General features: G+C 67.9%; 50 protein-coding genes, 2 tRNA genes and 1 pseudogene (1 of these 53 cut by a window edge). 20 read left to right on the top strand and 33 right to left on the bottom strand.

The window, feature by feature from the left end:
* From hisB to hisS, 7 genes and pseudogenes are all read right to left on the bottom strand, one after another.
* Window positions 1–823 carry the 5' portion of a bifunctional histidinol-phosphatase/imidazoleglycerol-phosphate dehydratase HisB gene (gene hisB, locus MC375_RS11190; protein WP_242103480.1) on the bottom strand. Its footprint begins 251 nt before the window's first position, so only the first 823 of its 1,074 coding nucleotides appear in the window; the start codon lies at window positions 821–823; its stop codon lies off the left edge, out of view.
* Window positions 824–909: 86 nt separating this feature from the next.
* Window positions 910–1,971: pseudogene (hisC, locus tag MC375_RS11185) on the bottom strand (histidinol-phosphate transaminase); the annotation flags it as partial.
* The gene (hisD, locus tag MC375_RS11180; protein ID WP_242103768.1) at window positions 1,968–3,278 is read right to left on the bottom strand and encodes a histidinol dehydrogenase; all 1,311 of its coding nucleotides are present in this window, start codon (window positions 3,276–3,278) and stop codon (window positions 1,968–1,970) included. The gene hisD and the pseudogene hisC, both read right to left, overlap by 4 nt.
* A 41-nt stretch (window positions 3,279–3,319) precedes the next feature.
* Window positions 3,320–4,234, bottom strand: coding sequence for an ATP phosphoribosyltransferase (hisG, locus tag MC375_RS11175; protein ID WP_242103479.1), 915 nt, complete (start codon window positions 4,232–4,234; stop codon window positions 3,320–3,322).
* Window positions 4,235–4,244: 10 nt separating this feature from the next.
* Complete coding sequence (locus MC375_RS11170; RefSeq protein ID WP_242103478.1) at window positions 4,245–4,571, bottom strand: YerC/YecD family TrpR-related protein; 327 nt, start codon at window positions 4,569–4,571, stop codon at window positions 4,245–4,247.
* 297 nt (window positions 4,572–4,868) lie between these two features.
* On the bottom strand, window positions 4,869–6,764 hold the full coding sequence (locus MC375_RS11165) for an aromatic amino acid lyase (RefSeq protein ID WP_242103477.1): 1,896 nt from the start codon (window positions 6,762–6,764) through the stop codon (window positions 4,869–4,871).
* 59 nt (window positions 6,765–6,823) lie between these two features.
* A complete protein-coding gene (gene hisS / locus MC375_RS11160; protein ID WP_242103476.1) occupies window positions 6,824–8,200 on the bottom strand; it encodes a histidine--tRNA ligase in 1,377 nt (458 codons plus the stop codon).
* A gap of 148 nt (window positions 8,201–8,348) precedes the next feature.
* Here hisS and MC375_RS11155 point away from each other — a divergent pair.
* Window positions 8,349–8,425 (top strand) — tRNA-Pro (locus MC375_RS11155).
* A gap of 395 nt (window positions 8,426–8,820) precedes the next feature.
* On the opposite strand, the gene MC375_RS11150 is transcribed toward MC375_RS11155, so the two are convergent.
* The 3 genes from MC375_RS11150 to MC375_RS11140 all read right to left on the bottom strand — a co-directional run bounded on the left by MC375_RS11150 (window position 8,821) and on the right by MC375_RS11140 (window position 10,372).
* The gene (locus MC375_RS11150; protein ID WP_242103475.1) at window positions 8,821–9,471 is read right to left on the bottom strand and encodes a DNA-3-methyladenine glycosylase; all 651 of its coding nucleotides are present in this window, start codon (window positions 9,469–9,471) and stop codon (window positions 8,821–8,823) included.
* Window positions 9,446–9,649, bottom strand: a complete 204-nt coding sequence (locus MC375_RS11145) for a hypothetical protein (RefSeq protein ID WP_242103474.1) — start codon at window positions 9,647–9,649, stop codon at window positions 9,446–9,448. The genes MC375_RS11150 and MC375_RS11145 overlap by 26 nt, the downstream gene beginning before the upstream one ends.
* Before the next feature lie 156 nt (window positions 9,650–9,805).
* Complete coding sequence (locus MC375_RS11140) at window positions 9,806–10,372, bottom strand: isochorismatase family cysteine hydrolase (protein WP_242103473.1); 567 nt, start codon at window positions 10,370–10,372, stop codon at window positions 9,806–9,808.
* An 87-nt stretch (window positions 10,373–10,459) separates the two neighbouring features.
* Between MC375_RS11140 and MC375_RS11135 the strand changes: the two genes are divergently transcribed.
* On the top strand, window positions 10,460–11,062 hold the full coding sequence (locus tag MC375_RS11135) for a DUF892 family protein (RefSeq protein ID WP_242103472.1): 603 nt from the start codon (window positions 10,460–10,462) through the stop codon (window positions 11,060–11,062).
* Window positions 11,063–11,165: 103 nt separating this feature from the next.
* Here MC375_RS11135 and MC375_RS11130 read toward each other — a convergent pair whose 3' ends face one another.
* The 10 genes from MC375_RS11130 to MC375_RS11085 all read right to left on the bottom strand — a co-directional run bounded on the left by MC375_RS11130 (window position 11,166) and on the right by MC375_RS11085 (window position 22,012).
* Window positions 11,166–11,480, bottom strand: a complete 315-nt coding sequence (locus tag MC375_RS11130) for a hypothetical protein (RefSeq protein WP_242103471.1) — start codon at window positions 11,478–11,480, stop codon at window positions 11,166–11,168.
* Between the two features lie 314 nt (window positions 11,481–11,794).
* On the bottom strand, window positions 11,795–13,066 hold the full coding sequence (locus MC375_RS11125; protein ID WP_242103470.1) for a glutamate-5-semialdehyde dehydrogenase: 1,272 nt from the start codon (window positions 13,064–13,066) through the stop codon (window positions 11,795–11,797).
* A complete protein-coding gene (gene proB, locus MC375_RS11120; protein WP_242103469.1) occupies window positions 13,063–14,211 on the bottom strand; it encodes a glutamate 5-kinase in 1,149 nt (382 codons plus the stop codon). Before proB ends, MC375_RS11125 begins: the two co-directional genes overlap by 4 nt.
* On the bottom strand, window positions 14,208–15,497 hold the full coding sequence (gene argH, locus MC375_RS11115; protein WP_242103468.1) for an argininosuccinate lyase: 1,290 nt from the start codon (window positions 15,495–15,497) through the stop codon (window positions 14,208–14,210). Before argH ends, proB begins: the two co-directional genes overlap by 4 nt.
* Before the next feature lie 9 nt (window positions 15,498–15,506).
* Window positions 15,507–16,448 (bottom strand): N-acetyl-gamma-glutamyl-phosphate reductase, encoded by a 942-nt coding sequence (argC, locus tag MC375_RS11110; RefSeq protein WP_242103467.1) that lies wholly within the window; start codon window positions 16,446–16,448, stop codon window positions 15,507–15,509.
* Window positions 16,445–17,758 carry an acetylglutamate kinase gene (locus MC375_RS11105; protein ID WP_242103466.1) on the bottom strand — a complete coding sequence of 438 codons (1,314 nt, stop codon included), beginning with the start codon at window positions 17,756–17,758 and terminating at the stop codon, window positions 16,445–16,447. Before MC375_RS11105 ends, argC begins: the two co-directional genes overlap by 4 nt.
* A gap of 84 nt (window positions 17,759–17,842) precedes the next feature.
* Window positions 17,843–18,937 (bottom strand): acetylornithine deacetylase, encoded by a 1,095-nt coding sequence (locus MC375_RS11100; RefSeq protein ID WP_242103465.1) that lies wholly within the window; start codon window positions 18,935–18,937, stop codon window positions 17,843–17,845.
* A gap of 80 nt (window positions 18,938–19,017) precedes the next feature.
* Entirely contained in the window at window positions 19,018–20,220 is a 1,203-nt protein-coding gene (locus MC375_RS11095; protein WP_242103464.1) for an argininosuccinate synthase, read from the bottom strand.
* 76 nt (window positions 20,221–20,296) lie between these two features.
* Window positions 20,297–21,322 carry an N-acetylornithine carbamoyltransferase gene (locus tag MC375_RS11090; protein ID WP_242103463.1) on the bottom strand — a complete coding sequence of 342 codons (1,026 nt, stop codon included), beginning with the start codon at window positions 21,320–21,322 and terminating at the stop codon, window positions 20,297–20,299.
* A 246-nt stretch (window positions 21,323–21,568) separates the two neighbouring features.
* Window positions 21,569–22,012: a hypothetical protein gene (locus MC375_RS11085; RefSeq protein ID WP_242103462.1), complete on the bottom strand. Its 444-nt coding sequence runs from the start codon at window positions 22,010–22,012 to the stop codon at window positions 21,569–21,571.
* 101 nt (window positions 22,013–22,113) lie between these two features.
* On the opposite strand from MC375_RS11085, the gene cysS reads away from it, so the two are divergent.
* The 3 genes from cysS (at window position 22,114) to MC375_RS11070 (ending at window position 25,386) form a co-directional block, all read left to right on the top strand.
* The gene (cysS, locus tag MC375_RS11080) at window positions 22,114–23,481 is read left to right on the top strand and encodes a cysteine--tRNA ligase (protein ID WP_242103461.1); all 1,368 of its coding nucleotides are present in this window, start codon (window positions 22,114–22,116) and stop codon (window positions 23,479–23,481) included.
* A gap of 128 nt (window positions 23,482–23,609) precedes the next feature.
* Complete coding sequence (locus tag MC375_RS11075) at window positions 23,610–24,050, top strand: SufE family protein (protein ID WP_242103460.1); 441 nt, start codon at window positions 23,610–23,612, stop codon at window positions 24,048–24,050.
* Window positions 24,051–24,153: 103 nt separating this feature from the next.
* Window positions 24,154–25,386, top strand: a complete 1,233-nt coding sequence (locus MC375_RS11070) for an MFS transporter (protein WP_277929445.1) — start codon at window positions 24,154–24,156, stop codon at window positions 25,384–25,386.
* An 11-nt stretch (window positions 25,387–25,397) separates the two neighbouring features.
* On the opposite strand, the gene MC375_RS11065 is transcribed toward MC375_RS11070, so the two are convergent.
* Together MC375_RS11065 and dksA are read right to left on the bottom strand one after the other, a co-directional pair.
* Complete coding sequence (locus MC375_RS11065) at window positions 25,398–26,837, bottom strand: RNB domain-containing ribonuclease (RefSeq protein WP_242103459.1); 1,440 nt, start codon at window positions 26,835–26,837, stop codon at window positions 25,398–25,400.
* 84 nt (window positions 26,838–26,921) lie between these two features.
* Window positions 26,922–27,887, bottom strand: coding sequence for an RNA polymerase-binding protein DksA (gene dksA, locus MC375_RS11060; RefSeq protein ID WP_242103458.1), 966 nt, complete (start codon window positions 27,885–27,887; stop codon window positions 26,922–26,924).
* A gap of 107 nt (window positions 27,888–27,994) precedes the next feature.
* On the opposite strand from dksA, the gene yidD reads away from it, so the two are divergent.
* The 3 genes from yidD to MC375_RS11045 all read left to right on the top strand — a co-directional run bounded on the left by yidD (window position 27,995) and on the right by MC375_RS11045 (window position 30,453).
* Window positions 27,995–28,234, top strand: coding sequence for a membrane protein insertion efficiency factor YidD (gene yidD / locus MC375_RS11055; RefSeq protein ID WP_242103457.1), 240 nt, complete (start codon window positions 27,995–27,997; stop codon window positions 28,232–28,234).
* A complete protein-coding gene (locus MC375_RS11050) occupies window positions 28,235–29,581 on the top strand; it encodes a dihydroorotase (protein ID WP_242103456.1) in 1,347 nt (448 codons plus the stop codon).
* 86 nt (window positions 29,582–29,667) lie between these two features.
* Window positions 29,668–30,453, top strand: a complete 786-nt coding sequence (locus MC375_RS11045; protein WP_343223570.1) for a M23 family metallopeptidase — start codon at window positions 29,668–29,670, stop codon at window positions 30,451–30,453.
* A gap of 406 nt (window positions 30,454–30,859) precedes the next feature.
* Here the strand turns inward: MC375_RS11045 and MC375_RS11040 are convergent, their stop codons facing one another.
* The 8 genes from MC375_RS11040 to efp all read right to left on the bottom strand — a co-directional run bounded on the left by MC375_RS11040 (window position 30,860) and on the right by efp (window position 38,699).
* A complete protein-coding gene (locus tag MC375_RS11040) occupies window positions 30,860–31,807 on the bottom strand; it encodes a hypothetical protein (protein ID WP_242103455.1) in 948 nt (315 codons plus the stop codon).
* Entirely contained in the window at window positions 31,804–33,492 is a 1,689-nt protein-coding gene (locus tag MC375_RS11035; protein WP_242103454.1) for a GGDEF domain-containing protein, read from the bottom strand. The genes MC375_RS11040 and MC375_RS11035 overlap by 4 nt, the downstream gene beginning before the upstream one ends.
* A 51-nt stretch (window positions 33,493–33,543) precedes the next feature.
* Window positions 33,544–34,467, bottom strand: coding sequence for a GTP cyclohydrolase FolE2 (folE2, locus tag MC375_RS11030; RefSeq protein ID WP_242103453.1), 924 nt, complete (start codon window positions 34,465–34,467; stop codon window positions 33,544–33,546).
* Between the two features lie 76 nt (window positions 34,468–34,543).
* The gene (locus MC375_RS11025) at window positions 34,544–35,194 is read right to left on the bottom strand and encodes a phytoene/squalene synthase family protein (RefSeq protein ID WP_242103452.1); all 651 of its coding nucleotides are present in this window, start codon (window positions 35,192–35,194) and stop codon (window positions 34,544–34,546) included.
* Entirely contained in the window at window positions 35,191–35,877 is a 687-nt protein-coding gene (gene gph, locus MC375_RS11020; protein ID WP_345779282.1) for a phosphoglycolate phosphatase, read from the bottom strand. The genes MC375_RS11025 and gph overlap by 4 nt, the downstream gene beginning before the upstream one ends.
* A 1-nt stretch (window position 35,878) precedes the next feature.
* Entirely contained in the window at window positions 35,879–36,604 is a 726-nt protein-coding gene (gene ubiG / locus MC375_RS11015) for a bifunctional 2-polyprenyl-6-hydroxyphenol methylase/3-demethylubiquinol 3-O-methyltransferase UbiG (RefSeq protein WP_242103451.1), read from the bottom strand.
* A 31-nt stretch (window positions 36,605–36,635) separates the two neighbouring features.
* Window positions 36,636–37,982, bottom strand: a complete 1,347-nt coding sequence (locus tag MC375_RS11010) for a TRZ/ATZ family hydrolase (protein ID WP_242103450.1) — start codon at window positions 37,980–37,982, stop codon at window positions 36,636–36,638.
* 150 nt (window positions 37,983–38,132) lie between these two features.
* Window positions 38,133–38,699, bottom strand: a complete 567-nt coding sequence (gene efp / locus MC375_RS11005; protein ID WP_242103449.1) for an elongation factor P — start codon at window positions 38,697–38,699, stop codon at window positions 38,133–38,135.
* A gap of 86 nt (window positions 38,700–38,785) precedes the next feature.
* Between efp and epmB the strand changes: the two genes are divergently transcribed.
* Both epmB and MC375_RS10995 read left to right on the top strand, forming a co-directional pair.
* On the top strand, window positions 38,786–39,823 hold the full coding sequence (gene epmB, locus MC375_RS11000; RefSeq protein ID WP_242103448.1) for an EF-P beta-lysylation protein EpmB: 1,038 nt from the start codon (window positions 38,786–38,788) through the stop codon (window positions 39,821–39,823).
* 78 nt (window positions 39,824–39,901) lie between these two features.
* Window positions 39,902–41,983 carry an EAL domain-containing protein gene (locus tag MC375_RS10995; protein WP_242103447.1) on the top strand — a complete coding sequence of 694 codons (2,082 nt, stop codon included), beginning with the start codon at window positions 39,902–39,904 and terminating at the stop codon, window positions 41,981–41,983.
* Window positions 41,984–42,077: 94 nt separating this feature from the next.
* Here MC375_RS10995 and htpX read toward each other — a convergent pair whose 3' ends face one another.
* Window positions 42,078–42,977 carry a protease HtpX gene (gene htpX / locus MC375_RS10990; protein ID WP_242103446.1) on the bottom strand — a complete coding sequence of 300 codons (900 nt, stop codon included), beginning with the start codon at window positions 42,975–42,977 and terminating at the stop codon, window positions 42,078–42,080.
* Between the two features lie 71 nt (window positions 42,978–43,048).
* On the opposite strand from htpX, the gene gluQRS reads away from it, so the two are divergent.
* The 4 genes from gluQRS (at window position 43,049) to phbB (MC375_RS10970) (ending at window position 46,163) form a co-directional block, all read left to right on the top strand.
* Window positions 43,049–43,960 carry a tRNA glutamyl-Q(34) synthetase GluQRS gene (gluQRS, locus tag MC375_RS10985; protein ID WP_242103445.1) on the top strand — a complete coding sequence of 304 codons (912 nt, stop codon included), beginning with the start codon at window positions 43,049–43,051 and terminating at the stop codon, window positions 43,958–43,960.
* A gap of 28 nt (window positions 43,961–43,988) precedes the next feature.
* Entirely contained in the window at window positions 43,989–44,729 is a 741-nt protein-coding gene (gene phbB / locus MC375_RS10980) for an acetoacetyl-CoA reductase (protein ID WP_242103444.1), read from the top strand.
* Window positions 44,730–44,855: 126 nt separating this feature from the next.
* Window positions 44,856–45,347: a polyhydroxyalkanoate synthesis repressor PhaR gene (phaR, locus tag MC375_RS10975; RefSeq protein WP_242103443.1), complete on the top strand. Its 492-nt coding sequence runs from the start codon at window positions 44,856–44,858 to the stop codon at window positions 45,345–45,347.
* Window positions 45,348–45,422: 75 nt separating this feature from the next.
* The gene (phbB, locus tag MC375_RS10970) at window positions 45,423–46,163 is read left to right on the top strand and encodes an acetoacetyl-CoA reductase (protein WP_242103442.1); all 741 of its coding nucleotides are present in this window, start codon (window positions 45,423–45,425) and stop codon (window positions 46,161–46,163) included.
* Window positions 46,164–46,927: 764 nt separating this feature from the next.
* On the opposite strand, the gene MC375_RS10965 is transcribed toward phbB (MC375_RS10970), so the two are convergent.
* Both MC375_RS10965 and MC375_RS10960 read right to left on the bottom strand, forming a co-directional pair.
* Window positions 46,928–47,818, bottom strand: coding sequence for a M48 family metallopeptidase (locus MC375_RS10965; protein ID WP_242103441.1), 891 nt, complete (start codon window positions 47,816–47,818; stop codon window positions 46,928–46,930).
* A 70-nt stretch (window positions 47,819–47,888) separates the two neighbouring features.
* The gene (locus MC375_RS10960; RefSeq protein ID WP_242103440.1) at window positions 47,889–49,784 is read right to left on the bottom strand and encodes a formylglycine-generating enzyme family protein; all 1,896 of its coding nucleotides are present in this window, start codon (window positions 49,782–49,784) and stop codon (window positions 47,889–47,891) included.
* Between the two features lie 65 nt (window positions 49,785–49,849).
* On the opposite strand from MC375_RS10960, the gene rnd reads away from it, so the two are divergent.
* The 6 genes from rnd to MC375_RS10930 all read left to right on the top strand — a co-directional run bounded on the left by rnd (window position 49,850) and on the right by MC375_RS10930 (window position 56,730).
* A complete protein-coding gene (gene rnd, locus MC375_RS10955) occupies window positions 49,850–50,968 on the top strand; it encodes a ribonuclease D (RefSeq protein WP_242103439.1) in 1,119 nt (372 codons plus the stop codon).
* Between the two features lie 13 nt (window positions 50,969–50,981).
* A tRNA-Ala gene (locus MC375_RS10950) sits at window positions 50,982–51,057 on the top strand.
* Between the two features lie 272 nt (window positions 51,058–51,329).
* Window positions 51,330–52,964: a TldD/PmbA family protein gene (locus tag MC375_RS10945; RefSeq protein ID WP_242103438.1), complete on the top strand. Its 1,635-nt coding sequence runs from the start codon at window positions 51,330–51,332 to the stop codon at window positions 52,962–52,964.
* On the top strand, window positions 52,964–54,598 hold the full coding sequence (locus MC375_RS10940; protein WP_242103437.1) for a TldD/PmbA family protein: 1,635 nt from the start codon (window positions 52,964–52,966) through the stop codon (window positions 54,596–54,598). Before MC375_RS10945 ends, MC375_RS10940 begins: the two co-directional genes overlap by 1 nt.
* A 31-nt stretch (window positions 54,599–54,629) precedes the next feature.
* Window positions 54,630–55,964, top strand: a complete 1,335-nt coding sequence (locus tag MC375_RS10935) for a TldD/PmbA family protein (RefSeq protein ID WP_242103436.1) — start codon at window positions 54,630–54,632, stop codon at window positions 55,962–55,964.
* 73 nt (window positions 55,965–56,037) lie between these two features.
* A complete protein-coding gene (locus tag MC375_RS10930) occupies window positions 56,038–56,730 on the top strand; it encodes a DUF4159 domain-containing protein (protein WP_242103435.1) in 693 nt (230 codons plus the stop codon).
* Window positions 56,731–56,812: the final 82 nt, after the last annotated feature.

Genomic DNA, 56,812 nt, shown 5'->3' with positions numbered 1-56,812 from the left:
AGTCGAGCGCCGCGCTGGCCAGGCTTTCGTCCATGGGCAGGGTGAAGCCATAGCGGCCGATGCCGCGCTTGTCGCCCAGCGCCTCGCGCAGGGCCTGGCCGAGCGCCAGCGCGCTGTCTTCCACCGTATGGTGCTCATCGATGTGCAGGTCGCCGTCGCAGCGCAGCGACATCGCGAAGCCACCGTGCTTGCCGAGCTGTTCGAGCATGTGATCGAAGAAACCCAGGCCGGTGGCGACTTGCGGTTCGCCGGCGCGGTCCAGGTCGACCTCCACCTGGATCTGCGTCTCCTTGGTGTTGCGCACCACCCGGGCCGCGCGCGGGGCGTTCGCCAGCACATGTGCGATTCCGGCCCAGTCCCACTGCCCGCCGAACTGCGGCGTGCGCAGCCGGAAGGCGCGGATGCCAAGGTTACCGGCGAAGGCGTCGTCGGTTTCGCGGTCGCCGACCATGGCCGAACGCGCCCAGTCGATCGTTCGGTCCTGCAGGTACGGCAGCGCCAGGCCGACGCCGGGCTTGCGCGTAGGCAGGCCTTCTGCTGGAAGACTGCGGTCGATCAGGATGTCTCGAAAGACGATGCCCTGGCTCTCGAAAACCTGCAGCATCAGGGCGTGCGGCCCATCGAAGTCCTGCTGCGGGAAGGCTTCGGTGCCCAGCCCATCCTGGTTGGTCACCATGACGAACTGGTAACCGGCATCGCGCAGCCGCAGCAGCGCCGGAATGACGCCGGGCACGAAGCGCAGCTTCTCGTACCGGTCGATCTGGAAATCCGCCGGTTCCTCGATCAGGGTGCCGTCGCGATCGACGAACAGGACCGGGGTCATGCGGCTTCTCCTGCGGGGGTGCCGCTTGGACGCGACATCGCTTCCCCGGAGACAAAGTCGTGCCGAAGCGGCGCTCCCGCAACGCGCAAGGCAGCGATCATGCGGTCGTTTTCTTCCGGCGTGCCGATGCTGATCCGCAACGCATCGCCGAGCTGCGGTGCGGCGCGCTGGTCGCGAACCACCACGCCTGCGGCGAGCAATGCGCGGAACGCGGCCTCGGCATCAAAGCAACGCACGAGCAGGAAGTTACCCTGGGATGGATAAACTCGGTGCACTGCGGGTAGTGCCGCCAGCGCCGTGCCCAGTCTCCCGCGCTCCTGGCGGATGGTTTCGACATGGTCCCGCGTCTGCGCCAAGCTCGCAGGCTGCAGCGCGCCCAGCGCCAGCGCGGCGCACGGTGCCGGCACCGGGTACGGCGCCTGGCAGCGCTGCAGCAGCGCGATCACGTGCGCGTCGGCGATCACGCATCCGATCCGCGCCGCCGCCAGGGCATGCGCCTTGGATAGGGTGCGTAGCACGATAAGGTTGCGTTGCAGGCCAACATCGGTCGCCAGCGAGGGCGCGTCGGCGAACTCGATATACGCCTCGTCCACCACCACCAGCGCCCGGCCTTGCAGCTGCTGCGCCAGGCGCAGCACTGCATCGCGCGGGATCACGCCGCCAGCCGGATTGCCTGGCGAACACAGGAACACCAGCTTCGCGCCCTCGCCTTCCGCGCGCGCGGCGACTTGCTGCAGGTCGACCCGGAAATCGTCGGTCGCGTCCTGCAGCGGCACATCGACCACGCCTGCGCCCTGCAGTCGCGCGCTGACCGCATACATGCCGAACACCGGCGGCGTGACGAGCACGGCATCGCTGCCGGGTACGCAGAACGCGCGTACCAGCAGGTCGATGCCTTCGTCGCTGCCGCGGCCGATGAGCAGCTGCTCCGGCTCGACGTCGTACAGGCCCGCGAGCGCAACGCGCAGGTCACGCGGCTGCGGCTGGGGGTAGCGGCGCGCCAGCCCGTCGCGGTCGGCCGAATTCGCCCATGCTGCTTCGTTGGCATTGAGCCAGACCTCGCCGCGCAGCGCCTCGCTGCGGGCGGAGCGATAACCGGCGAAGCCGCGCAGGTCCGGTCGCGCAAGCTGCAGCGGATCGGTGCTCATGCTGCGTCCGCCTTTGCACGCTCCAGGCGTGCCTGCACCGCGTAGGCGTGGGCCTGCAGGCCTTCGGCCTCAGCCAAGGTGACGGCGGTCGGACCGATCGCGACGATACCGGCCTGATCCACCTGCTGTACGGTGATTGCATTCTGGAAGCTGGACACGCTCACGCCACTGCAGGCACGCGCGGCGCCGCCGGTGGGTAGCACATGGTTGGTGCCGCTGCAGTAGTCGCCGAGCGCTTCCGGCGCCCAGTCGCCCAGGAACACGGAGCCTGCTGCCTGCACGCGACCCAGCCATGCGCGCGGATCGCGCAGGGCCAGGATCAGGTGTTCCGGCGCGTAGGCGTTGCTGAGGGCGAAGGCATCGTCGAGGTTGTCCACCAGGATCGCGTGCGAGGCCGAGAGCGCCTGCTGTGCGATCCCGCGTCGCGACAGGCGCGCGAGCTGCGCTTCTACTTCCGCCGCGACGCGCTCAAGCAAATCGGCATCGTCTGAGACCAGCAGCACCTGCGAATCCGGACCGTGCTCGGCCTGCGACAACAGATCGGCGGCGACGAACAGCGGATCGGCACCGGCATCGGCGACCACCAGCACTTCGGATGGACCGGCCGGCATGTCGATCGCCGCGCCATCGGACTGCATCGACACCTGGCGTTTGGCTTCGGTGACGTAGGCATTGCCGGGGCCAAAGATCTTGTCGCATCGGGGGACGCTGTCCGTGCCGTAGGCCATGGCGGCGATGGCCTGCGCGCCGCCGAGCTTGAACACGCGCCCGATGCCACACAATCGCGCGGCCACCAGCACCGCCGGATCCGCGCTGCCATCCGCGCGCGGCGGTGTACACAGCACCACCTGCGGGCAGCCGGCCAGGCGCGCGGGTACCCCCAGCATCAGCGCCGTGGAGGGCAACGGCGCGCTGCCGGCCGGCACGTACAGGCCCACCCGCTGGATCGGGCGCAGGATGCGTTCGCAGCGCACGCCGGTCGCGGTGTCCACCGCATAGCCCTGCCCCATGCCGGCGCGGTGGAACCACTCGATCCGCTGCATCGCATCCTGCATCGCCAGCCGCAAGGTGTCGGGGACCAGCCTTTCCGCCGCAGCGAACTCCGCTTCGTCCACTTCGAAGTCGGTGACGGGCGCCGCGTCGAATTTCCGCGACAGGCTCCGCAGCGCTGCGTCGCCGTCGCTGCGTACCGCTGCGACGATCTCCGTCACGCTGCGCCGCACCTCCGCGGCGGCGACCTGCGCCGGGCGCCTGAGCACGGCTTCGCGTGCAGCAGCGTCCAGGCGCGTCCAGTCGACCCGTTTCATGCGGGGCGAGAAGGTGGCGCCCAGGGCTTCGGCGGGCGCGCTCACGCCAGCATCCTTTCGACCGGCAACACCATCAAAGCCGCGGCGCCGGCGCGCTTGAGGTCTTCCAGGCGCTGCCAGGTGACGGCGCCGTGGCACAGCGCCTGCAGGGCCAGGCGGTCGCTGCCGTCGATGGAGGTGACGGTGGGCGCTTCCGCATCGGGCAGCAGCTCCAGCAGCCCCGGTACTGCTGCGCGTGGCGCCTGGAACAGCAGCAGCTTGCTGTCGCGTATCTTTAGCACGCCATCGAGGCGCCGGAGCAGCAGTTCCGCGAGCTCGGCACGCACGTCTCCAAACGCCGCCGCCGGGCCCGCGAGCACCGCCTCGCTCCGCAGCAGGGTTTCCACCGGCTTGAGCTGGTTGGCCGCGAGGGTCGCGCCGCTGGACACCAGATCGCAGATCAGATCGGCCTGACCCAGGCGCGGCGCGATCTCCACCGACCCGGACAGGTTGACGATGTCGGCTTCGATCGCGCGGCTGCGCAGCCACTGGGCCAGCAATCCGGGATAACTGGTCGCGATGCGCTTGCCGGCGACCTGTTCGGCGCCGGTCCAATCCCAGGACTCGGGTACCGCAAGATCGAGGCGGCATCCGCCGAAGCCCAGAGCACGCCATTCGCGGTACGCGGGCGCAATGTCGCGCTGTTCGCGGTCGGCCGCCTGTTCCATCAGCACGTTGCGGCCGACCATGCCCAGATCGCATACACCGTCGGCGATCAGTCCGGGGATGTCGTCGTCGCGCACCAGCAGCAGGTCCACCGGCAGGGTTTCGCCATAGCAGAACAGCCGGTCGCGGCTCTCGCGCCAGCTCAGGCCGCACGAGGCCAGCAATGCGCGCGCCGGCTCGCTGAGGCGGCCGGATTTCTGGATGGCGATGCGCAACCGGTCGCGCACCCCGTTGGCGAGGTTGATGCTCATACGGGTACGTTCAATGCGACGCGACGAGGCGCGGGAACTGCCGTTTCGCAGCTGCCGCGTAGCCGCCGCTGCCGCGTTCCAGGGTCCGCGCCACCCGGCCGATGGTGGTGACGCTGACCAGGGTGCGCTCGTGGATCTCCCGGTACGGCACGCCCTCCAGCAGCAGCGGCACCACCCGCCAGCGGTCGGCCATCGCCTCGAGTTCGGCCGGTGTGCACAGATCCTCGAGGAAGGCACGCACGTCCTCACCGCGCTCCAGCGAGGCGAGCGCCTTGGCCAGCGCCTTCAGGGAGGCATCGGCATCGCGCTGCGGCAGGGGTTCGGGGCGTTGCTTCATTCGACTAATGTATTAGCGCGTTAATGCATTGTGAGAAACCTCTCGCGCATTGTCAACCCCTGGGGCGGTGTTCGGCGCACCGGTCGGGATTGGAGTCTGGAGATGAACAGTGATCCTGGGCTCGCCAGCGGCTGTTGGCCGTTCTGAACCACTCGAATCGTTGGAAATCCGGGCCGACGAAGAACGTCTCGCTACGCTCCAAGTCGTAAATGGCCTAGCCGAAGCCCCTGCGGATAACGCATGCCGCGATCCGGCGCGCGCACCAATGCACGAACGTAGTCTGGCCGCGGTCCGGCCTCAGACGAGCGATGCGCGCGCGCGTTCGAGCACGCTGCCGTCCACCACCATCGCAACCGCCTGTGCCACTTCGCCATCGAGCGCGCGGTCGCGGTCGAGGAAGGGAACACGCTCGCGGATCGCGGTGTGTGCGGCGGCGACGGCGGCACCGGGCTGGAATTCGGGCGCGGCTGCCAGTTCCGCGCGCAGACCGTCGACTTCCTCCAGGAACGCCTCCCGATCCTGCGCACCCGGCAGCGGCCCGCCCTGCACCTTCGGTGCGAACATCTCCGCATCGACCCGATCGGCGAGGTCGCGCGCGGCGTTGATCATGCCGCGGCGCAGGTCCAGCGCCTGGGCGGCGCTGTAGAGTTCCAGCGCGAGCACCTTGCCCAGGTCGTCGGCCATCGCCAGCACGTGGCGCGCCTCGTTGGCGCCCATCGAAACGTGATCCTCGGCATTGGCGCTGGTGGGAATGGAATACACGCTGGCCGGATGCGCGCGGCTGCACAGGTCGTTGACGATGGCCGCGGCGGTGTACTGCACGATCATGTGCCCGGACTCGGTGCCATCCTCGTTACCGATCAGGAACGCGGGCAGCCCGTCGTTGGTGGCCGGATCGACCAGCTTGTTGAGCCGGCGCTCGGAAATCGAGGCGAGCACCGGGATCGCGGCCTTGACGTAGCTCATCGCCAGCGCCAGCGGCATGCCGTGGAAGTGGCCGGCGGAGATCACCTGCTCTTCCACGTGCTCGGCCTGCTTTTCCGGAAACACGAGCGGGTTGTCGGTCACCGCGTTGAGCTCGATGTCGAACACGCGCTTGGCCTGCTCGACCGCATCGCGCACCGCGCCGTGCACCTGCGGGATGCAGCGCAGCGAATAGCTGTCCTGCGGCTGATGCTTCTTGCCACCCCGGAACGGGCGGAAGCGCTGGTAGAACTTCTCGCGCCCGTGGCGCTGGCCCAGCGGCACCCAGTCCCAGCCAATGTCGAAGCTGAGCGCGCGCGCCTGGTCGGTCTCCCACGAGGTGGGCAGCCACTGCCGGAACTTCGGCACCAGGTGATAGGGAATATCGGCGAGGGTCGAACCTTCGAGCAGGCGGCGCAGGTTGGCGGCGACTTGCACCTGTCCGGGGTGTGGCCGCAGTGCGTGCACTTCCTCGGCGAACGCGCCCAGGCGGCCGGCGAAGGCATCGATGGTCATCGCCGCGGCCAGGTCCGCGGTATCGAGCAGGTCATCGAGCTTGTGCAGCGCCAGCACTCCGCAGGCGAGCATCTGCGCGGTGCCGTTGTTGAGCGCCAAGCCTTCCTTGTACGCAAGCGAGACCGGTTGCAGGCCCTTGCGCTGCAGCGCCCGCGCGCCAGGCATGCGTTCGCCGTCGACGAACGCCTCGCCGCCACCGAGCAGCACGATCGCCAAGTGCGACAGCGGCGCCAGGTCGCCCGAGGCGCCCACCGAGCCCAGCTGCGGCACCACCGGCACGATCCCTGCGTTGAGCATCGCCGCGAGCGCCTGCAGGGTCTGCACGCGGATGCCCGAATGCCCGCGCAGCAAGGTGTTGATGCGGATGCACAGCATCGCCCGCACCACTTCGGGGGCGAACGGCTCGCCGACGCAGACCGCATGGGTGACGATCAGGTTGTCCTGCAGCTCGACCTGGAGCGAACGCCCGGAGTGCGCGGCGCCCGCCAGTTCGTCGCGCAGCGGATGCGCGCCCAGCAGCTTGTCGGCATTGCTGCCGAAACCGGTCGAGACGCCATAGATCGGCTCCTGGCGCCGGACCTGCTCGGCCAGGAAGCCTGCGGCCCGATCGACCCGCACCAGCGCAGCGGGATCCAGATCGACCGCGGCGCCATGGGCCACGGCGATGAGCTGGGCGCGGGTCAGCGAGTTTCCGTCCAGGTTGATCGGTTTCATCTGCGGCAATGCCCGGGTTCGGATACGTTGTTGTTCTTCCCTCGCGGGAAGGCTGCAGTTCAGCGCTCGCCGAGCGCCCGCCACTGTTCGCGTTCGACCTGCAGGGTGGAGCCCAGGTCGGCTTCCGCCACCTCGAACTGCTCGCCCCGGCGCAGGTCCTTCACCGCGACCATGCCGCGCGCCGCCTCGTCCTCGCCGCGGATCACCACGAAGCGGATCCCGGCGCGGTCGGCGTATTGAAGCTGCCTGGCCAGCTTGCGCGGCTCCAGCTGGGTTTCCACGTTCAGGCCGGCGGCACGCAGACGCTGCGAGAGCGATAGCGCCGTACCGAGGCCCGCATCGTCGAGCAGGGTCACCAACGCGTCGACGGAACTGTCGGCGGTGCCGACCAGGCCGGCCTCGCGCAGCTGGAAGAACAGCCGGGTCAAGCCAATGGAAATGCCCACGCCCGGCAGCTTCGATTTCGTGTAGTGTCCGGCGAGGTTGTCATAGCGTCCGCCCGAGCAGATCGAGCCGATCTGCGGGTGCGCGTCCAGCGTGGTTTCGTAGACGATGCCGGTGTAGTAATCCAGGCCGCGCGCGATCGACAGGTTGATCGCGTAGCGCGCCTCGGGCACGCCCAGCACGCGCAGCTGCTCGAGCACTGCGCGCAGCTCGTCGCGGCCTTCCTCGAACAGCGCCGTGCCGCTGCCCAACGCGGCCAGCTTGGCCAGCGCATCGTCGTGACCGGTCGAGCGCACCCGGGCAAAAGACATCAGCCGGTCCACTGCATCATCTGGCAGCCCGAAACCTTCGCCCTGCAGCGTGGCGCGTACCGGGCCTTCGCCGCGCTTGTCGAGCTTGTCGAGCTCGCGCAGCACCGCGAACTGGCGTTCGCCCTCGATACCCAGCCCCTCGAAGTAGCCACGCAGCAGCTTGCGGTGATTGAGCTGGATGGTGAAGTCGCCGATCGCCAGCGCTTCGAACACCGCGCTGATCACCGCCGGGATTTCGGCGTCGTAACGCGCGGACAGCACGTCCTTGCCGACCACGTCGATATCGCACTGGTAGAACTCGCGGAAGCGCCCGCGCTGCGCGCGCTCGCCGCGGTACACGCGCTGCATCTGGTAACGGCGGAACGGGAACGCGAGGTCGTGCTCGTGCTCGGCGACGTAGCGCGCCAGCGGCACGGTCAGGTCGAAGCGCAGGGCCAGCTCGGGGAGCCCTTCGCCGCCCTTTTCGAGCGCCCCGGTGGACTGGACGAAGTACACCTGGCGCTCGGTCTCGCCGCCGGACTTGGTCAGCAGCACCTCGGTGAGTTCGAAAACCGGCGTCTCTACCGGCAGGAAACCGAACCGCTCGAACGTGCGGCGGATGGTGTCGAGCATGCGCTGGAACGCGATCTGGTCGCGCGGCAGCAGTTCCATCACGCCCGGTGGGGTGCGCGGTTTGATCAAGGGGGCTCCGGACGGTATGCGTTCGGTGGGGGGCGGCTGGCCCGATTCGGCCCATAAGTCTAACGGGTGGCGCCCCGCGCCGATGCCGCGCCCTCAACCAGGTTGCCGCTGCACCCGGGCATCCCTACAATACGCGGCTCACCCGCGTCGGGGTGTAGCTCAGCCTGGTAGAGCGCTACGTTCGGGACGTAGAAGTCGCAGGTTCAAATCCTGTCTCCCCGACCAATCGACAGCATCCCTTATGGGCTGCGGCCCGCTGCCGAACCACGTGTCCGCCCCTGAGTGCCGGTGCGGGGCGAAGCGGGCCCTTCCGGATCGAAGATGGCCTCGCTCCCGGCGTCCGCACCCTGCATGCGCAAGGCGCGGCGCGATTACGCAGTCTCCCCGAGGCGAATCCCATGTCCACGCGGGACCGGAAAGATCTCCCCCTCCCAGACACCGGGCCCTGCGCTCCGGAGACGGCGGAACAACGCGCCAGGCGCAAGCAGCACGAGAGCGACAACCAGGACGAAGCCCTGGAAGAAACCTTTCCTGCCAGCGACCCGGTGTCGCCTTTCGTCCCCGCCAAACCTCCCGACTGCCTGGCACCGCATCGCTGCTGACCGGCTCGGGTTGCTGCGCTATTTCGCGGCTCGTTTGCGTGTGGGAGGCGGCGCGCCCGGGCGCGCTTTCGAAACGTGTGGGTGGTCCGGCACGCACCAGCGCCATGGATGCTCGATGGCCCGCCGGATGCCGATCCGTGGGCCGACGGCAGGGGTCCGGGGTGGCGGCGTGCCGTCATCGACGATGCGCACCCCGCCCTCGCCGGTCACCAGGTCGACGCCGTCCAGGCTCCGATCGATCCCCATCGCCTGCGCGAGACGACCCGGCCCGCTGGCAAGATCGCGCTCCTTCGCCGGGTGACCCCGGGCGGCCGCCATCCGGTCAAGGCCGGCAACCGGTTCGAGGGCGCGCAGCAGGACACCGTGTCCTTCGCCGACCTCGCCGCATACCGCGTTGGCGCACCAGTGCATGCCATAGGTGAAGTACACATACAGATGGCCGGCAGGACCGAACATCGTGGCATTGCGCGCGGTCTTGCCGCGGTAGGAATGCGCCGCCGGATCGTCCGTGCCGGCATAGGCTTCCACTTCCACGATGCGGCCTGTGCGGCCGTCGTCCCGGAGCAGGATCTTGTTGAGCAGTTCCGGGGCGACCACGCGCGGATCGCGCCGATAGAACGAACGCGGCAGGGCCTTCCAGCGCCTAGCCGTTGAAGCCGGAGCGGTCAACGATGGCCTCCAGTCGTTCCAGCGCGTACGCATGGTCCTGCACAACGATCTGTCCGAGCAGGACTTCGACTTCATCCTCGAACGCACGCGGGAAGGTATCCGGGCGCTGCAGCAGACCTGGCACCTTCGCCTCGATCGCATTCAGGCGTCGATCCAGATCCTGGCGCCTCTTCGACATCGGCTCGCCAATTCCTTCGTGCGTCAACGGGTACGCGATGCCATGGAGTTTAGCGCGCGCTCCAAGGTGCGTCAGGACCCTGCATGCAGACAACCAGCCGCATCAAAAGCGTCTGACCTCAAAACCCGAACCAGGCGAACGTCGAACCTGAGTCGTTCAGGTTGCTGGAAACAGTCCCCCGACCGCGCGGGTGGAGCGGGTATCCGCATGAATCGTCGAACGCAACAGCTGAAGCGCCCGGCTCTTCGCGCTCGCATCGCGTGCGGCAGTGCAGTCGCCCGGCACCCAGACCGTGTAGTCGCGCATGTTGGCATCGAGCGCCGTAGCGAGCACGCAGGCATCGGCTGCAATGCCGGTGATCGCCAGCGCAGTCACGCCAAGCTGCACCAGCAGCACCGGGAGCGCACTGGCAAGAAACGCCGAGCTTTTGGGCTTCAGCACGTAAAAATGGCCTTTTCTTGGCTGCAGCGTGTCGGCGATCTGAGCGGCAGGACCAGGCTTGGCCCGGCACGCCGCAATCAGGTCGCCGAACTCGCCCTGCCACTGCATCCAGTTGTCGTTCGCGTAGATGACCGGACTACCTGCGGCATCGTACCTGTCGCGCAGTCGTGCGATCGCGCGACTCGCGGGCAGCGCTGCGCGCGCGAGCGCCTGTCCGCCTTCGAACTCGAAGTGGTTCATCACGTCGATGATGAGCAGTGCGGATTGGTTCGAAGGGCGCATGGCAGCAACGATTTACTCAGGAGAATTTCACGATGCCGCGACGGCGCAAGCCGAGAATGGCGCATCATCGCAACGAGGAACACAAGCATGGCAAAGAAGACCGACAACGCACAGGTGCACGAGCTCCTGCTTCAGGCCCTGGAAACCGAGCGCGGCGGCATCAAGGTCTACACGGCGGCCATTCAGGCGGCGCAGAACGAAGACCTGCGCAAGGAATGGGAAGAGTATCTCGACGAAACCCGCACCCACGAGCAGGTCCTGACCAACGTGTTCGCCGAGCTTGGCATGGATACGGAAGAATCCAGCTCCGGACGCGAAGTCGTCGCGCACCAGGGCGCATCCCTGGTCAAGGCGATCGAGATGGCGATGGCGAAGGCCAGCCCGGCTGCTGCCGAGCTGGTTGCGGCCGAATGCGTGGTCCTTGCCGAAACCAAGGACCATCAGAACTGGGAACTCATCGGCAAGGTCGCCGAGGCAGGCGGCGCCAATGCCAAGGTGCTCAAGCAGGCCTTCGAAGCGGTGGAGAAGGACGAAGACCACCACCTCTATCACACCATGGGCTGGTGTCGGGAACTCTGGATCCAGAGCCTAGGCATGCCTGCCGTGCTGCCTCCGCCCGAGGAAATCAGGGACGTGGAAACCGCAATCGGGGCATCGCGCGCCGAGCAGGCACGCGATCAGATGCTCTGATCCATCCAACCGACGCCACGCGGCCGGGTCTGACCGACCGGCCGCGTGACTCGTGCCTGTTTGCGAACGTTGGACAGCGGTTGTACGCCGTCCGGTCGGCAGCTCAGTGCCACCGCGCCTGTTCAGCCGGCTGGGTGGCCTGCGTATCCATGCACGACAGGTCGAAGAGCCCCCGATCCAGGGCAATGCTCAGCAGGTCGTTCAGCGCCTCGCGCGCGTGGATCCGGTCGGCGCCCGCCGACTCGGAGATCAGCCAGTCCGTACGCTTCCAGAATTTCGTGTACAGCGCGAGGCGGTCGAGATTGGAACGTCTGCTGCCAAGAATTTCAACGCGCAAATCGAGCAAGGCCCTGTCCAGCTCTGATCGAGTCATCCCATGGCTCCGGAAGGCGTCGTGCATCACATAAAATCTGTTCACGACATCCTGCCCGTTCCGTGTCAAGACAGCGTCAAGCGGACTGGGAGATCCTCGATGGACCCGTCCCGCTGCTGAACACGGGTGCCGAACCCCTTGTTTTCGTGCCGGTTTCCCAACGATTACCCGCCAGGCAGCGCATCCACGCGCTCGCGCAGGATGTGCACGCCCAGCCCGGCCGCGCCGGCCGGCCGACGCGGGCGCCAGACTCTGCTCTGGACCCCACCCGCGCAGCGTGATGGGCCCGCGGACTTCGTCGACGTCGGCCCTGCGCCGGCTTTCGCGTTTTTCGGCGCCAACGCGCCGTCATCGCTGCGCTATCGCGGCACCGTCGCCAGGTTTCGCGTCTGTCCTTCGCCACGCACCACGTAACGCTCGATGGTCAGCGACTCGGCGCCCATCGGGCCATAGGCGTGCAATCGCGTGGTGGAAATTCCGATCTCGGCGCCCAGCCCGAGTTCGCCGCCGTCGGAAAAGCGCGAGGATGCGTTCACCATCACCACGGCCGAGCGCAGCGCCTGCACGAAACGCTCGGCCGCCGTCGCGTCAGCGGTGGCGATGACCTCGGTATGGTCCGAACCGAATCGCCGGATATGGGCGATGGCCTGCTCCAGCGAATCGACCACCCGCACCGCCAGCACCAGATCGAGGAACTCGGCGGCGTAATCGTCGTCGGTCGCCCTCGTGACGCCCGGCACCAGCGCGCGCGTCCTGTCATCGCCGCGCAGTTCCACGCCGCGGGCCTGCAGCGCGCGCCCGGCTGCGGGCAGGAACGTGTCTGCGACGTCGGCATGGACCAGCAGCGTCTCCAGCGCATTGCAGACGCCAGGGCGCGAGACCTTGCCGTCCAGCAGCAGGCGCAGCGCGAGATCGTGGTCCGCATGGGCATCGACGAACAGATGGCACACACCCTGGTAGTGCTTGATCACTGGCACGCGCGCGTGTTCGGCCACGAAGCGGATCAGGCCCTCTCCGCCGCGTGGAATCGCCAGGTCGACGATGTCGGTCAGCTGCAGCAGTTCGACCATGGTCTCGCGGCGCAGGTCCTCGAGCAGCACCAGAGCATCCTCAGGCAGGCCGCACTCGCATAGCGCACGGCGCAAGGCGGCGGCGATGGCGGTATTCGAATGCAGGGCCTCGCTGCCGCCGCGCAGGATCACCCCGTTACCCGCCTTCAGGCACAGCGCGGCGGCATCTGCGGTCACGTTCGGGCGCGCCTCATAGACCATCGCCACCACGCCCAACGGCACGCGCACCCGCTCGACCACGATGCCGTTGGGCCGCACTTCACGCCGGGTGACCTGGCCGACCGGGTCCGGCAATGCGGCGACCTCGCACACCGCGCCGGCGATGGCGTCGAGACGTACGCGATCGAGCATCAGCCTGTCCAGGAGCGCGCCGCCGATGCCCTTATGCCGCGCCGCATCGAGGTCGCGCGCGTTCGCCTGCAGAATGGTTTCGGCATCGGCCTGCAACGCATCGGCCATGGCCAGCAGCAACGCATTCTTGTCGGTCGTCGACAACTGCGCCACGGCGGCCGACGCGTCGCGGCAGCGCAGGGCCAGGCTGCGGATAGTGGAAGCTGTCATAGCAACACCAGGTCGTCGCGATGCACGATGCTGCCGCCGTAGCTGTAGCCGAGCACCGTTTTGATCTCGCGCGAGTGGCGGCCAGCGATGCGGCGGATGTCCGCCGCCGAGTACTGGGCGATGCCGCGTGCGATGCGCCGTTCGCCGTCGGCGCCGCGACACACCAGCAGCACCGCATCGCCGCGACGGAAATCGCCTTCCACGGCGGCGATGCCGCCGGCCAGCAGCGACGCGCCCTGCCCCGCCACGGCCTGCGCGGCGCCGGCGTCGAGCACCACCGCGCCAGCTTCCAGCGGCGCACTCAGCAGCCAGTGCTTGCGTGCCACGACCCGGCTCGCGGAAGGCGCGATCCAGGTACCGATCAACCGATCGCGCGCCAGCGCCTCCAGCACCGCGGGCGCGCGGCCGTTGAACAATGCCGTGGCGATGCCGGCGCGAGCGGCGCGAGCGGCCGCCTCGAGTTTGGTGACCATGCCGCCGGTGCCTGCGGCGCTGCCCGCAGCTCCGGCGCTGGCCATCACCGCGGCATCGACGATGGCGACCTGCTCGACCGGGCGCGCATCGCCATGACGGCGCGGATCGCGATCGTAAAGCCCGTCGACATCGGTCGCGATCAACAGGATGTCGGCATCGACCAGGGCGGCTACCACGCCGGCGAGATTGTCGTTGTCGCCGAGCTTGAGCTCGTCCACCGACACGGTGTCGTTCTCGTTCACGATCGGCAACGCCGCGCGCGACAGCAGTGCCGTCAGCGTGGCGCGGGCGTTGAGGTAGCGTCGCCGGTTGCGGAGGTCGTCGTGGGTCAGCAGCACCTGCGCGACCGGGGGCTCGAAAAAGCCCTGCCAGAAACCCATCAGCTTCGCTTGGCCGAGCGCTGCCAGCGCCTGGCGTTCGGCCATGCCGCTACCGTTCGTTGGCGAAGGCGACAGCGCGCGTCCGGCGGCAACCGCGCCCGAGGACACCAGCACGACTTCGCGCCCGAGACTGTGCGCGGCGCGTACGAAGCCGGCGATGGCCTCGACATGGCGAGGCGACAAGCCGCCGCCTTCGGCCGCCAGCAGGCTGCTGCCGACCTTGAGCACCGTCCGGCGCCAGGGCGTCAGCGGCTGCTCGCTGAAGCGCGTCGGGCCTGCGTCCACTGTCACCCGAGCGTCTCCAGTCGCTGGTGCAGCAGATCCAGACGCAGGTCGCCGGCGGCACCGGGCGAAACGCGCGCAGCCAGGCTCGCGGCCGGATCGCCGGCCAGCCAGCGTTGCGGATCGGCCGCCTGGCGGTAGGCGTCGCGGAACGGGACGCCGTCGCGCGCCAGATCGACCGCCAGATCGGTGGCGTACATCGACGGCTCCAGCGCGGCGGCCAGCGCCTCGGGTTTCCATTCCAGATTGCGCAACAGATCCGGCAGCAGCGCCAGCGCCGGCAGGCCCTTGCCGAAGCCGTGGTACAGCGCGCCCTTGGACAGCTGCAGATCGCGGTGGTAACCCGACGGCAGCGACAGCAGCTGCTCGATCTCGCAGCGCGCGGCGGCAACGCTGGCGTAGCTGGCGCGCATCAGCTCGATCACATCGGGATTGCGCTTGTTGGGCATGATCGAACTGCCGGTGGTGTACTGGGCCGGCAGTGCGACGAATCCGAATTCGGCGCTGGTGAACAGGCTCAGGTCCCAGGCCAGGCGGCGCAGGTCGAGCATGGTGCTGGACAGCGCCTCGAGCGCGGCCAGTTCGAATTTGCCACGCGAAAGCTGCGCATACAGCGGCGAGACCTGGACCCGGCCGAAGCCCAGCGCTTGCGTGGTGTGGTCGCGGTCCAGCGGCAGGTTGACCCCGTAGCCGGCGGCGGTGCCCAGCGGGTTGGCATCGATCCAGGCGCGGGTATCGGCGGCACGCTGCGCATCGTCGATGAAGGCTTCCGCCCAGCCCGCCCACCACATACCGGCAGACGACACCACCGCGCGCTGCAGGTGGGTATAGCCGGGCATGGGCAGCTGTGCTTCGGCGGCGGCGCGCTCCAGTGCGATCCGGGCGACCTCGCGCGCGATGGCATACAGCGTCGCCAACCTGTCCTTCAGCCACAGCCGGGTCGCCACCAGGACCTGGTCGTTGCGGCTGCGGCCGGTATGGATCTTCCTGCCGGCATCGGCCAGGCGTTCGGTCAGCCGCGCCTCGATCGCGGAATGGCCGTCCTCGTAGGTTGCGTCCAGCACGAAGACGCCATTACCGAAGTCGTCGGCCAGCGCTTCGAGTTCGCGCGAGAGCGCGGCGAGCTCATCGCCGGTCAGGATGCCGATGCGCTGCAGCCCTTCTGCGTGCGCGCGGCTGGCGGCGATGTCGTGCAGGAAGAATTCGCGATCCAGGATCACGTCGTCGCCGGCCAGGAACGCCTGGATTTCCGCATCGACGGTCACGCCGGGTTTCTGCCAGAGAAGGTCGGACATGGAGCGGCGCTACCTCGTAGGGATGCCTTCGAACTCGTCGTGGCCGAAGGCGAGATTGAGATTCTGCAGCGCCTGGGTGGCGGCGCCCTTGAGCAGGTTGTCGAGGGTCGAGACGACGACCAGCCGGCTGCCATCTTCTGTCAGGGAGAAGCCGCCCACCTGTGCGCCATGGCGGCCGGCAATCCGGCTGACCCATGGCGCCTCGTCGGTGACGTCCACCAGCGGTTCGCCGTCGTAGCGATCGCGGTACCGCTGCCGCACCGCGTCGAGCGTCGTCGGCTCGCGCAGATGCAGGTTGGCCGTAACGGTCAGCCCGCGGAAATGCGGTGCGACATGCGGCATGAATTCGACCGGCAGCAGATGCCGGGCGACCTCTCGCCCGTGCAGGTGTCCGGTCAGCGCATAGGGCATCAGGTTGTCGCGGAGCTTGTCCGGATCGTTCTTGTCCGAGGGTGTCGTACCCGCGCCCGAATAGCCGGACACGCCGAAGCACTGCACCGGGCCGGCGACGAGGTCCCGCATCGGCGCAATCGCCAGCTGCATCGCAGTCGCGTAGCAACCCGGATTGCTGATCCGCCTCTGCCCCGAATAGCCAGAACGCGTCAGCTCGGGCAGGCCGTAGTACCAGGCATCGTCGAAGCGATAGTCGGCCGACAGATCGATCACCACCGCGTCCGGATTGCCCGCTTCGATCGCCGCGATGCACTGCTCGGCCTTGCCGTTGGGCAAGGCAAGCACGTAGGCGTCGACGCGTTCGTCGCCGAGCGCCTCATGGGCGATGTTGCGATAGCGCAGTTCGCTGGCGAATTGCGGCACGCGATCGGCCACACGCTGGCCGTCCAGTTCGCGCGAGGACACGAAGCCGAGCTCGAAGCCCGGATGCGTCGCAAGCAGCCGGATGAGCTCGGCTCCGACGTGTCCACGCGCGCCCACCAGCCCGATCCAATTCATGCCGCGTCTTCCAGCGTCGCCGGGCGTTGCGCGCAGTGCGCCACGCAGCGTTCGATCTGGTCGAAGCCCTGCAGGCCGTACCAGAACACCTTCCATTGCTCCTGTTTGAAGCAGCCGTCCGATTCGGCGTAGTAGAAGGGGTTGACCGGGTTGCCGTGGCGCGAACGCCAGAACAGCTGCGGGTTCTGCTCGCGCATCACCTGCCAGACCGCGCGGCCCAGGCCTTCGCCCTGGGCGTCGTCGAGCACGGCGAACTTGTCGAGGTAGGCGACGCCCTCTTCCCTGGTCAGCACCAGCGCGGCGCGGTAGTTCTCGCTGACGTAGACGCGGAACGGCGCGGTCTGGGCGAAGTAGGACGGCAGCAGGCTGCGACCGAAGCTGGATTCGATCAGGTCGCGCAGCCTTTCGCGATCCACGCCGTCCCAGCCGTCGAAGCGCAGCACGCGCTCGCCCCGCCGCACCAGCGTGCCCGAACCTTTGTGCGTGAACAGCTCCTTGGCCAGTTCCGAGGGCCGTGTGATCGATACCGACGAGGACAACGGCAATGCATCGAGCAGGTCCTTGATCTGCTCGATCTTGACCCGCATGCCGCCGTTGATCCAGGGCTGCGCCATCAGGTGCTCGTACTCGGTGGACAGGTTGATCGAATCGATCACCTTGCCCTCGTTATTGAGCAAACCGCCGGTCGAGGTGAGGAACACGATCTTGTACGGCTGCAGGGTCTTGATCAGCTCGTTCGCCGCCCAGTCGGCGTTGACGTTGACGATCTGCCCGTCGGCCGTCTCGCCGAGCGAGGCGATCACCGGGATCGAACCGACCTTGATCGCGGCGCGGATTCCGTCGGTATCCACGCTCACCACCTTGCCGACCAGGCCATAGCGCTCCGGATCCAGATAGGCGGTTTCGAACACGCCCGACTGGATCGAGGTCGCGCGCACGCCCTCGGCCTGCAGCGCCTCGACCAGGCGCAGGTTTTCCTGGCGCATCACCCGCCGCACGACCGAGAGCACCGCGGCGTCGGTGTGACGCAGGCCGTCGACCGTGACCTTCTCGATCCCGGCCGCCTGCATTTGCGCGTCCAGCTGCGGCCCGGCGCCATGCACCACGATCGGGGTCAGGCCGACCTGCTGCAGGAACGCGAGCGACGAGGTCAACGCCTCCAGGTCGTCGCGCAGCACCGCGCCTCCCACCTTGACCACGGCGAACCGCGCCGCGTCGAGCTGCGAGAAGCGCTTAAGGTACTGCTGGATCTCCTTGGTGCTGCCCATGCTGGACAGCAGGCGGACGATGGTGGTGCGCAGGTCGGTCATGGAGACGAGCAACTCATTGCGGTTCCGGAAGCGCCCTCCGATCGCCGTTGCGGGCGGTCGAAGGCAGGGTGAGCACGGCCATGATCAGGCCTCCATCAGGCGGTGATAGTGGGAAGCGGCTTCGGACAGCTGGTGCAGCGACACCCATTCGTCGGCGGTGTGCGCCTGGGCAATGTCGCCCGGACCGAAGACCAGGGCGGTGAGACCGGCCTGCGAGAACAGCGAAGCTTCGGTCCAGAAATCGACCGCGTTGCCCACCGGCAGTCCGAGCGCGTCGGCGAGATCGCGCGCGGCGAGACGGCGTTCCTCCGCCTGCGCAACGTCGCCAGCCGGCAATGAAGGGCCACGGAAGATGTCGAGGTACTCGGCGCTGTCCGGCACCAATGCGCGGAACCGGGCGTGCATGGCATCCAGGTCTTGCGACGGCAGCGGACGGAAACCGAACCGCACCTCGGCGCTGGGTGCGATGACATTGGCCTTGATCCCGCCTTCCACCCTGCCGATGTTGAAGCGCAATCCGGTCAGTCCGCCGAAGCGCTGGTGCGCTTCGGCCTCGACCAGCGACAGCGCGTCCGCGCCCCAGCGGATGGCCTGATGCAGCGCGCTGGCCGACAGCGCATTGACCCCGGAGGCGTGACCCGCCTGGCCGGTGAACTTCAGGTGCACCGAGGCGATGCCCCGGTGCGCCAGCACCGCTTCGCAGTTGGTCGGCTCGGAGACGATGACTTCCCCGAAGCCGTGCTCGCGCGCCAGTGCATTCCGTTGCAAGAATGCGGCGATGCAGCGTGGATCGTTGGCTTCCTCGTCGCTGGAGAACAGGAACGCCGCATCGCCCTGGGTGGCATTGGCGGCCGCGAGCAGTCCGGCGGCGGCGCCCTTGATGTCGCAGGCGCCCAAGCCGATGGCGCGGTCGTCCGTGACTCGCAGCTTCAGTGGATCGGCCGTCCACGCCGGCGAGTCCGGCACCGTGTCCAGGTGCACGTTGAACAGGCGCCGTGGCGTGCCGCGCACGGCCAGCAGCGACACCGCACCGGCGCCGTGATCGCTCACCTCGACCTGGAAACCGGGCAGCTGCGTCCGGATGTAGTCGAAGATCCCGCCCGTGCCGATGGCCCGTGGCGGGTTGCGCGTGTCGTATGACACCAGCGCCTGAAGATGTTGGAGGACGTTGTCGAGCATGCGCATGTCTTCGCCTGATTCATTGCCCGTGGATGCATCGGTCCGACTCGCGCCGGCACGCGCATCCACGGCGCGTGGACTCAGCGATTCACCTCCGCCCACAGCGTGCTGCTCATCCCGAACAGTTTGATGAAGCCCTCGGCCTCCTCCACGCCCCAGTCGGCCGACTGCGCGTACGTGGCCCCCTTGGCGTTGAGGATGTGCGGCGAGCGCACTTCCACCGCATCCACCCGGCCACCATTGGTTTCCAGCACCACTTCGCCGTTGACGGTCTGCTGCGACGAGGCGAGGAAGGCTTCCAGATCGGTCTTGAGCGGATCGTGGAAGAAGCCTTCGTAAACCAGCTCCACCCATTTGCGCGCCACCTCCGGCTTGAAGCGGTTCTGCTGCTTGGTCAGCACGGCCTCTTCCAGCGCACGATGCGCCGTCAGCAGCGCGGCCAGGCCCGGCGCCTCGTACACGATCCGTCCCTTCAGGCCGATGGTGGTGTCGCCGGTGTACAGGCCACGGCCCACGCCATAACGGGCGAACGACCGGTTGAGCTCTGTCAGGATCTGCGCACCGGGCATCTCCGTGCCATCCAGCGCGACCGCTTCGCCTTGCACGAAACGCAGCGTCGCGCGCAGCGTATGCGCCGGCCATTCCGCGCGCGGCGCGCACCAGCCGCGCGCGCCGGCGCCGGGCGCTTCCCACTTGTCGATCTCGCCGCCGGACATGGTCAGGCCCAGCAGGTTCTCGTTGATGGTGTAGGCCTTCTGCTTGGCGCGCACGGAAAAACCACGTTCTTCCAGGTAGGCCTGCTCGTAGGCGCGGGTCTGGGTGTGCTCCTTCTGGATCTCCCGGATCGGCGCGACGATGCGGTAGTCGCCGCTGGCCTTCACCGCGAGGTCGAAACGCACCTGGTCGTTGCCCATGCCGGTGCAGCCGTGGGCGATCGCATTGGTACCCAGGTCGTTGGCGCGCGCCAGCGCGGCATCGACGATCAGGTAGCGATCGGACACCAGCAGCGGGTACTGGCTCTGGTAGCCCTCGCCCGCCCACACGAACGGCTTGACGAAACCCTCCCAGATCGCCGGGCCGCCATCGATGGTGAGGTGCGAGGCCACGCCAAGTTCCGCGGCGCGCGCTTCGATGGTGGCACGCTCCTCGGCGTCGACGCCGCCGGTGTCGGCGAACACGGTGTGCACCTTCCAGCCACGCTCCTGCAGGTAGGGCACGCAGAAGCTGGTGTCGAGGCCGCCGGAGAAGGCGAGGACGATATCTTTGGAATCCGAAGCGGTCATCGAATTGCTCTTGTAGGGCGGGCCTTGACCCGCCATGTAGGATTTGGGAGATCGCGATGGCGGGTCAGGATCCGCCTTACGACACCAATGCCGCCATCACCGCTTTCTGCACGTGCAGCCGATTCTCGGCCTCGTCGATGGCAATACAGTTGGGCGAATCCATCACCGCATCGGTCGCCTTGACGTTGCGGCGCAGCGGCAGGCAATGCGAGAACACGCCGTTGTTGGTGAGGGCCATCTTGCGTTCGTCGACGATGAAGTGCTTGAACTGGTCGCGGATCGGCTTTTCGTCGTGCCAGTGGCCGAAGTACGGCAGTGCACCCCAGCTCTTGGCGTAGACGATGTCGGCACCGTCGTAGGCGCTGTCGACGTCATGGCTCACCGTGAGCGAGCCACCGGTCTCGGCCGCGTTGTGCTTCGCCCATCCCATGTAGCGCTCGTCCAGCACGTAATCCGGTGACGGGCACAGCAAGGTGACGTCCATCCCGAGGCGGGTGGCGATGGTCAGCGCGGAGTTGGCGACCGCGGTGTTGAGCGCCTTGGGGTGGTAGGTCCAGGTCAGGACGTACTTCCGGCCACGCAGGACCTCCGAGGGAGCCGATCCTGGGTCCCGCGCGCCGAAGTGTTCCTGCAGCGCCAGCGCATGCGCCAGCTCCTGGCAGGGATGGGTGATCGTCTCCATGTTGATCACCGGGACCGGCGAATACTTGGCGAAACCCTTCAGCACCGCATCTTCCCGGTCGACCGACCAGTCGACGAACTTCGGAAATGCGCGCACACCGATCAGGTCGACGTAGCGCCCGAGCACCCGCGCGACTTCGGCGATGTGTTCCTCGGTATCGCCGTCCATCACCGTGCCCAGGTCGAATTCGATCGGCCAGGCGTCCTTGCCCGGCTGCAGCACCACCGCGTGGCCACCCAGCTGGAAGGCGCCCAGCTCGAAGCTGGTCCGGGTCCGCAGGGACGGGTTGAAGAACACCAGGGCGATGCTCTTGCCCCTGAGCTCGTCCCCCAGCGGATTGCGCTTGAACAGCGATGCCTGGGTCAGCAGCGCGTCGAGCTCCGGGCGGGTCCAGTCCTGGGTATTGAGGAAGTGTTTCATTGCTTGGTCGTGAGGTGAGGAATTCGAGGGTCTGAAACGCAAGAACCCAGCGCGAGGGCTGGGTTCGGACGGTGGTGAACGCGATGAAACGTTCCGGTCTACCCAGCTGCAGGCGAGGTTTCCGGTCGGCGCGCGCGCGAAGTCATGCCCGAAGCCATCCGGGCGGAACTGGCATATGCGTGGGCGGTGGGCTGGCAGGCGTTCATCGAGCGCGCATCCTCGCACGCACGGCCGCCCGCCGCAAGCTCAGCGGCCGGTGGAGGTCGCGTACGGGGCCACCGACACCCGCAGCTTGATCTTGTTGCCGGGATCGAAGGGCATGCGCGAGCGGTATTTGCTGCCCTTGTACATATAGTCCACCTCGTACGCCGCCAGGCGCCGGAATTCGCGCTCCACCGGCACGTCACGGCAGCCGCCATCGTCCTCTGGCTTGCCCGGCTTGAGCACGTCCTTTACCGCGCCGGCGATCCGCGAAAGCATCCTGTTGTTGCCATCGGGGCACTGGCGTTCGAGCCAGGTCTCATGCCGGGTTTCGTAGATCGGCTCGGCCCGTAGCACCTGGCCATATTCGACCCGCACGTTTTCGGTGGGAACCAGCACGGCCTGCTGGGCATGGAGCGGCAGCGCGACCAGCACCAGCGTGGACGACAGGACCCAGGCGGCCAATGGCCGAGGCAGTGGAGATCGCATGGCGCCAGTGTATGCGGCTGCGCTGCCATGGGCCTGAATCCTCGCTGTCGTCGGCGGTGGGCGGCCGGTAGAATCGGCGGACGTTCCGAGCCGACGGCCCGATGAGCCTGCACCTGTACAACACCCTAACGCGACGGGTCGAGCCGTTCGCGCCGCTCGACCCCGCCTGCCCCACGATGTACGTGTGTGGGCCCACGGTCTACAACTACGTCCACATCGGCAATGCCCGTCCGTACACCGTGTTCGGCGTGCTGGCCGATCTGCTGCGCCGCCGGTATGGCGCGCTGAAATACGCGCGCAACATCACCGACGTCGACGACAAGATCAACGCCGCGGCCCGCGAGCAGGGCGTCCCGATTTCGGCGATCACCGACCGTTTCGCCGCCGCCTATCGAGAGGACATGGCCGCGCTCGGCATCGCCGCCCCGGACGTCGAGCCCGCCGCGACCGCGCATATCGCCCCGATCATCGCCATGATCGAGCGCCTGATCGCATCCGGTCACGCCTACGCGGCCGAGGGTCATGTGCTGTTTGCGATCGACAGCTTCGAAGGCTACGGCAAGCTCTCGCGCCGCGATCCGGAAGACATGCTGGCCGGTGCACGGGTCGAAGTCGCGCCGTACAAACGCGACCCGGGCGACTTCGTGCTGTGGAAGCCGTCCACCGACGAGCTTCCCGGCTGGGAATCGCCCTGGGGTCGTGGGCGTCCGGGCTGGCACATCGAATGCTCGGCGATGGCCGAGGCGCACCTGGGCGACACCATCGACATCCATGCCGGCGGCGTGGACCTGCAGTTCCCGCATCACGAGAACGAGATCGCGCAAAGCGAATGCGCGCACGGCGGCAGGCCCTTCGCGCGCTACTGGCTGCACAACGGCATGCTGACCTTCGCCGGCACCAAGATGTCCAAGTCGCTGGGCAACATCGAGAAGATCCACGACCTGGTGCGTGCGCATCCGCCCGAGGCGCTGCGCTACGCGCTGCTCTCGGCGCATTACCGGCAGCCGCTGGACTGGTCCGAAAGCCTGATCGAACAGAGCGTGCGCACGCTGGACCGCCTGTACGGGACCTTGCGCGATCTGGGCACGATCGAGGTCGCTCCAGCGATTCCCGCCAGCATCGAGGCCGCACTCGACGACGACCTGAACACGCCCGCGGCGCTGGCCGAGATCGCCCGTATCGCAGGCGAGGCGCGCAAGGCCGTCGACCCCAGTGAACGCGAACGCCTGAAGCGCGAACTGCTCGGTGCCGGACTCGCGCTGGGGCTGCTGCAGCAGACACCAGCCGCGTGGTTCGGGCGCGGCGCCTCGAATGACGATGATGCGCGGATCCAGGCGCTGATCGACGAGCGCATCACGGCCAAGAAGGTGCGCGATTTCGCCCGCGCGGACGCGATCCGCGACCAGCTGGCAGGCGAAGGCATCCTGCTGGAAGACACGCCGCAGGGCGTGCGCTGGAAGCGCGCGTAGCGGGGCCTGGGTGGCCACGGGAGCAGGTCTCAGTCGCGGGCCCTTCGCATGAAATGCGGGAAAATCATGAGGGTCGCGACTGACGTCGCTCCTACAATGTCTGCAATGAGCTTTCCAGATCAGCACCCGTGACCGATACCGCCTTTCCTCTCGAATCCACCGCTGTCGATGCGCAGGCCGCCATTGCGGAGGAGTTCGGCTATTTCGGCGACTGGTCCGAGCGCTACCAGTACCTGATCGACCTCGGCCGCAAATTGCCGCCGTTCCCCTCTGACTGGAAGACCGACCAGCACCGCCTGCACGGCTGCCAGTCGATGGTCTGGATCGTACCCAGCGGTGACAGGGAACGGCTCGATTTCGCCGCGATCAGCGATTCGGCCATCGTGTCGGGGTTGATCTACCTGGCGCTGCGCGTTTATTCGGGCCGCAGCGCGGCGGAAATTCTCGCCACCGAACCGGACTACATCGGTGGCATCGGCCTGGCCAAGCATCTTTCGCCGACCCGCAGCAACGGTCTGGCGGCCCTGCTCGCCTTCATCCGCGACACCGCACAGCGCGCCGTCGCGTGATCGCTGTCGTGGGAGCGGCCTTGGCCGCGAACGCCTTTTCCTGCACGGGCGATCGCAATCGCGGCCAAGGCCGCTCCCAATGGGCCGCAGGATGACGGAGGTTTTGCCCGCCCCGCTACGCAACCGCAGCTTCGTGCAGCTGATGCTGTACCGGTTTAGCACGATCCTGAGCTACCAGATCGTGGCGGTCACCGTTGGCTGGCACGTGTACGAGCTGACCCGCAACCCATTGTCGCTCGGCCTGATCGGCCTGGCCGAAGTGCTGCCGTTCTTCTGCGTGGCGCCTTTCGCCGGTTACCTCGTCGACCATCTGCCGCGACGCAAGCTGGGCATGGCCGCGTGTGCGGGGCTGGCGACGACCGCAGTGCTGCTGGCCGCGATCGCGCTGCACTGGCCTCCGGCGCGTGGCGTCTGGCCGATCTATGCGGCGATCGCTGTGGGCGGCTGCGTGCGCGCGTTCCTCGGGCCGGTTTACAACGCGCTGTTCGCGCGCGTGCTCAGGCGCGAACAGTTCGCGCGCGGCGCCAGTATCGGCAGTGTGGTGTTCCAGTCCGGACTGGTGATCGGGCCGGCGATCGGTGGCGTGCTCGTCGGCTGGGCCGGGAAGCATGTGGCGTACGGCACCGCTGCGGCGTTCGGCGTTATCGCCGTCGTGGCGCTGTCGCGGCTGCAGGTCACCGAACCGGCGCCGGTGCTGCAGCGCGGGCCGATCTTCGCCAGCATCCGCGACGGGCTGCGCTTCGTGTTCGGAAACCAGATCATGCTCGGCGCGATGGCGCTGGACATGTTCGCGGTGCTGTTCGGCGGCGCGATCTCGCTGGCGCCGGCCTTCATCCACGAGATCCTGCACTACGGGCCGGAAGGGCTCGGCATCCTGCGCGGCGCGCCTGCGCTGGGAGCGGTCAGCGCCGGCCTGTACCTGGCGCGCAGGCCGCTGCAGGCCAACGCCGGCCGGATCATGCTGCTGGCGGTCGCGGGCTTCGGGCTGTGCATCGTCGGCTTTGGCCTGTCGACGCATTTCTGGTTATCGGCATTCTTCCTGCTGCTGTCCGGTCTGTGCGACGGGGTGTCGGTGGTGATCCGTTCGACCATCCTGCAGCTGGCCACGCCCGACGACATGCGTGGCCGGGTGTCGTCGATCAATGGCATCTTCATCGGTTCGTCGAACGAGCTCGGTGCGTTCTACGCCGGCAGCATGGCGCGCCTGCTGGGGCTGGTGACCTCCGTGGTCCTGGGCGGCTTCGTCACCCTTGGCGTCGTCGCCGTCACCGCGAAACTTGCGCCGCGACTGCGCAAGCTGGATTTACGCGAACTCGATCTGCACGAGTCCCGGTGACGCCTGCTGCGCTACGGCGTCGCCAATTCGAAACGCACGACGCGCGTGCCCGGGTCAGCTTCGACCAGACGCAAGCTCACCCCTTCTCCCAAGGGCAGCGGCGAATCGCCCTGCACCGGCGCCTCGATGGCGAGTTCGCGCAGCATCGCCACGCCACGGGATTTGTCCTTCTCAACTTCGACGATGCTGCCGTCGAACTCCTCTCCCACCCGTGGCGCCAGGGTGAGCGCTTCGGCGAGGTCGATCACCGCACGCTCGAAACGGCCGGCACGCTGTGCGGAGCGCTGCATCGTCGCTGGCAAGGTCGGCAGTGCCGACGTGACCCAATCGGGAACCGGTCGGCCCGCGCATAGCGACAGGCAGACTTCACCGGTGTAGCGATCGACCAGCCGCCGCAGCGGCGCAGTGACATGGGTGTATTCGGATGCCAACGCCCAGTGGCCGGCGTTTTCCGGAGGCTCGCCATGGAAGGCGACGTAGGCCGCGCCGCGCAGCAGCGTGGTGCAGGTCACCATCATCGCGATCGCCTTCGGATCGTTGGGATCGAGCGAGCGGATGAAGTCCTGGTAGGCCAGATCCTCAGGCCAGTCCAGGCGCAGCGCCTTCGCGCCGCGACGCAGGCGTTGCAGCATCCAGGAAGGCGGCGGCGGCAGGGTGCGCAGCAGGCCTACCCCGCCCTCCCGCATCAGATGCGCGGCGGCCATACCGGTGAGCAGCGAAATCTGCTCGTTCCAGTCCTCGACCGGGTGGCGCGCGCGGTAGTCCAGCGTCCATCGGCCGGAGCGTTCGTCCATCTCCTGCTCCGGCAGGGGCAGGCTGATGCCGCCACGGTCCTGCTCGCGTCGTTTCCTGAGCATGCCGATCTCGCGCAGCACGTCCCACATGGGATCTGCCCGGCCGCAATCCACGTCGGCCTGCACCCCGGCATAGTCGAAGCGCGCGCGGCTGCGCACCAACGCCCGGCGCACGTCGACGACGACGCCCTCGCCGGTCCCGTCCAGGTCCATCGTCCACAGCAGGGCCGGGCGCACCTGGTCCGGCAACAGCGATGCCGCGCCTTCCGACAGCCGCTTCGGATGCAGCGGGATCTTGACGTCGGCGCCATACAGCGTTTCACCCCGGTGATGCGCTTCCAGGTCGATGGCGTCGCCCGGGCGCAAGAACGCGGCGACATCGGCGATCGCGTAATGCACCCGGTAGCCGTCGCCGCGCCGCTCGACATGCAGGGCCTGGTCCAGATCCATCGCCCCCGCCGGATCGATGGTGACCAGCGCGATGTCGGTGCGATCCAGATCCGGCAGTCGTGGCGCGGCAGCCGCGTGCGCGGCGGCTTGCTCCACTTCGGCTGGGAATGCCGCGGGCAGCTGCTGCTCCCGCCTGATCGCATCGATGCCCTGGTGAAGGCCACCGTCAGCCGCAGCGGCCACGCCAAGGCAGCGAGTCCCGCCCATCAGCGCCTGCCCCGCAAACGGAAAAGCCCCGCTTGCGCGAGGCTTCCCCGGAATATCCCTGCTGCGACAGGCGTCACGCGCGCTTCAGTCGCCGATCTGCTTCTGCAGGTGCTCCCAGCGCTCCTGCTCGTCGATGGTGCGCTCGGCGGTGAGGCGGGCTTCCAGGCGTTCCAGGCCGATTTCCTCGCCTGAATCGACGCTGTAGCCGTACTCGCCCGAATCCACGCGCTTGAGCGTGCTGTCGATCTTGCCGATCAGCTTGCGGTAGCGATCGCGGGTCCGCAGTTCCAGCGAGTTTTCGGTCTCGCGGGTGGCCCGCTCGGCTTCATCGCCGATGTCGCGCACTTCGTCCTTGAGGTTCTCGATAGTCTGCTTGGACTCTTCCACCAAATCCGCGCGCCACTGCATCAGGCGCTGGCGGAAGTATTCGAGCTGCAGCGGGCTCATGTATTCCTCGTCCGGCCCCGGCTTGTAGCCGTTGGGCACGATCGGACGGCCGGTTTCATCGGTGTCGTACTTCACCACCTTGACTTTACCCTTGGGAGCGGGCGCGGCGGGTCTGGCGGTAACCGCCACGGCTACCTTGCCCAGCGGACGCGAGACCACCGGTGCCCTGGGCGCCTTGGCCGGTTCGCTCGCCGGCTGTGGGGCGGGCTTGGCAGGCGCTTTGGCCTTGTCGGACTTGGCTGCGGGCGCTGGCTTCGGCGCGGGTGCGGCCTTGGCCACATCGGGCTTGGAAGGCGCCGGTGTCGTCTTGGCCGGCTTGGCGACCGGTCCGGTTTTGCTGGCCGGCTGCACCTTCTTGGCCACCGCCTTGGCCGGCGCCGCCTTCTTCACGGGCTTGGCGACCTGCTTCTTCGGGGCCGGCTTCTTCGCAGCGGCCGGCTTCTTGGCAGCTGTCTTCTTCACGGCGGCCTTCTGGGCCGGCGCCGGCTTCTTCGCGGGCGCCTTCTTGGCGGTCGGCTTTTTGGCGGGCGCCTTCTTCGCTGCAGGCCGGGAGGGCTTCTTGACGGCCTTCGCGGCCTTCTTTGCGGGTTTCTTGACTGCCACTTCCTATACGTCCTTCTGGTTCCCTAGTGCGGGAAAGCGCGCTGTTATACCCTGCGAGCCCTACCTCGGCAACCGCGCGAGACTGCGCGCCGCGCCGTGCAAAGCCTGTGATCGACCGCCTGCTCATCGCCCTGCTGCGTGGCTATAAACGCCTGATCAGCCCCCTGCTCGGCCCGCGCTGCCGGTTCACGCCCAGTTGTTCCGAGTATGCGATGACGGCGATCGCCCGCCACGGCGCCCTGCGCGGCGGCTGGCTGGCGCTGCGTCGCATCGGCCGCTGCCATCCGCTCAACCCGGGCGGGCACGATCCGGTGCCCGATCTGCCCCACCAGCATGGAAACCACTGAATGTCGGACACGCTGATCGTCAACGCCCGCCTGGTCAATGAAGGCCGCGAGTTCGACGGCGACCTGCGCATCTCGCGCGGCCGCATCGCCGAAATCGGCAGCGGGCTGTCTGCAGGCGAACGTGAAACGGTCATCGACGCCGCAGGCCGCAGGCTGATGCCCGGCATGATCGACGACCAGGTGCATTTCCGCGAGCCGGGCCTGGAATACAAAGCCGATATCGCCAGCGAGTCGGCGGCCGCCGTGGCCGGCGGCCTGACCAGCTTCATGGACATGCCCAACACGTCGCCGCCCACGCTGGATCGCGACGCGCTGGAAGACAAGTACCGGCGCGCCACCGGTCGGGCCTGGGGCAACTTCGGCTTCTACATGGGCGCCAGCAACGACAACCTGGCTGCGATCCGGGCGCTGGACCCCAAGGCTGCCCCGGGGATCAAGGTGTTCATGGGAGCCTCGACCGGCAACATGCTGGTGGACGATCCGGACACCCTCAATGGCATCTTCCGCGAGGCGCCCACGCCGATCATCACCCATTGCGAAGACACGCCGACCATCGACGCGATGCTGGCCAAATACCGCGGCGAGTACGGCGACGACATCCCTGTGGGTGCGCATCCGGACATCCGTTCGCGCGAAGCCTGCATCAAGTCGACCCGGCTCGCGCTGGAGCTGGCGCGCCGCCACGACAGCCGGCTGCACGTGCTGCACATTTCCACCGCCGACGAACTGGCCCTGTTCGAGCGGGGCCCGCTGATCCGCGAAGACGGGTCGCGCAAGCGCATCACCGCCGAGACCTGCGTGCATTTCCTGCACTTCGCGCGCGAGGATTACGCGCGCCTGGGCAATCTGATCAAGTGCAATCCTGCGATCAAGGACGCTGCCGACCGCGAGGCGCTGATCGATGCGCTGGCCTCGGACGTGATCGATGTGCTCGCCACCGATCACGCGCCGCACACGCTGGAGGAGAAGGCACGGCCCTACCTGCAGGCGCCCAGCGGACTGCCGCTGGTGCAGTTCGCGCTGAATGCCGCACTGGAACTGGTGCGTGCCGGACGCCTGACCAATGCGCAGGTCGTGCAGAAGTTCGCGCATGCGCCGGCACAGCTGTTCGATGTATCCGAGCGCGGCTTCCTGCGCGAAGGGTACTGGGCCGATCTGGTCATGGTGGACGACGCGCCATATACCGTGGAGCGCGAAGACGTGCTGTCCAAATGCGGCTGGTCGCCCTTCGAAGGCACGACCTTCCACACCAGGATCGCCTCGACCTGGGTCAATGGCATGCTGGCGTGGGATGGTCGCAAACTGCTTGGCGAACCGGGGGGGCAGCGGCTGGGGTTCGCGCGGTGACCCCGCGCGGCATCGCCCTGTTCGTCGTCGCATGGTTCGCCGCCGCCGGTTGCGCCGTCGCACAGGTGGCCAAAGATGGGCCGCATGTGCCGATCGGCGGCGACGGCGCGATCCCTGCCCGCGCGACACGACTGCCGGCGTCTGCCTCGCAGGGCGCGATGGTGATCGGCAATACCCACCCGGCTGCGATCGTCGAGTATGCGGGCCGCAGCCTGCGGGTGACGCCCTACGGCAGCTTCGCGTTCGGCATCGGCCGCGACGCCACCGGGGAAGCCGTACTGCGGATCAGGCAGCCCGCCAGCGACTGGATCGAGCATCGCATCGCCATCGTTCCGCGCGACTGGCCCATCGAAAGGATCGACGGCGTGCCACCGGCCACGGTTAACCCACCCAAGGCGATCGCCGACCGCATTGCGCGCGAACAGGCGCTCGTGAGCGCAGTGCGCACTCGCGACGATGAGCGTGTCGGCTTCGCCCAACACTTCATTCGCCCGGTCGAAGGCCGCGTCAGCGGGCGCTTCGGCAACCAGCGCGTCTACAACGGCACTCCCAAATCGCCGCATTCGGGCATGGACATCGCAGCGCCGAACGGCACCCAGGTCAAGGCGCCGGCCGATGGCGTGATCAGCTTCGCCGACGGCGACCTCTATCTCACCGGCGGCACCGTGGTGCTCGATCATGGTCACGGCATCAGCAGTAATTTCCTGCACCTCTCGCGGATCGACGTGAAGGTCGGCGATACCGTGAAGCAGGGCGACGTCATCGGCGCGGTCGGTGCGACGGGGCGCGCGACCGGGCCACATTTGCATTGGGGGATGAACTGGTTCGATGTGCGCATCGACCCGCTGCTGGTGCTCGAACGCGGACAGTAAATTCCCGCAGCGCCAGCGATATCGCGCGCTGCGGCGCGTTCAGAGCTAGGCGCCTGTTGTGCAGTGGCGGCGCGGTTCGATGTGCGCATCGACCCGCTGCTGGTGCTCGAGCGCGGACAGTAGATCTCGAAGCGTCGCCATTATCGCGCGCCGCGGCGCGTTCCAGGATAAAGCGCGCGTGTTGTGCAGTAGCGGCGCGGTTCGATGTGCGCTTCGACGCGCTCCTTGTCCTCGAACGCGACAAGCCTCCGCCCCTTAGCCGTGATTCCTCCCGCGCTGCGGCGCGCCGGTTGCATCGGCGAGCGAGTCCACCCGCAGCGCGGTTCGACGTGCGCGTCGATCCTGGTGCTCGAACGCGCCCGGCGCGATTGACGGCGCGCAGCGCGAAACGCGCGCATGGATCCGGCTAGCCGCCCGGCCGCTGCATCAGCCTGCCCAGCGCGGTGTGCGAGGGGGTCGCGGCCAGATCGAGCGGCGTCACGAGCTTGGGATTGGGATCGGGAATTGGCTGCTGTCCGCCGGCGCCACGCGCAGCCCTGGCCAGCGGCGGCAACGTCGGGACGCCCAAGGCCTGTCGAGCGAGCGCCAGCTCGGCCTGCAATGCGTCGTCCTCGATGGCGGCATTGTCGGCCGCGCCCACCGGGGCCACGATTGCGGAAGGCGGCGCCCCAGCCCTGGCAGCCGTCTGTGGTGCTGCAGCCCGCAGCGCTTGCTGCCGTTCCGGCCGTAGCAATGGCCAGACCTCGTCCCACAACGCCTTCCAGTCGATATCCGGGAACGGTGCCGTGCCGCGAGGCTCCAGTACGATCCGAGGCGCCAGACTTCCGCGCGGATCGGCTGCGCATTCGGCGAAGGTTCGGTACACCACTTCGCTGCAGACCATATGGGTGGGATCGTTGCGGATCACGTGATCCAGCGCCTCGCGTATCACCAGCCGCACGGCCGGATCTCCAGGCAGTTTGCCGCGCACCGCCAGCACCACGCCCAGGGTCGCTAGCATGTCCAGTGGATAGGGAATGCCGAGCAGCGATTGCGCGTGCGCCAGTACCAGCGCGCGATCGCCATCGTCCAGCACACTGCCGTCGTGGGCCAGCGGGCGAAAGGCATCGATATAGTGATAGTTGACCTCGTCGGCGAGTCGTTGCACCAACGGATAACGCCGCACGCCGCTGGCGGACGCTTCGATCAGATCGCCACCATCGGCGACCAGCGCGGCGTGGCTGTAGATGGAGTCGCCGCACCAGGCGATGAGCTGGGACAGCGGCCCTTCGCCCAGCATCAACAGCACATCGCCGACCTGCAGGTCGCTTGCTGCCACAGCTTGAGTGCTGGATGTACCGACGGTTTCGATCATGCGCGTGCCTGTGCGTTTGCCTGAGGGGAAAGTTCGCTGCTGACGCGATCGCGCCCTGCCGCCTTGCTCGCGTACAGGGCCGCGTCGGCGCGGGCGAGCAGCTGTTGCGCGGTTTCGCCGGCGCGCAGCTGGGCCAGGCCGATGCTCAGGCTGCCGGCCACCAGCAATCCATCGATCGACAACGGGCGGCAGTTCACCGCCGCCAGCATCTGTTCGGACCGCGCTGCGCCATCGGCCAGCGCGGTATCGGGCATCAGCACGAGAAACTCGTCGCCACCGTATCGGCCAAGCAGGTCCTGGGTGCGCAGGCGGTTGCGCACGCGCTGGCCGATGTAACTCAGGCAGGCATCGCCGACGTGGTGTCCGTGGGTGTCGTTGATGCCCTTGAAGTGGTCAATGTCGACGAATGCCACGCACAATGGCCGTCCGGTGGCCTGGACGATGGCGATTTCTTCCTTGAGCCGCCGTTCGATGGCGCCACGGCTCAGCACGCCGGTCAGCGGATCGGTGCTCGCCTGCCGGCTGGCGTGGTCGCGGTCGCGGCGCAGCTGCAGCAGCTTGTCCGACAACCCGATCGTGAGCAGCAGCCCGGCGAGCGCGAAACTCGCGGCCAGCGCATGCGTCAGCCAGCTGGCGCCGGCGATGAAACCCATCAGCTGCAGCGCCTTGAGAATGCACATCACGATCAGCGGCAGCCATGACAGCAGCAGGAAGCGCGCGGCGCGATGGCCCTTCAGGCTGGTCGCCGCACCCGCGGCGAACACGGCGAGCGCCGACAGCACCAGCAGCAGGTTGCCCAACATCGCGAACTCGCCGCGATCCATCGCCAGGTTCAACAGCGCCGTCGCGCCCATCGCCAGCGTCAGCCAATGCAGGATCCGGTCGATCCGAGGCGCCTGGCGCCTGAGGTCGAGGAACATGCGCATGAACACATTGCTCGCCATCACACCCAGGCAACCCACCACCCGGGTTGCCCGTGGATCCTGCCCGAACAGCGCATCCAGCCATGGAATGCCGCGCATTTCCCCGCCCATGGCCGCGATGTAGAGCGCGGCGCAGGTAAGGGTCAGCGCGAGGAACGCGAAACTGCGCTCGCCCACCCCCGCCCAGAACGCGAGCGCGAGCAGCGCCAATACCACCATGGCGCTGAGGATCATGGTGCGCCAGGCGACGTAGATGAGGTCGGCGCGATGCACCTCATCTCGGCCCTGCACTGAGACCGCCATCGGCACCGCGCCGGGCGCGCTCACGCGCAGGTAGACGGATGCACCGGCGGGCAGGCCCTGCGGCAAGGGAATGGCGAGGGCACGCGAGGAATACCGCAGATCCATGTCATCGCCATAGATGGCGTGTCGCGTTGGGGTCGCGGCGCCCGGCGTCCAGGCTTCCACCCGGGTCATGTACGGGCCATCGAGCAGCAGCAGGGGTTCGGATTGGGTATCCACGCGGGCACTCGTGCGTACCCGCCACCAACGCGGCTGGTGGGAGACCTCCTGGACCACGGCGACGGGGCGGACCTGGAACTGGCCATCCAGTTGTCCGGAGAGAACCTGCGCTGGCTCCGCCGGCGTCGGCAGGCGCGCCACTTCCAGCGCCCCGGCTCGCAGCGACGCGCACGCCGTCAAGGCCGCCAGCAGCAGCCAGCCGCGCCATCGCGTGGCACCCTTGGGATCCCCCTTCCCCATCCGGCCATGCTAGCGCACTGGCCGCCCTGTCGCCGCTGCCCGCGGCGACGATCAGCTTGCGCCGACCCCCGAGACCCGAGCGACCGCATCGTGCGCATGCAAGCTCTCTAGATGCGACACGGTGGCATCGAAACTCAGTACGCGTGGATCTTGCGAAAGGGCTGCGGCCACGCGGCGAGCGGCGTCCTCGCAGAACATCAGGTTGGCCGCATTGAGTTCCGCGAAGGCCTGTTCGTCTTCGCGCTTGACCGCCGTCTGCACCGGCGTTGCCAGCGCGGCTTCCACCGCATCGATCAACGCGGTCACCGGCAGCACCTCGAAGGCCGGCTTCAGTTCGACCCGGATGTTGGCACGGCTGCGCTGCGCATGCGGGGTTGCGGCCAGGCCGCGCTCGGATGCGAGCCAGTCGTGCACCACCGCGGTGGACAGCGGCCGCGCCGCGGCGAAGTCCGCCGCGAACCGCTCGGCGTTGAGCTGGCGCGACAGGGCGGCCGATGCGGGACAGGTGCTCGAATACTCGACCGCGAAACGCAGCGCCAGGTGCAGGTGGCCGTCGAGGAGCTCGGCTTCGATCACCAGCGGATAGCGCTTCCAGCCGGCGTTGTCGCTGGCCAGTGCCTTGCGCAGCAGCAGGTGGTCGTAGCGGATCGCCAGGCGTGCGCGCGTCGAGGCGCCGCGCTGCGATTCGACGAATAGTTGCAGCACGCGGCGCAGGCCGGCCGGCGTGACCGGCTCGCTGGCCAGCGCCTGCTGCAGTTGCAGGTACAGGCGCGACATGTGGATGCCGCGCGCGGCTGCATCCACCAGGTCGACCGCCACGTCCACGGCCGCCGCGACCTGGATCGTGCTGCCGTCGTCGGACTGGACGCGCAGCGGCAGTGCGATCCCGTCCATGCCGACCCAGTCGAGCGGCCGCGCAAGCGCGACCGCATCGGCGGCGACATCGGGCAGCGGGCGTGGGATTCCTGGGGTCACGGATGCAGGCGGGGGCGAAACGAAGCGCAAATTGTAGCGATCCGCCGCCGGCCTGCCCCGAACCCGCGCGAAACGCTCAGTTGCGCGCGGCGCGCCAGCTGCCCCAGAGGGTGCCCCAGCGCTTGGCCGGCTGCCACGCCGCGCCCGTGGCCGCGGCTTCCAGGCGCCGGCGCACGATCTGGTCACGCAACCGGGCCGGGATCGCCACCGCGGGCCCGCCGGACCAGCGGGCGCGCAGCGCGGCCGCGGAGCTGGCACCTCCGGCATCGACCGCGGCGCCCGCCAGCATCGCCATCACCGCACCCGTGGCTGAGGAAGAGGCATCGAACAGGACGGCCTCGATCCCGGCGCAGCCCTCCCCCAGGGGTTCGAGCACGGCCAGCGCAGCGGCCGGGTCGCGCGGGAGTTCCCGGTAGCGCAGCGCGGGCATCGCGTCGGCCATCGCGCCCCAGGGAGCCGGTCGGGGCCGGAGCACGCTGCCCAACGGATGGCGCTGCGCGCCCTTCGCCCAGCCGCGCAGCTCCTCCTGCCACCAGGCCAGCTTCGCCAGCCCAGGCGCCGGATCGCTGCCGCCCCAGGCGGCGTCGGCGAATTCCTGCAGCAGGGCGAACCAGGCCGCCGCGACGTCCCGCTGCGCCACCGGCGCGAATACTTCCGCGATGGCCCACTCCGGCCAGCGCGCCCGCCACTTCGCGGCGAAGTCCTCGAAGCCGCTGCGATCGCTCATCGCGGCCAGCGATCGGCCCGGTGCAGATCGATGGGGGTTTCAGCAATGAGGTCGCCGCCCCATTCCGCCGGCACCTCGTGCGGCAGTCGGTAGCCCCATAGCGCCACCACCGAGCGCATGCCCGCGGCACGCGCCGCGGCGATGTCGCGCTCGTCGTCGCCCACGTAGACGCAGTCTTCGACTTCCACATCCAGGACCGCGGCGGCATGGGTCAGGGGCAGCGGGTGCGGCTTGCGCTGCGCCAGGGTGTCGCCGCCGATCAGGATCGCGCAGCGCTCCTGCCAGCCCAGCATCGGCAGCAACTGCCTGGCCAGGTACTCGGGCTTGTTGGTCACGATGCCCCACCGCGCGCCGTCGTCCTCGATCGCACGCAGCAGCTCGTCGACCCCATCGAACGGCGCGCCGCTGCGTCCCAGCTCCAGTTCGTACGCATCGAGGAATTCCCGGATCGTCTCCGGCGGCACCTCGCCGCCGAGTTCGGGGAAGGCCGCCGCGCTCATCGCACGCGCACCCCTCGACACATGCGGGCGCAATTCCTCCAGCGGCATCGGACCGCGGCCGCGTGTTGCGCGCATGCGATTGACCGTGGCCGCCATGTCCGGCGCGCTGTCGAGCAGGGTGCCGTCGAGGTCGAACAGGGCGAGCCTCGGGAAGCGGGCAGTGGGCGCTGCGCGAACGCTCACGTCAGGCTTCGGGCTTGCGCGCGCAGGCGAGGTAGTTGACATCCGTACGCGCGACCACGCGTGCGCTGTTGCGCCAGGGTTCGTACATCAGGCCACTGACGTCCTCGAGTTCCAGCCCGGCCTCGCGCAGCCATTTGGCCAGCTCGGAGGGCTTGATGAAGTCGCGGTACTGGTGGGTGCCCCTGGGCAGGATCCGGGCCACGTATTCGGCGCCGACGATGGCGAGCGCGAACGCCGCCGGGGTGCGGTTGAGCGTGGACACCACCAGCCGTCCACCCGGCCTGAGCAGGGCCGCGCAGCCGGCCAGGATCGCGCCCGGATCGGGCACGTGCTCGAGCATCTCCATGCAGGTGACCGCATCGAAGCTCGCCGGCGCTTCGGCGGCCAGCGCCTCGGCCGACTGCAGGCGGTAGTCGACCTCGACCCCGGACTCGAGCCGGTGCAGCTTCGCCACCTTGATCAGGTCGGGCGCCAGATCGATGGCCGTGACCTGCGCACCGGATTTCGCCAGCGCCTCGCTCAGCAGGCCGGCCCCGCAGCCGACGTCGAGCACCCGCGCATCCTGCAGGTCGATGCGGCCGGCGACATAGCCCAGCCGCGCCGGGTTGAGCGCATGCAGCGCCTTCTGCGGTCCGTTCTCGTCCCACCAGCGCTGCGCCAGATCATTGAACTTGTCGAGTTCGCTCTGGCGGAAGTTGTCGTTTGGGGATGGCGTTGCGTCGCTCATACCGACCATTCTCGCAGACCCGGGCACGGGCTCATCCCGGCAGGTCAATCGCGCCGATCCGCTCGCGCCACTGCCGCGCGTTGGCGATGATGCCGACCTCGTCCATGTCGACCAGCTGCCGGTCGCGCAGCTTGCGCCGCCCTGCGATCCACACATCGCTGACCTGATGGCGCCCGGTCGCATAGACCAGCTGCGACACGACGTGATGCAACGGCTGGGTTTCCAGCGCGGCCAGGTCGACGCAGACCAGATCGGCCTGCTTGCCCGGCTGGATCGAGCCGATCAGGTGGTCGAAACCGATCGCCTTCGCTCCACCCAGGGTCGCGGCGCGCAGCGCGCTGAACGCATCGAAGCCGGCGGCATCCTGTGCGACCGCCTTGGCCAGGATCGCCGCGGTGCGCATCTCGCCCATCATGTCCAGGTCGTTGTTGCTGGCAGCGCCGTCGGTGCCGATGGCTAGCGTCACGCCCGCCCGCTGCAGTGCGCAGGCCGGGCAGAAGCCGGACGCCAGCTTGAGATTGGATTCGGGGCAGTGCACCACGCTCACGCCGCGCTCGGCGCACAGCGCGATTTCCGCCTCGGTGAGCTGGGTCATGTGCACCGCGATCAGGCGGTCGTTGAGCAGGCCGAGCCGGTCCATGCGCGCGATCGGGCGCTGGCCGTGCTCCTCGATCGATTGCTGCACTTCCTGCGCGGTCTCGTGCAGGTGCAGGTGGACCGGCACATCCAGCTGGTCGGCGAGCATGCGCACGCGTTCGAAGTTGGCATCGTCCACGGTGTAGGGCGCGTGCGGTGCGAACGCGGTGGCGACCAGCGGATCTCCGCGCCACTGGTCGTGCACTTCGCCGGCGCGGTCGAAGTATTCGTCGTCGCTCTTGGCCCAGGCGCTGGGGAAATCGATCACCGGCAGGCCGACGCGCGCCCGGAAGCCATGGCGCTTGTAGGTGGCCGCCTGCACGTCCGGGAAGAAGTAGTTTTCGTTGCAGCAGGTGGTGCCCCCGCGCAGCATCTCGGCGATGGCCAGGGTTACGCCGTCGGCCACGTAGTCCGGACCCATGACCGCGGCCTCGATCGGCCAGATGTGCTGCTGCAGCCAGGCCTTGAGCGGCATGTCGTCGGCGATGCCGCGCAGCAGAGTCATGGGATTGTGGGCATGCGCGTTGACCAGGCCCGGCATCAGCGCGGCGTCCGGTCGCGAAACGATTTCCGCCGCGTCGAAGCGCGCCCGTGCCTCTGCGACCGGCAACACCGCGAGCACCACGCTGCCCTGCACCACCACGGCGTGGTCGGTGAGGACCACGGCATGCGGTTCGACCGGGACAACGAAGCCCGCTTCGATCAGCAGGTCGCAGGGCTCTGGGGTGGCATGATCCGTCATTCTGCTTCTTGCTCGTCATTCCCGCGAAGGCGCGAATCCGGTGTCCTTAAGGCATCCACGACGACGCGCAAACATCAATGTGGTTGGATCCCCGCCTGCGCGGGGATGACTGATTCATCACTCGCCCGCGATGCGGGCGCTATGAATCAGTCACTTCACCCGGCTGACGTATTCGCCGCTGCGGGTGTCGACCTTGATCATCTCGTCCTGGCCCACGAACAGCGGGACGCGCACCACCGCTCCGGTCTCGAGCGTCGCCGGCTTGCCGCCGCCGCCGGAGGTGTCGCCGCGCACGCCAGGGTCGGTTTCGGTGATCTTGAGTTCGACGAAATTCGGAGGCTGCACCGCGATCGGCACGCCGTTCCACAGCGTCACCACGCATTCCTCCTCGCCCTTGAGCCACTTCTCGGCGCCGCCCATGCCGGCCTTGTCGGCCTGGACCTGTTCGAAGGTTTCCGGGTTCATGAAGTGCCAGTACTCGCCGTCGCCGTAGAGGTACTGCATGTCGGTATCGACCACGTCGGCCACTTCGAGGTTGTCGGTCGCCTTCATGGTCAGTTCGACGACGCGCCCATTCTTGATGTTGCGGTACTTGATGCGGGTGAAGGCCTGGCCCTTGCCCGGCTTGACGTATTCGGTCTCGGTGATGATGCACGGCTCGTTGTTGACCAGGATCTTCTGTCCGGTCTTGACGTCGTTCATGCCCAGGCTGGCCATGGGTGCTCCTGCTGAAGGCCGCGCGCGGGCGGCTAGAATGGGAAGGTTCTGGAATTCCGGCGCGGCCGGCACAACTCAAGCCCGACATGATACCTGCTGCCCCCATCCGGCTGCAGCCGGAGGACACGGTTGCGCCCCTTGCGCAAGCCGCTTCCCGCTGGCAGCAGCACTGGCGCGAAGCCGTTCGCGACCCGCGCGAGCTGCTCGCGATGCTGGGGCTGGAAGCCCTGGCCCCGCGCATTTCGGACCAGGCTGCGGCGCACTTCCCGCTGCGGGTGCCGCGCGGATTTGTGGCGCGCATGCGTCATGGCGATCCGCACGACCCGCTGCTGCGGCAGGTACTGCCGCTCGACGACGAAGAGCGGATCGTGCCCGGTTTCGACCTGGATGCGGTGGGCGACATGGCCGCCAGGGCCGGCGACGGACTGATCCGCAAGTACAACGGGCGCGCACTGCTGATCGCCACCGGCAGCTGCGCGATCCACTGCCGCTACTGTTTCCGCCGCCACTTTCCCTACGCCGCGGAAACCGCCGCGCGCGACGGCTGGCAGAACGCGATCGCGGCGCTGCGCGCTGACCCCGGCGTGGACGAGGTGATCCTGTCGGGAGGGGATCCGCTCGCGCTTGCCACGTCCAAGCTCGCCCAGCTGACCGATGCGCTGCAGCGCATTGCCCATCTGAAACGGCTACGCGTGCACACGCGGCTGCCGATCGTGCTGCCCGAGCGCGTGGACGCCGAGCTGGTCGCCTGGCTGCGCGCCCTGCCCTGGCCGGTGACCGTGGTCGTGCATGCCAACCATGCCAACGAGTGGACCGCCGAGGTGGACGCGGCGATGGCCAGCCTGCGCAGCGCGGGCGTGCTGGTGCTGAACCAGGCCGTGCTGCTTCGCGGCGTCAACGACTCCGTGGACGCGCTGGCCGCGCTCAGCGAACGCGGCCATGCCGCCGGCGTGCTCCCCTACTATCTGCATCAGCTCGACCGCGTCGCCGGGTCAGCGCATTTCGAGGTGGACGACACCACCGCGCGCGCCCTGCACGCGGCGCTCGCAGCCAGGCTGTCAGGCTACCTGGTGCCCAGACTGGTGCGCGAGGTGGCAGGCGATCCCGGCAAGCGTCCGCTCTGAGCCGATACCGCTGCCCGCCATTGGACGCGCACCAAGGCCTCGTGGCATAACGCAATCTTCACCGGACCGCAGCCCCGCATGCAGAGCAGTGCCGAATCCGCGCTTCGATTGCTGATCGTCGACGACAACGTCGAGGACGCCGAGGCCATCGTCAGTGCCCTGCGCAACAACGGCGTGGCGGTGCGTCCGCTGCGGCCGACGGATCCGGACGAGCTGGCCACGATGCTGGCCGAACAGGCCGTGGACCTGGTTCTGGCCTCCGACAGCGCAACCAGTATCCCGTTGGCCGAAGTGATGCGTGCAGTGGCGTCCAGCGACAAGGACATCCCGATCGTCGGGTTGATGGACGAAGTCGACGCGCCGCGCGCGGCCCAGGTCTACAACTCGGGGGCCCGCCGCGTGGGGCTGCGCAGCGAACCCGCCCAGCTGCTGCGCAGCATCCGGCTGGAGTGGGAAGACCTGGAAACCCGTCGCGCGCTGCGCAGGCTGGACGCGCAGGTGCGCGAGACCGAGCGCCGCTGCGATGCGCTGATCGAGTCTTCGCGCGATCCCATCGCCTACGTGCACGAAGGCATGCATATCCGCGCCAACCCGGCCTACCTGGAGATGTTCGGCTTCGACAGCTTCGCCGACGTCGAGGGCATGTCGCTGCTGGACCTGGTGGCCTCGCAGCACGTGGAAGGCTTCAAGCGCCTGCTCAAATCGCTCAGCCGCGGCGAGCCGCCGCCGGCCCGCTACGAACTCGAGGCGCGCGACGCCCAAGGCGAACCGTTCCCGGCGACGATGGAATTCACCCCGGCGATGTACGAGGGCGAGCCCTGCCTGCAGGTGGTCTTCCGCCGCCAGGAACTGGACCCGGAACTCGCGCGCGAGGTCGAGGAGCTGCGCCAGCGCGACCAGGTCACCGGGCTGCTCAACCGCCCGACCTTCCTGCGCTCGCTCGAGGACGCGGTGTCCGACGCCGCGCAGAACCGGGGCACCCACGGCCTGCTGCTGGTCGAGCCGGACCACTACCAGAGGCTGCTGCAGGACATCGGCCTGGATTCGGCCGATGCCATCGTCACGGCGCTGGCGCAACGCCTGCGGACCGTGCTCGACGCGCATCCCGACACACTTGCCGCCCGCTTCGGCGAGCACACCCTGGCCATCCTGCTGCGCGGTTCCGATCATGTCGCGACCAGCGCCCTGGCCGAACGGCTGCGCGAAGCGTTCGGCAACGTCATCACGATCGGTGGGCACAGCAGCGCCATCAGCGTGAGCATCGGCGGCGTGCAGATCGGCGAGCGCATCGCCAGCGTCACCCAGGTGCTGGCCAAGGCCCATCAGGGCCTGCAATCCGCGCTCGGCGTGGGCGGAAACCGCTACGAGATCTTCGATCCCAGCGCCACCGACCGGGCCGAGGACGAGCGCATCCAGGCCTGGGTCGAACGCCTCCATCAGGCGCTGGCCGACGACGAATTCCTCCTGCATTACCAGCCGGTGATCAGCCTGCGGGGCGAGCCCGATCCCATGTACGAGGCCCGGATCCGGCTGCGGTCCGCCGATGGCGAAACCATCGCCCCGGGCACCTTCCTGCCGCTGGCTGAAGAGCACGGCCTGATGGCGCAGATCGACCGTTGGGTGGTGGGCCGCGCCGTGGCCGAACTGGGTGCATGCGAACGTTCCGGAAAACCGGTGACGCTGATGGTCAAGATCAGCCAGGCTTCACTCGCCGACGACGCCCTGATCGTGCACCTGGGCAAGGCCCTGTCGACGCATGGCGTACCCGGCCATCGGCTGGTGCTCACCGTATCGGAGGCCAAGGTCTTTACCCAGTTGCGCGCCGCCCAGGCGTTCAGCGCGGCCGTGGGTGCACTGGGCTGCCGCGTGGGACTGGAGGAATTCGGTGCCGGCCTGGACTCCTCGCAGCTGCTCGTGCACCTGAGCCCGGCCTTCGTCAGGCTCGACCGCAGCTTCACCCTGGACCTGCCGAAGAATCCGGGCAACCAGCAGCGGGTCCAGGAAATCGGCGAACGCTGCCGCGAGGCGGGCATCCGCAGCGTCGCCGAGGAAGTCCAGGACGCGGCCAGCATGTCGATCCTGTTCAACGCCGGAATCGACTACGTGCAGGGCGATTTCCTGGCGCCGGCCGGGCCGGCAATGAATTACGACTTCGAATGAGGCTGCGCTCCGCCCGTTGATCCGGACACAGATGAAGCCGGGCCCGCCTGCGGCGGGCCCAGCTTACGCAGGTATCAAGGTCGCCGTGCGGCGATCAGGCCACCACGCCCTGGCGCACATCGTGCATGTCGGGCGTGGCGTTGCGCAGCGCGGCGATGCGCTCTTCCAGCGGCGGGTGGCTCATCAACAGGCGCTTCAGACCAGTGCCGACGCCTCCGCTGATGCCGAACGCGGCGACCTGCTTGGGCAGGGTGCTCTCGCCATAGGTCTGGGCCAGGCGTTCGAGCGCGGCGATCATCTTCGGCTTGCCGGCCAGCGCGGCCCCGCCGGCGTCGGCGCGGAACTCGCGATGGCGCGAGAACCACATCGCGATCATCGAGGCAAACAGCCCGAACACCATGTCCAGGACGAACACGATGGCGTAATAGCCCAGGCCCGGGCCGTCGCGGCCGCCGCTCAGATAGCCGTCGATCACCCGCCCGACCACGCGTGCAAGCACGATCACGAAGGTGTTCAGCACGCCCTGCAGCAGGGCCATGGTCACCATGTCGCCGTTCGCCACGTGGCTCACCTCGTGGCCGAGCACGGCCTCGGCCTCGTCGCGGTCCATCGCCCGCAACAGGCCGGTCGACACCGCCACCAGCGCCTTGTTGCGGTTGGCACCGGTGGCGAAGGCGTTGATCTCCGGCGCATCGTAGATGGCCACTTCGGGCATGCCGATCCCGGCGGCCTGGGCCTGGCGTTGCACGGTGGACAGCAGCCACTGCTCCGCCTCGTTGCGCGGGGTCTCGATGACGTGGGCGCCGGTCGCGCGCTTGGCCATCCACTTGGATATGAACAGCGAGAAGAAGGCGCCGCCGAAGCCGAACAGGGCCGCGAAGATCAGCAGGCCGCCGAATTGCTGCGGGTTCACGCCGAGAATCGACATGACGACGCTGACCAGGGCCAGGACCGCCAGATTGGTGAGCAGGAACAAACCGACACGCTTGAACATGGACGATTCCATAACCGCGCACCACGCGCGGACCAGACATTAGTGTGGCAACCCGCGGTTAAATTCAAGCGATGAATACCGACCCTGCCCCTTACCGCGGACGCTTCGCGCCCTCGCCCACCGGGCCGCTGCACTTCGGCTCGCTGCTGGCCGCGTTCGGCAGCTGGCTGCTTGCGCGCCAGGCCGGCGGCGAATGGCTGGTGCGGATCGAAGACCTCGACCCACCCCGCGAGATCGCCGGGGCGGCCGCGCAACAGCTTCGCGCCTTGACCGGATTCGGCCTCGTGCCCGATGGCCCAGTCGTCCGGCAGAGCGCGCGGCACGGGCTCTATCGCACCGCGCTGGACCGGCTGCTGGCTTCCGGCCATGCGTTCGAATGCCATTGCAGCCGCGCCGATCTCGTCGGCGAAGGCGGCATCCACCGCGCATGCGTCGCCGGAGCGCAGCGCTCCGATCCGGCGATCCGCCTGCGGATCGGCGACGGCACCCGGGTGGGCTTCGACGATCTGGTCCAGGGTCGGTTCTCGCAGGACGTCGGGCGCCAGGCCGGCGATGTCATCCTGCGCCGCAGCGACGGCCTGTGGGCCTACCAGCTGGCGGTGGTGGTGGACGATGCCGACCAGGGCGTCACCGATGTGGTGCGCGGTGGCGACCTGCTCGACTCCACCCCACGCCAGATCCATCTTCAGCGGCTGCTGGGCCTGCCCACGCCGCGCTATGCGCACCTGCCGCTGGTGCTGGACGAGGACGGGCGCAAGCTGTCCAAGTCGGCGGCGGCGCTGCCGGTCGATCCAGGCGACCCGTTGCCCGCTCTGCGTACTGCCTGGCGTGCGCTTGGCCAGCCGTCTGCAAAGGTGGCGGACGCGGGCAGCATCGACGCGCTGCTGCGCGCTGCGGTTGAACGCTTCGAGCCGGCCCGCATTCCCCGGCATGCGATCCCGCTCGCCGCGCTGCACAACGCCGATGTCATCTCCGGTGTCTAGAATCGCCCGATATTCCGGAGGGAACGACATGACTTCTCGCATCGCACTGGTCACCGGCGGCACCGGCGGCATCGGCACCGCCATCGTCAAGAAGCTCGCCGACCAGGGCCACCGCGTCGCGACCAATTACCGCAACGAAGAGAAGGGTCGCGCCTGGCAGGGGCATATGAAGGAAGCCGGCTACGACGTGGCGATCGCGAAGGGCGATGTGTCCACGCCGGAGGAGGCCGAGGCGATGGTCCGCGAGGTCGAACGACAGCTGGGACCGGTCGACATCCTGATCAACAACGCAGGCATCACCCGCGACAGCACCTTCCACAAGATGACCGCGCAGCAGTGGCAGGAGGTCATCAACACCAACCTCAACTCGGTGTTCAACGTGACCCGGCCGGTCATCGAGGGCATGCGCGAACGCAAATGGGGCCGGATCATCCAGATCAGTTCGATCAACGGCCAGAAGGGCCAGTACGGCCAGGCCAACTATGCCGCCGCCAAGGCCGGCATGCACGGCTTCACCATCTCCCTGGCCCAGGAGAACGCGAAGTTCGGCATCACCGTCAATACGGTGTCCCCGGGCTACATCGGCACCGACATGGTGATGGCCGTGCCCGAGGCGGTGCGCGAGAAGATCGTGGCCCAGATCCCGACCGGAAGGCTGGGTACGCCCGAGGAAATCGCATACGCGGTGTCTTTCTTCATCCCGGACGAGGCCAGCTGGATCACCGGCGCCAACCTGTCGGCGAACGGCGGCCAGTACATGGGCTGGTAGGGGCCGCCACGCGGCCGGACCGTCGCCGGCAGTGGCGCCATTCAGCGATTACGGGACGGGGCCCCTGTTGCAAGCGGTGCTGCACTGCGCCATGCTGCGCCCCAGCATCGCTAGAGTCTTTGCTCCATGACTGCGACCCGCGTGATCAAGAAATATCCGAACCGTCGGCTCTACGACACCGAGATCTCCAGCTACATCACCATCGAGGACGTGCGCCAGCTGATCGTCGATGGCGAGGAGTTCGAGGTGCGCGACGCGAAGACCGGCGAGGACCTCACCCGCCAGGTATTGCTGCAGATCATTTCCGAGCACGAAGGCGACGGCCAGCCGATGCTGTCGACCCAGCTGCTCAGCCAGATCATCCGTTTCTACGGCGACTCGCTGCAGGGGTTCATGGGCAGCTACCTGGAACGCAGCATGCAGATGTTCCTGGATCAGCAGGACCAGTTCCGCCGACAGATGGGCGGCGTGCTCGGCCAGTCGCCCTGGACCATGATGAACCAGCTCACCGAGCGCAACCTGGAACTGTGGAAGGAATTCCAGCAGAACCTGATCGGCGGCATGGGCCGCCCGGTAGCGCCCGGCAAGCCCGGCGCGACCAAGCCCGAAACCAAGTAATACCGCCCCATTGGACGTCGCCTTCTTTCAGGCGCGCGCTGCTGCGCGCGTAATCCGCATACAGGGGAACAACGCATGACCAAGCGCGTGGCCGTCGTGACTGGCGGCATCGGCGGCCTGGGCACGGACATCTGCATCGCGCTGGCACGCGCCGGCCGCCGAGTGGTGGCCGCCGACCTGGGCAGTCGCGAAGAGCGCATCGCCGACTTCCACGCCGCGGTCGATGGCCACGACATCCATTTCGAAGCCGTCGACGTATCCGACTTCGAGGCCTGCGCAGCGCTGGTACGCAAGGTCGAAGGCGAACACGGCAGCCTGGACATCCTGGTCAACGCGGCCGGCATCACCCGCGACACCACCCTGCGCAAGATGGACCGGGTGCAATGGGATGCGGTCATGAACGTCAACTTGGACAGCGTGTTCCACATGTGCCGGCACGCGGTCGAAGGAATGATGGACCGCAGCTTTGGGCGGATCGTGAACATCAGCTCGGTCAACGGCCAGACCGGCCAGTTCGGTCAGACCAACTACTCCGCGGCCAAGGCCGGCATGCACGGCTTCAGCATGGCCCTGGCACGCGAGGTCGCACGCAAAGGCGTGACCGTCAACTCGGTTTCTCCAGGCTATTGCGAAACCGCACTGGTGATGGCGATGCCCGAGGAAATCCGCCGGGGCATCGTGGAGAAGGTGCCGGTCGGCAGGCTCGGGAAGCCTTCGGAAATCGCGCGCACGGTGGAGTTTCTCACCGCGGACGATGCCGGCTTCATTACCGGTGCGAACGTGCCAGTCAACGGCGGGTTGTTCATGAGTTTCTGACGCCGCGCGTGTCGCTCGAACGCGGCGTTCAAGATTCATCGAGGCAGCGACTCCCATTTCCGTCATCCCCGCGCAGGCGAAGACCCAAGGACGTTACCTTTGGGTTCCGTAGGCTCCGAATAAGCATCCTTAGAAGCAGGGCTTTCGCCTGCGGCGACTTACTTTCTTTGCTGGTGCAAAGAAAGTAAGCAAAGAAAGCACCTCAGTGGATCCAGATCGCTCAAGGGATGTGGATGGCGAAGCAATTTTCGGACTCGCCATCCCTGGCTCGATCCGAAAACGGCGGCCATCCATGGCCGCCGCCCCTTCGGGGTTTCCGGGTGCTGGCAGCTACTGCGGGACCAGGAAAGTCAAAGGCATGGACCGTCGGCGCCAGACCGCGCCCGCACCTGACTGCCTGGACCTTTAGCCTTTGATCTTCTCGAGGCTTCGCGTGCGATCCGCATCCGGACACCCGGAGGGCGGCCGGCATGGATGCCGGCCGTTTTCGGAGCGGACATGGATGTCCGCTGCGAAAATGGCGACGACACCGCACATCCCATGAGCGGGTTTGACGTCACGAGGAAGGTGCTTTCTTTTGGTTACTTTTCTTTGCACCAGCAAAGAAAAGTAACTCGCCGGCAGGCGAAAGCTCTGCTCCCAAAGGGCAGCCGGTTTTGGCCTTAACAGGAACGCACCACCAGCGCCCCCCGTCCGCGCGGGACGCGTTAGATCCATTGGTGCTCGACTTACCAACCAAAGTCGCAGCAAACAGACCCGTCAGACTACTGACTGGCACCCGCACAGAACTTCGCCCGATACTCCATCGCCCGCGGCATCAGCGATTGCAGATGCTCGATGCGCGTGCCCGCGCTCGGATGAGTGGAGGCGAATTCGGGCGGATTCTGCCCGCCGCTCATCTGGCTCATGCGTTCCCACAGCGGGATCGCTTCCTGCGGGTTGTAGCAGGCCGCCGCCGCCAGCATCAGGCCCAGTTCGTCTGCCTGCGATTCCTGGCTGCGCGCGTACGGCAGCGCGCTGCCGTAGCCGTAGGCCGACATCACCGCCTGCATCGTGCCCGCGTCCATGCCGCTGGCCATGCCCGCCATCTGTCCGAGTTGTTCCAGCTTGCCGCGGGTCATGCGCTGGGCGCCGTGGCGCATCAGCGCGTGCGAGATCTCGTGGCCCATGACCACCGCCATGGCGTCGGCATTCTGGGCGATCGGTACCAGGCCGGTGTACACCGCCATCTTTCCGCCGGGCAGGCAGAACGCGTTGGCCTGCTCCGAATTGAGCACGGCCACGTCCCACTCGAACGTCTGCTCGATGCCGGAAGGTTCCTGTCCGTGCTCCGCGGCGACGGCGTCGGTCACCTGCGGCACCTTGGCGATCAGGCGCTGCGCGACTTCGCGGATCTGGCGGGCGATCTGCGAATTCGGGTCGACCGGCTGCTCGGTCTGGAGAATTTCCTCGAACGCCTGCAGGCCGAGCGCCTTTTCATCCTCGGGCGTGATGTTCCTGTCGATCACCACCTGCTCGCCGGTCAGCGGATCGGTGCTGCGATTCGAGAACCAGTAATAGGCCGCATAACCGGCGAACAGCACCAGGATCAGCAGTCGCGGGTTGAAGCCGCGGCGCCGTGGCGTGCCTTGGCGGCCGAAAGGATCTTGTCGCATCTGCGCTTTCTCCCCGCTGGCATGGGTGGTCCGGCAGCAATGCTCGCATGACCCCTTGTGTAGGGACCGCTCACAAATCCCGCACGACCCTGAAGCCGATCTGGGCGTTGGTGACGTCCCGCTCCAGCGGTGCACGCCAGACCGAGCGCAGCTGGCTCGGCGCACTGGCCCAGGAGCCGCCGCGGATCACCCGGGTCCTGCAGCCCGGATTGAACCAGGCCTTGCCATCCTTGGGCGCGCGCCGGTAACCGTCGTGCCAGCAATCGGCGACCCATTCGCTCACGTTGCCGGCCATGTCGTACAGGCCGAACGCGTTGGCGCGAAAGCTGCCGACCGGCGCAGGTCCCCAATACCCGTCGCCGTAGCCGGCAAAGGCGTTGGCCCAGGTGCGCCCGGCCGGCGAGCGGTCGCGGCTGCCGGTGAAGTTGCCCGCACGCGACGGGGGAACGGCGGCGTTGCCCCACGGATAGCGGCCGGTGTTGCCGGCGCGCAGTGCGTATTCGAACTCGGCCTCGCTGGGCAGGCGATAGTTGCGCCCGGTCTGCTGCGACAACCATTTGACGTAACCATCGGCATCGCCGGCGCTGACGTGCAGCACCGGCAGATCGTCTGCCGCCACGCCCCCCAGGTAGTCCGAGCCGATGCCCACCAGGCTGCGACGCACGAAGTTGCCGCTGCGTTCGTCGTAGGGCATCGAATACCCGCGCCGTGCCGCGCGCGTGCGCGCGCCGGTCGCGGCCAGGTAGCGTTTGAACTCGCCGACCGTCACTTCGTGCCGCGACATCGCGAAACCGCGATCGAACCGCAGGTAGCGCGCCGGCTTTTCGTAATCCTGCGCGTCGATCGCGTCGGCTTCGGCACCCATGCGGAATGCGCCGTGCGGCACCACGATCATCTGCGGGCCGCGACCACCGTTTTGCAGCGCATCGGTGAAGACCTGGCCCGGCCGGAACAGCCCATAGTGCGTCGCCAGGTCGATCCGCGTGCGTAGTTCGGTCGCTGCGGGGTCGCCCGGCTCTGCAATGCGCAGCAGCTCGGCCAGCTGGTCGCGCGCCTTGCGCACGCCGTTGTATTCGGGCAGCACCCTTAGCCCCGCGTCGCGTAGTTGCGCGATACGCGCGCGCCGCACGGCCTCCACACGCTCGCGCGCGTCGGCGATGGTCCCGCTGCCGGGGCGCACGCGCGCCGCGAGCTCGATCCAGCGTGCGGCCGCCTGGAATTCGCCGCGTTCCGCCGCCAGTTCGGCATTGCGGATCAACCCGCTCTCCACCGCTGCCACGCCCTGCAGCGCCCGCGGTTGATCCGGCTGCAGGCGCAGCGCTTCGCGGAATCCGGCGAGGGCACCGCCTCCCTGCGCGCCATAGCGCCCGTCACGCAGGTCGGCTTCCGCCGCCGCGTTCAGCGCCCACAGCCGGTCGGCCAGGTCGACCCGTTCCAGATAACTGCGTACCTCCGCATCCTCCGCGGCGACCGTGCGCGCGACCGCAGCCAGGGCATGCGCCTGACGCAGGGCCGCGTCGTCTTCGCCCGCCAGCGCAAGCTGCTCGTCGCCCCGACGCAGCAGGGCCGTCAACGCGCGGTCGAGTCCGCGACGCGCGCTCGCGTCGTCCGGCGCAAGGCGCAAAATCGCCAGGTACAGCGGAATGGCCGCGTCCGCATCCTCGTGCAGCCTGCCCTCGCCCAGCGCCGCGTCCGCGCGCCGACGGGCATCGCCGATGCCTTCGGCGGCGAGCTCGACCGGTGGGATGCGCCAGGTCAGCGCGTCCGCCAGCTGGTCGTCGCCGCTGATGGTGACGCTGGCGCGGCCTTCCCCGGTTTGCCCGTCGGTCGGCGCCGGCCGGCCGGGTGCCGCCGCATCCTGACTTGCGCCGCACGCCGCCAGCAACAAGACCAGCAATGCCGTGAGGCCGGCGCGCCATCGCGGACCCCGTGTCTGGCCGTCGGGAAGCAAAGCGTGTCCGGTCATGAGCACCGGCACGGTAGGCTATGGGCCCGGATGCGGCAACTTCCCGTCCTTTCTCGAACGACTTCGTGTACCACTGGATCGAAACACCCGCCGACCTTGCCGCCCGCCTTGCGCGCGGAAGCTCCCTGACCCGCATCGGCCTGGATACCGAATTCGTCCGCGAACGCACCTACTGGCCCAAGCTCGCCCTGGTGCAGATCGCGCTGCGCGATGCCGATGGTGTGCTGGACGTGCTCCTGGTCGATCCGCTGGCACCGGGGATGACCCAGGCCTTGACGGCGCTGCTGGTCGAGCCCGGCATCCTCAAGATCATGCACAGCGCCAGCGAAGACCTAGTGGCGCTGAAGCACGCCTGCGGCGTGGTGCCACAACCTCTGTTCGATACCCAGATCGCGGCCGCACTGGCCGGGATCGGCGCCGGTGTCGGTTACCAGAAACTGGTGGAGCAGGTCGAGGGTGTGGTCCTGGCCAAGGGCGAGACCCGCTCGGACTGGCTGCGCCGCCCGCTGTCGCCTTCGCAGCTCGAATACGCAGCCGACGACGTGCGGCATCTGCATGCCATGCACGATGCCCTGGACACGCAGCTGCAGGCCCTGGGCCGCAGCGATTGGCTGGCGCAGGATTGCGCACGCATGGTCGCCAACGCCGAACGCGATGAGCTGGAGCGCTGGCCGCATCTGCCCCTGCGGGCGGCCCAGTACCTCGACACGGCCGGCCAGCACCGCTTGCTGCGATTGCTGCGCTGGCGCGATGCCCATGCCAGGGACAGCGACCGGCCGCGCAGCTGGATCCTGGACAACGAACTGGCGGTGGCGCTCGCACGCACGCCGCCGGCCGATCCGGCGGCCCTGCAGGCGCGGCTCGAAGCCGAACCCAAGGCGCCGCGCAAGCTGGGCGCACCGCTGTGGCAGGCGCTGACCACGCCGCTGCCCGACGAGCACGACGCACCGCCGATCCGCGGCGAGGACCGCGACAAGCAGGCGATGCGCAAGCTGCAGGATGCCGTCGCTGCGCTGAGCGCCGAACTCGGCCTGCCCGACGGCGTACTCGCCTCGCGCCGCTGGCTCGAGCCCTTGCTCGACGGCGAGTGGCCCGCGGGGCTCGCGGGCTGGCGCCGCGCACTGCTGGAACCGCGGCTGGCCGCGCTGCTGCCGTCTGGCCGCACCGCATCCACGTCCGTATAATGCGCAACCTCGTGGGGCGGTAGCTCAGCTGGGAGAGCGTCGCGTTCGCAATGCGAAGGTCGGGAGTTCGATCCTCCTCCGCTCCACCACGTTCCCGGAGACATGCACCAAGCGGCGCATGTCTCCGGATGGATCTCCCGACGACGGCGCCGCAAGGCGCCGTTTTCGTTTGTCGCCGCCGCAGCGTCGGAAACGTGATGGCGCCGGTGAAATCCGTCGCGGCCGTATGCCGTTAGTTTGTTGACCCACCTCGTGGCGCGCGTCAAGAATCGGGACTGGCCTGTGGTACGGCGTCCCTCGCGCGATCCGTCCCCTGCCTGGTTGCATTCCAAGCGCGCGAGTTCTGTGGGGAGATCGGCAGATGGATAGACGTCAATTCCTGGCGCTGGGCGGGATCGGGTTCGGCGGCCTGCTCGTTCCATCGGCCTTCACCCGCGCGATCGCGGCAGAGGAGCTCGAGTCCTCGCTCGATGTGGCGATGAAGAAATCGCTTGCCGATGCGGCCCTGGGTGCGGCCCGCGACTCGGGTGCCAGCTATTGCGACGTGCGCATCGGCCGTTATCTGCGCCAGTTCGTGATCACGCGCGAGGACAAGGTGCAGAACGTGGTCAACACCGAATCCACCGGTGTGGGCGTACGCGTCATCGCCGACGGCGCCTGGGGCTTCGCCGCCACCAATGCGCTGACCGCCGACGGCGTAGCCAATGCGGCGCGCCAGGCCGCGGCCATCGCCAAGGCCAATGCCAAGATCCAGTCCGCGCCGGTGCAGTTCGCCAAGGCACCGGGCTACGGCGAGGTGAGCTGGAAGACGCCGATCGTCAAGAACGCGATGGCGGTGCCGATCAAGGACAAGGTGGACCTGCTGCTGGGCGTCAACGCCGCGGCGATCAAGGCCGGCGCCAACTTCGTCAATTCCACCCTGTTCCTGGTCAACGAGCAGAAGTATTTCGCGTCGACCGACGGTTCCTACATCGACCAGGATGTGCACCGGATCTGGGCGCCGCTGGAGGTCACCGCGATCGACCAGGCCAGCGGCAAGTTCCGCACCCGCGACGGCCTGTCGGCGCCGATGGGCATGGGCTACGAGTACCTGGACGGCACGGCCGCCGGCAAGACCACCCTCCCCAATGGCGTGGTCGTGTACGGCATGTCCTACGACATGGAGGAAGACGCCGTCGCCGCTGCCAAACACGCGCAGGCCAAGCTCAAGGCGCCATCGGTGAAGCCCGGCAAGTACGACCTGGTGCTCGACCCCTCGCACACCTGGCTGACCATCCACGAATCGGTCGGCCACCCGCTCGAGCTCGACCGCGTGCTCGGCTACGAGGCCAACTACGCCGGCACCAGCTTCGCCACCCTGGACAAGCGCCGCGACAAGTTCCGCTATGGCAGCGACGAGGTCACGATCTTCGCCGACAAGACCCAGAAGGGCAGCCTGGGCGGGGTCGGCTACGACGACGAGGGCGTCAAGACCAAGCGCTGGGACCTGATCCGCGACGGCATCCTGGTCGATTACCAGACCATCCGCGACCAGGCCCACATCCTCGGCAAAACCGAATCCGACGGCTGCTGCTATGCCGACTCCTGGAGCAGCGTGCAGTTCCAGCGCATGGCCAACGTGTCGCTGGCTCCGGGCAAGCAGAAGCTGTCCGTCGCCGACCTGATCAAGGACGTCGAGAACGGCATCTACATCATCGGCGACGGCTCGTTCTCGATCGACCAGCAGCGCTACAACGCCCAGTTCGGCGGCCAGCTGTTCTACGAGATCAAGGACGGCAAGATCACCCAGCAGATCGAGGACGTGGCCTACCAGATCCGTACGCCGGAATTCTGGAACGCGTGCGCAGCCGTGTGTGACGAGAGCGACTACCGCATGGGCGGTTCGTTCTTCGACGGCAAGGGACAGCCCGGCCAGGTGTCGGCGGTTTCGCACGGATCGAGCACCGCGCGCTTCAACGGCATCAACGTGATCAACACCGCGCGCTCGCTCGGCTGATGCGCAGACGCGACTTCATCGTCGGCTCGGGCGTCGGCATCGGCTCCCTGCTGCTGCCGCCGTTCTCGCGCGCGGTGGCGGCCGAAGCGCTGGTCTCGCAGCTCGACGCAGGCCTCAAGAAGCGTTTGGCCGATACCGCCCTGTCGGCGGCGAAGTCCGGTGGCGCGACCTACGGCGACGTGCGCATCGGCCGTTACCTGCGCCAGTTCATCAACACCCGCGAGGACAAGGTCGAGAACATCGTCAACACCGAGTCAACCGGCATCGGCGTGCGGGTGTTGGCGGATGGCGCCTGGGGCTTCGCCGCAACCAACACGCTGACCGAGGACGCCGTAGCCGGCGCCGCGCGGCAGGCGCTGGCCATCGCCAAGGCCAATGCCCGCACCGGCGGCGCGCCGGTGCAGCTCGCGCCGGCCAAGGGCGTGGGCGAAGTGCGCTGGGCCACGCCGATCCGCCGCAATCCGATGGATGTGCCGGTCAAGGACAAGGTCGATCTGCTGCTGTCGGTCAACGCCGCCGCCATGCAGGCCGGCGCCAGCTTCATCGCTTCGAACCTGTTCCAGGTGAACGAGCAAAAGTACTTCGCCTCGACCGACGGCTCCTACGTCGACCAGGACATCTACCGCATCTGGGCGCCGTTCACCGCGACCGCGGTCGACAAGGCCAGCGGCAAGTTCCGGACCCGCGACGGCCTGTCCTCGCCGATGGGGATGGGCTACGAATTCCTCGAAGCCAGGCCGGAACACCGGGTCGAGCTGCCCAGCGGCGTGGTCGTCTATTCGCAGTCCTACGACATCGTCGCCGACGCCGTGGCCGCGGCGCGCGACGCCCAGGCCAAGCTCAAGGCGCCTTCGGTCAAGCCCGGCAAGTACGACCTGGTGCTCGATCCGAGTCACCTGTTCCTGACCATCCACGAATCGGTTGGCCACCCGCTGGAGCTCGACCGCGTGCTCGGCTACGAGGCCAACTACGCCGGCACCAGCTTCGCCACGCTCGACAAGTGGCGCGGCAAGGATTTCCGCTATGGCAGCGACCAGGTCACCATCGTCGCCGATCGTACCCAGCCGCACTCGCTCGGCGCGGTCGGCTTCGACGACGAGGGCGTGCCTGCGCAGCGCTGGGACCTGATCCGCGATGGCATCCTGGTGAACTATCAGGCCACGCGCGACCAGGCGCACATCATCGGCCTGGATGCGTCGCAAGGCTGCTCCTACGCCGATTCCTGGAGCAGCGTGCAGTTCCAGCGCATGCCCAACGTGTCGCTGGAAGCGGGCAAGCAGGCGCTCACGCCCGCGCAGATGGTGGCCGACGTCGAGGACGGCATCTATATCGTCGGCCGCGGCTCGTACTCGATCGACCAGCAGCGCTACAACGCCCAGTTCGGCGGGCAGCTGTTCCACGAGATTAAGGCCGGCAAGGTCACGCGCATGATCGAGGACGTGGCCTACCAGATCCGCACGCCCGAGTTCTGGAACGCCTGCAAGTCGGTCTGCGACCGTAGCGACTACCGCCTGGGCGGCTCGTTCTTCGACGGCAAGGGCCAGCCCTCGCAGGTGTCGGCGGTTTCCCACGGCGCCAGCACCGCACGCTTCACCGGCATCAACGTCATCAACACCGCACGCAGCCTCGGCTGACTTCCGGCCTCTATTCTCTGGAGAATTCGCAATGGGTATGTTCACCGAAGAGCGCGCCAAGGCCATCCTGGACAAGGTGGTCGCGCTGTCGAAGGCCGACGAATGCACCGCGCAGCTGACCGGCAGCACTGCGGGCAACATCCGCTTCGCGCTCAACAACGTGTCCACCAGCGGCATCGTCGACGACACCGAACTTGCGGTGCAGGTCGCTTTCGGCAAGCGTGTCGGCACGGCGACGATCAATGAGTTCGACGACGCCGCGCTCGAACGCGTTGTGCGTCGCGCCGAGGACCTGGCGCGGCTGGCCCCGGAGAACCCGGAGTTCATGCCGGCCATCGGCAAACAGACCTACAAGCCGACCGACACCTTCAGCGCGGCCACCGCCGCGATCACGCCCGAATTCCGCGCCAGGATTGCGGCCGATTCCATCGCCGCCGCCAAGAAGGACAATCTGATCGCCGCCGGCTTCCTGCAGGATGCGCAGAGCTTCACCGCGTTCGCCAACAGCAACGGCAATTTCGGCTACCAGACCTCCACCAGCGCCGATTACACCTGCACCGTGCGCACCGAGGACGGCAGCGGATCGGGCTGGGTCGGGCGCAACGTCACCGACATCGGCAAGTTCGACGCCGGCGACGCGATCGCCATCGCCACCCGCAAGGCGCGCGAGTCCTCGAACGCCAGGGCACTGGAACCCGGCAAGTACACCGTGATCCTGGAGCCGCATGCGGCCGCGGGCCTGGTCTCGTTCATGATGTTCTTCTTCGACGCGCGCCAGGCCGACGAAGGCCGCAGCTTCCTGTCGAAGAAAGGCGGCGGCAACAAGCTCGGCGAGCAGGTATACGACCCTCGCGTGAGCCTGTGGGCCGATCCGTGGGACGCGGACGTGCCGGTGGAGCCGTGGGACGACGAGGGCCTGCCGCGCACGCGCATGCCGATCATCGACAAGGGCAAGGTCGCGGCGCTGAACTACTCGCGCTACTGGGCCAAGAAGCAGGGCAAGCCCGAGACCGCGACGCCCGGCAACCTGATCATGTCCGGCGGCACCAAGTCGACGGCCGACCTGGTGCGCGAGACCGACAAGGGCATCCTGGTCACCCGCACCTGGTACATCCGCATGGTCGACCCGCAGACGGTGCTGCTCACCGGCCTGACCCGCGACGGCACGTTCTACATCGAGAACGGCGAGATCAAGTACCCGCTGAAGAATTTCCGCTTCAACGAATCGCCGGTGATCATGCTCAACAACGTCGAGGAATTCGGCAAGCCGATCCGGGTCAGCGGCGACGAATCCAACTTCGCCATGATGATCCCGCCGATGAAGCTGCGCGATTTCACCTTCACCTCGCTGTCGGACGCGGTGTGACCCATGCCGGCGCGCCGCAGCGGATGACGCGCCGCCACCCTCCCGTGCTGGGCGGCGGGAGGGCGGATCCGACATGAACCGCCGCGACGCGCTGCGCCTGATCGCGGGCGCCGCGGCAGCGGCCGCGTTGCCGGCCGTACACGCGGCGCAGTACGACTTCTGGTTCACCCGGCTGCGCTACGACTCGGGCGACTGGGACGTGGACCAGCGCATGCCCTCGAACCTGATCACCTCGCTGATCGACTACACCAGCCTGCGCGTGGATCCGGACGAGCGCGTTGTCGCGCTGGCCGACCCGAAGATGCTGCAGGCGCCGTTCTGCTACCTGGCCGGGCACAAGCTGGTGGAATTCAACCCGGCCGAGCGCCGCAACTTCGAGCGCTACGTGCGCAACGGCGGTTTCGTGTTCGTCGACGACTGCAACCACGACATCGACGGTCTGTTCGCGAAGTCGTTCGAGGCGCAGATGGCGTCGATCTTCGGACCGAAGGCGTTGCGCAAGCTGCCTAACGACCACGCCATCTACCGAAGTTTCTTCACCTTCAAGGACGGCCCGCCCGCGACCACGTTCGAACTCAACGGCTGGGGCGACGATCTGGTGCACGACTACCTCAAGGGCATCGAGATCGACGGGCGCCTGGGCGTGCTCTACAGCAACAAGGACTATGGCTGCGAATGGGACTACGACTGGCGCAACCGGCGTTTCCTGGCCGAGGACAACACCAAGCTGGCGGTGAACATCGTGATCTACGCGCTCACCGCCTGACCACTGTAGGAGCGGGGGGGGGGGGGGGGGGGGGGCGGGCCCCCGGCGGGGGGGGCCCCGAGGGGGGGGGGCCCAACACCAA

The organism is Lysobacter sp. M2-1, assembly GCF_022662495.1.
Taxonomy (GTDB): domain Bacteria; phylum Pseudomonadota; class Gammaproteobacteria; order Xanthomonadales; family Xanthomonadaceae; genus JAKPBU01.
Note: the sequence above shows the minus strand (reverse complement) of the source record. Positions and strands in the feature narration are given on the sequence as shown.

What these genes read in the sequence shown, in the direction of transcription:
- hisD (WP_242103768.1), bottom strand. Translation starts at nt 3,278, where the DNA reads ATGAAACGGGTCGACTGGACGCGCCTGGACGCTGCTGCACGCGAAGCC.
- hisG (WP_242103479.1), bottom strand. Translation starts at nt 4,234, where the DNA reads ATGAGCATCAACCTCGCCAACGGGGTGCGCGACCGGTTGCGCATCGCC.
- MC375_RS11170 (WP_242103478.1), bottom strand. Translation starts at nt 4,571, where the DNA reads ATGAAGCAACGCCCCGAACCCCTGCCGCAGCGCGATGCCGATGCCTCC.
- MC375_RS11165 (WP_242103477.1), bottom strand. Translation starts at nt 6,764, where the DNA reads ATGAAACCGATCAACCTGGACGGAAACTCGCTGACCCGCGCCCAGCTC.
- MC375_RS11145 (WP_242103474.1), bottom strand. Translation starts at nt 9,649, where the DNA reads ATGTCGAAGAGGCGCCAGGATCTGGATCGACGCCTGAATGCGATCGAG.
- MC375_RS11140 (WP_242103473.1), bottom strand. Translation starts at nt 10,372, where the DNA reads ATGCGCCCTTCGAACCAATCCGCACTGCTCATCATCGACGTGATGAAC.
- MC375_RS11135 (WP_242103472.1), top strand. Translation starts at nt 10,460, where the DNA reads ATGGCAAAGAAGACCGACAACGCACAGGTGCACGAGCTCCTGCTTCAG.
- MC375_RS11125 (WP_242103470.1), bottom strand. Translation starts at nt 13,066, where the DNA reads ATGACAGCTTCCACTATCCGCAGCCTGGCCCTGCGCTGCCGCGACGCG.
- argH (WP_242103468.1), bottom strand. Translation starts at nt 15,497, where the DNA reads ATGTCCGACCTTCTCTGGCAGAAACCCGGCGTGACCGTCGATGCGGAA.
- argC (WP_242103467.1), bottom strand. Translation starts at nt 16,448, where the DNA reads ATGAATTGGATCGGGCTGGTGGGCGCGCGTGGACACGTCGGAGCCGAG.
- MC375_RS11105 (WP_242103466.1), bottom strand. Translation starts at nt 17,758, where the DNA reads ATGACCGACCTGCGCACCACCATCGTCCGCCTGCTGTCCAGCATGGGC.
- MC375_RS11100 (WP_242103465.1), bottom strand. Translation starts at nt 18,937, where the DNA reads ATGCTCGACAACGTCCTCCAACATCTTCAGGCGCTGGTGTCATACGAC.
- MC375_RS11095 (WP_242103464.1), bottom strand. Translation starts at nt 20,220, where the DNA reads ATGACCGCTTCGGATTCCAAAGATATCGTCCTCGCCTTCTCCGGCGGC.
- MC375_RS11090 (WP_242103463.1), bottom strand. Translation starts at nt 21,322, where the DNA reads ATGAAACACTTCCTCAATACCCAGGACTGGACCCGCCCGGAGCTCGAC.
- MC375_RS11085 (WP_242103462.1), bottom strand. Translation starts at nt 22,012, where the DNA reads ATGCGATCTCCACTGCCTCGGCCATTGGCCGCCTGGGTCCTGTCGTCC.
- cysS (WP_242103461.1), top strand. Translation starts at nt 22,114, where the DNA reads ATGAGCCTGCACCTGTACAACACCCTAACGCGACGGGTCGAGCCGTTC.
- MC375_RS11065 (WP_242103459.1), bottom strand. Translation starts at nt 26,837, where the DNA reads ATGGGCGGGACTCGCTGCCTTGGCGTGGCCGCTGCGGCTGACGGTGGC.
- MC375_RS11050 (WP_242103456.1), top strand. Translation starts at nt 28,235, where the DNA reads ATGTCGGACACGCTGATCGTCAACGCCCGCCTGGTCAATGAAGGCCGC.
- MC375_RS11040 (WP_242103455.1), bottom strand. Translation starts at nt 31,807, where the DNA reads ATGATCGAAACCGTCGGTACATCCAGCACTCAAGCTGTGGCAGCAAGC.
- MC375_RS11035 (WP_242103454.1), bottom strand. Translation starts at nt 33,492, where the DNA reads ATGGGGAAGGGGGATCCCAAGGGTGCCACGCGATGGCGCGGCTGGCTG.
- MC375_RS11025 (WP_242103452.1), bottom strand. Translation starts at nt 35,194, where the DNA reads ATGAGCGATCGCAGCGGCTTCGAGGACTTCGCCGCGAAGTGGCGGGCG.
- ubiG (WP_242103451.1), bottom strand. Translation starts at nt 36,604, where the DNA reads ATGAGCGACGCAACGCCATCCCCAAACGACAACTTCCGCCAGAGCGAA.
- MC375_RS11010 (WP_242103450.1), bottom strand. Translation starts at nt 37,982, where the DNA reads ATGACGGATCATGCCACCCCAGAGCCCTGCGACCTGCTGATCGAAGCG.
- efp (WP_242103449.1), bottom strand. Translation starts at nt 38,699, where the DNA reads ATGGCCAGCCTGGGCATGAACGACGTCAAGACCGGACAGAAGATCCTG.
- epmB (WP_242103448.1), top strand. Translation starts at nt 38,786, where the DNA reads ATGATACCTGCTGCCCCCATCCGGCTGCAGCCGGAGGACACGGTTGCG.
- MC375_RS10995 (WP_242103447.1), top strand. Translation starts at nt 39,902, where the DNA reads ATGCAGAGCAGTGCCGAATCCGCGCTTCGATTGCTGATCGTCGACGAC.
- htpX (WP_242103446.1), bottom strand. Translation starts at nt 42,977, where the DNA reads ATGTTCAAGCGTGTCGGTTTGTTCCTGCTCACCAATCTGGCGGTCCTG.
- gluQRS (WP_242103445.1), top strand. Translation starts at nt 43,049, where the DNA reads ATGAATACCGACCCTGCCCCTTACCGCGGACGCTTCGCGCCCTCGCCC.
- phbB (WP_242103444.1), top strand. Translation starts at nt 43,989, where the DNA reads ATGACTTCTCGCATCGCACTGGTCACCGGCGGCACCGGCGGCATCGGC.
- phaR (WP_242103443.1), top strand. Translation starts at nt 44,856, where the DNA reads ATGACTGCGACCCGCGTGATCAAGAAATATCCGAACCGTCGGCTCTAC.
- phbB (WP_242103442.1), top strand. Translation starts at nt 45,423, where the DNA reads ATGACCAAGCGCGTGGCCGTCGTGACTGGCGGCATCGGCGGCCTGGGC.
- MC375_RS10965 (WP_242103441.1), bottom strand. Translation starts at nt 47,818, where the DNA reads ATGCGACAAGATCCTTTCGGCCGCCAAGGCACGCCACGGCGCCGCGGC.
- MC375_RS10960 (WP_242103440.1), bottom strand. Translation starts at nt 49,784, where the DNA reads ATGACCGGACACGCTTTGCTTCCCGACGGCCAGACACGGGGTCCGCGA.
- MC375_RS10945 (WP_242103438.1), top strand. Translation starts at nt 51,330, where the DNA reads ATGGATAGACGTCAATTCCTGGCGCTGGGCGGGATCGGGTTCGGCGGC.
- MC375_RS10940 (WP_242103437.1), top strand. Translation starts at nt 52,964, where the DNA reads ATGCGCAGACGCGACTTCATCGTCGGCTCGGGCGTCGGCATCGGCTCC.
- MC375_RS10935 (WP_242103436.1), top strand. Translation starts at nt 54,630, where the DNA reads ATGGGTATGTTCACCGAAGAGCGCGCCAAGGCCATCCTGGACAAGGTG.
- MC375_RS10930 (WP_242103435.1), top strand. Translation starts at nt 56,038, where the DNA reads ATGAACCGCCGCGACGCGCTGCGCCTGATCGCGGGCGCCGCGGCAGCG.